The sequence below is a fragment of the Mycobacterium scrofulaceum genome (assembly GCF_002086735.1).
In the GTDB taxonomy this organism is placed as follows: Bacteria; Actinomycetota; Actinomycetes; order Mycobacteriales; family Mycobacteriaceae; genus Mycobacterium; species Mycobacterium scrofulaceum.
In genome coordinates this window covers 57,672-113,317 of the sequence record NZ_MVIJ01000013.1, presented here as the reverse complement: position 1 = coordinate 113,317, position 55,646 = coordinate 57,672, and the positions used below count along the sequence as shown (strand labels likewise).

Below are 55,646 nucleotides of genomic sequence, written 5' to 3'. Positions count from 1 at the left end.
AAAGGAGTACCGGCGAATGGATTCCGGTAAGTTTCGCGTTGCGTCCGGTGTGCTGGTGCTGGCCGCGGTCGGCCTGCCGCTCGCCGCGTGCGGCACCAAGACGACGGTCAAACCCGACGGCGCCGCGCAATCCGTCGTCGACGTCGTCTCGAGCCAAACGGGATTCCGCCCGGCCGACGTGAATTGCCCTTCCGGCGTCGAGGCGAAGGTCGGCCAGGAGTTCGACTGTCACTTCACCGGCCCGGAGGGCAAGCCCTACACCGCGCACATGCGGATAACCAAAGTCGAGGGTGAAAAGGTCGTCTTCGACGTCAGGAGCCGTCCGAGCTAGGCCCGAGCCGACCCGCGGCCCCCGCCAGGGCTTCGCGACATCCCGCCCACATCCGCTCGATGATGTCGGCGGCCGGCGGGACGTCCTGTATCCGCCCGGCCACCTGGCCGGTGTTCGCGACGCTGGCGTCCAAGTCCCCGTCGAAGTAAAGCCGCTGCACCCGTTGCAGTGCCGCGGTCCCGCCGCCGGACGACGCTGCGGCGTCCAACCTCTCGGCGGCGGCCGTCCGGATGACCCGCATCATGCGTGTGCCGTCGAGGGGGAGCAGCACGGTGGACGTCTCGTCGGCCGCGACGACCGCGCTCTTCAGATTGCCGTGCACCGGCGAATCGGCCGATGCCAGCAGCCGCGTGCCCATTTGCACGCCCTCGGCGCCGAGCACCACGGCGGCAGCCATCGAGCGCGCGTCGCAGATTCCCCCCGCGGCCACGATCGGTACGCCGACGTGGGCGGCCACCAACGGCAGCAGCACCATGGTCGACGCACCGAATCGGTTCTTGAACCCGCCACCCTCGACGCCCTCCACCACGAGACCGTCCACCCCGGCGTCGACCGCTTTGCGCGCCGCCGCAAGGGTGCCGACGACGTGGAACACCGTGATGCCGGCATCGTGGAGCCGGCCGGTGAACAGCGCCGGATCACCGGCGGAGGTGGTGACGAACCGAATGCCGTTGGCGGCCAGAAGATCCACGGTGGCCGGGTCGCGGTTCATGATCAGCGCGATGTTGGCGCCCACCGGACGGTCGGTGAGGTCACGGACCCGCCGGAGATCGGCCCGGCCCTGCTCGGAGGTGGTCTCGATGATGCCCAGCGCGCCGGCGTTGGACACCGCGGCGGCCAGCTGGGCGCCGGCGATGTAGGTCATCGGCGCCTGAATGATCGGGATGTCGATCCGCGCGAGTTCGCAGACCCGGTTGGGTGCGGCGCCCGTGATCATCACCCCCGCGGATCGATGAGGTCGCGGAAGCCCGCGGCGGGGTGGACCGCCGCGCCCAGGCCGACGACGCGGTCGGTGAGCCCCCTGTCCGACGTCACCACCCGAATGTCGTGCGGGCGTGGATCGGCCAGGATGCGACGGACGATCTCGTCGTCGCCAGAGTTCGCGGCCGCGTGGGGCGCATACGCGATCTCGATCACCGACGCGGTCATGGCGGTCGACGGCGGTCGCTCGAACACGACCGTCACGGGGTCCGGCTGCGTGGCAGCCCACTGGTCGAGGCGGTCCACCAGCATGAGCATGGCGCGGCCTCGGTCCTTCCACCAACCGTCCGGGCGGCTCCCGATCACATTCATGCCGTCCACGATCCACCGCACGCCCTTACGGTAAGGCGCCGTTTCGCCCTACCAATCACCACCCCGCACTTCGCGGGGCGCGATTTCATTCTTTTCGACGTTGAGTCGTTGGTACGGTCACCGATGTCAGTTTCCGCGGATGCCGTCGCACAGTTGGGACAGGTGAATGACGTTGACAGCCGACACCGATGACCGGATCGTCTCGCTGGCTCGCGGCATGCGCGAGCTGGTGCGCGCCGAGGCCGCCGATTCCGAGCGGGCGCGCACCCTGACGCCGGCGATCGTCGACCAGATGTGGGCGAGTGGGCTGATGTCGGCCTTCAACCCGGTCGCGGCCGGCGGTGTGGAGCCGTCGTTCACCGAGATGATCGAGACGTGGATCGAAATGGCCTGGCAGGACGGGTCTTTCGGTTGGGTCGGCATCGCCAACCTGCCGTCCTCGTTCGCCGCCGCAGCGTACCTGCCCGAAGAAGGCTTCGCCGAGGTGTTCACCGCGCACGACAACCGGGTCACGATGGGCGGCCAATTCTTCCCCAACGGACAAGGATCCGCGGTCGACGGCGGTTACCTGGTGAGCGGGTCGTGGAACTTCGGCTCGGGCACCGGTCACTCGCAGTACATCGCGGCCGGCTTCCTGCCCATGGACGACGGCGAGATGCGCTGGATCAGTGAAGGCTTCCCCGAGATGCGGGTCGCGGTCATTCCCCGTGACCAGATCAGCTTCGACGACGGCTGGTTCGTGCAGGGGCTCAAGGGAACTGGGTCGTATGACTACAGCGCCCAGGAGGTGTTCGTGCCGGCGTGCCGCACCTTCGAGCTGTTCACGCGGCAGCCGCATCGCGGCTCCTCCCCGGCCGCCCGGATGGGGTTGATGCCGGTCACCGCGGCCGGCCACGCGTCCTGGGCGCTGGGGGTGGCCAAGAGCATGCTCGATGACGTCCAGGAGCTGGCCGCGACGAAGTTCCGGATGAGCGACATGGCGTCGCTCGCCAGCCGGCCCACCTTTCAGAAGGGGCTGGCGCACCACCGTGCGGCCTGGCGCGCCGCTCGCCTGCTCGTGCTCGACGCGTTCACCACCGCCGAGGCCGCGGTCGCGTCGGGGAAGGAGCTGACACCGGCGCTGCGCGCGGACATGCGGGTGGCCGCGGTCTACGCGACCGACACGGCCCGCGCCTGCGCCGAGTGGGCGCACCTGGTCGCGGGCACCAGTTCGATCCGCGAGGGCAGCCGCCTTGAGCGCGCGTTCCGGGACATCTACACCGGCACACAACACGCCTTCATCAGCGAGAAGGTGGCCATCGACGTCGCGCAGATCTGGCTCGGGATCATCGACGACCAGCCCGGTCTGTGAGTCGCTGACGCCGCCGGTTACACCAGGCGTTGACCCGGCTGTTGGTCGGGGGAGTCATCGCGCCCGGGCTCGTCGTTCTGCCCGGTCAGCGACGAGGCAAGGCCGGGCCCGGAGGCGCCACCGGCCGAGGCGCCCTGGGCCAGCGAGCCCAACGAACTCAACGGGGCGGCGCCAGCGCCCAGCAACGTCGACGCGGCGCTGGCCGCGGCGGGCATCGCGGGGGACGGGCCCGGCATCGTCGGCGAAGTGGTCGGCACCGTCGGGGAAGTGGTCGGCACCGTCGGGGAAGTGGTCGGCACCGTCGGTGCCGGGCCGGCGACCGGCCCACCTTCGACCAGGTTGGCCAGGGGCGGCGTGCGGGGGGCCGAGCCGCCCGCCCCGGGCACCATCTCCGCCCGCAGCAGTCCACCGCCGCCCCTCGGACCGACGAAGGTCTGGCCGGCGATGCGGCCGCCGGCCGAGTCCAAAGTGCCCGCCGTCTCTCCGTCGACCTGGGCGTACATCCGGGCGATGTCGGTCAAGGCGACGCCGGTGCGGGCCACCTCCTCCTGGGCCGCGGTGTTCAACGCCAGCATCGCGGCGCCCTCCGCGGCAAAGGCCGCCACGGCCTGAATCGAGACCATGTCGGCTCCGGCCGGAGCCAGCGCGGTCACCGCCGCCGACGCGGTCGCGGCCGAAGCCAAACCGCGGGTTGCGATTTCGACCACCTGAAGCCCGATGGCGCCGGCAGCTGGATCGTGTGTCATGGGTTCCATATGCGTGCTGCTCCTGTGCGAGCGTTGAGCGCCGATACGTCGGGGGCCAGCTGCGCTGGGCGGTGCATCAAGTCTAAGGGCGCCGGCGGTGTGCTGCCCACACTTCCTTTCCTCCCGGCGCGCACCGGCGCCGTCCCGTGCGAGCACGACCCACCAAAGCTCGGCGTGCACCGGGGCAATAGTGCCTGCCCGGTGGGGACCAACGCCTCCTGCCCTGCGGCTCTGAATTGCCTAACGTCGCTCTCATCTCGCGCCGCCGAAGTCCGCGCGGCGCAGCCGGGTACCACCTCGGGAAGGGAGATTCGGATGTCACCAGAACCAACGTCGTTGGGAATCGTTGTCGGTGTCGACGGCTCATCGCCGTCGATCGCGGCGGTCGAGTGGGCCGCGCGAGAGGCCGAGATGCGCAATGTGGCACTGAAGTTGGTGTATGTCTCGCCGCCGATTCCTGCTTTCAGCGAACCCTTGCCGCCGGCCACGCTACCCGTCGAATATGCGGCTGCGCAGCAGGACTTCGAGCATCACCTTCTGGAAACGGCCTGCAAGATCGCCGCCGAAGCCGCGCCGGGTCGCGTGTCTCATGTGAGCAGCGAGGCGTTGTTCGGGCCGATAATTCCGACCCTGGTCGACCTCTCATCGCGAGCTGAGATGATCGTGGTCGGCTGCTCCGGCCAGGGTGCGGTGGCGCGCGCGGTACTCGGATCGGTGAGCTCCGACCTGATCCGCCGTGCGCAGTGCCCGGTTGCGGTCATCCACCATGACGAGGCACTTCCGATATCGCCTCAGGCGCCGGTGGTGGTGGGTATCGACGGCTCGCCGACCTCGGCGCTGGCCACCGAAATCGCGTTCGACGAGGCATCCCGGCGCGGCGTCGACCTGGTGGCGCTGCATGCCTGGGATGACATGGGGGCACTGGAGTTCGGGCGCCCCGGGCGGGCTCCGATCGAATGGGCGAACTACGAGGCTCGTGAACAAGAGGTGCTTGCAGAGCGTCTGTCGGGATGGCAGGAACGCTATCCCGACGTCGTCGTGCACAAGATCGCGGTGAGCGATCGACCCAAGCCCCGGCTACTCGAACAAGCCGGGAAGGCGCAACTTCTGGTCGTGGGCAGCCATGGCCGTGGCGGCTTCACCGGCATGCTGCTCGGGTCGGTCAGCCGGGGCGTCGTCCACGCCGCGCGGATACCGGTGATCGTCGCCAGGGCGCCTCAACACCACTAGCTTCCGCATGACCGAAGTCAACGAGACAGCCGCGATCGACGTTACCGATCGAAATTACTGGGCGCGCACCAGCTGTTTCATCTGCTTGTTGCAGCACATTTCGGAGTGCTCGTTCTCCGACGTGCACGGACACGGCTTCTCGTAAATCAACACTGCCCCGCACTCTTCGCACTCAAAGCGTTCTCCAGCGCCTCGCGACATGATGTCCTCCTTTTTGCGTTCCTCTTACACCGACAGACGAGCCAGGACAGCGGAGCCGGAGTCTTCGGCACGCTCGGGCCCAGCCACACCACGCCCGGGGGCCTGATCTGTCGAACGAACCCGTCCAGCCGTGTACGCGGCGGCTGCCGTCATGTGTCGAATGATGTCGCACGCACTGACGTGAAGGTAGGGACCATCGGCCCTAAAGGGGGAGTCGTCGCAGCACCGCTACTATCAGCCCATGCGCGGATCCAAGATCCTGATCACCGGCCCGACCGGTCAAATCGCGACTCCCATCGCACGGGCGCTCGCGGCCGACAACGAGGTGTGGGGCATCGCCCGGTTCACCGACGCGGCGGCGCGGGAGGGGCTGGAGAAGGCGGGCGTCCGCTGCCAGACGGTCAACCTGGCGGCCGGCGAGTTCGCCGACCTGCCAGACGATTTCGAGTACGTCCTCAACCTGGCGGTCGCCAAGAGCGGACATTGGGACAAGGATCTCGCGGCCAACGCCGAGTCGGTGGGCCTGCTCATGGCGCACTGCCGCGGCGCGAAGGCGTTCCTGCATTGCTCTTCCGCCGCCGTCTACGACCCGCCCGACGACGACCCGCGAGCCGAGGACGCCGCCCTGGGCGACAACCACAAGTGCCTGTTCCCCACCTACTCCATTTCCAAGATCGCCGGCGAGGTCGTGGCCCGGTCGATGGCGCGCGCCCTCGACGTGCCCACCACCGTCGCCAGGCTCAACGTTCCCTACGGCGACAACGGCGGGTGGCCGTTCTACCACATGGAGATGATGCTGGCGGGCATCCCGATCCCGGTCCCACCCGGTGAGGCCGCCCGCTACAACCCGATTCACGAGGACGACATCATCGCGACCATCCCGAAGCTGCTGGAGGTCGCATCGGTCCCGGCCACGACGGTGAACTGGTGCGGCGACCAGACGGTCAGCATTCAGGAGTGGTGTGGCTATCTGGGTTCGCTGGTGGGCAAGGAGCCGGTCTTCGACGTCAGCGGGCAAGCGCTGCGCGGCAATCCGACAACCACCGACCGGATGCACGAACTGATCGGCGGCACCACCGTCGACTGGCGTGACGGCCTGCGCCGGATGGCGGCCAAGTTCCATCCGGAGCTGTTGGGCGCCTAGGGCTTATCGGTGCGCCTCGGATCCGACGGTCAGCGGCTGCGCAACCTGGCGCTGCTCCGCCGTGTCCGCGACCGGATCGATCGCGAGTACGCGCGGCCGCTGGACGTGGAGGCGCTCGCCCGCGACGTGCACATGTCCGCGGGCCACCTGAGCCGCGAGTTCCGCCGGGCGTACGGAGAATCGCCCTACTCCTATCTGATGACGCGGCGCATCGAACGCGCGATGGCGCTCCTGCGGCGCGGCGACCTCAGCGTCACCGACGTGTGTTTCGCCGTCGGGTGCTCCTCGTTGGGCACCTTCAGCACTCGGTTCACCGAACTGGTCGGCATGCCACCGAGCGCCTACCGGCGCCGCGCGGCGGACGCGTTGGCGGGGATGCCGCCGTGCGTGGCCAAACAGGTGACCAGACCGATCAGGAATCGAGAAGCGGCGGCCGCCGGGCCGCACCTAGCCTGACCCCATGGACATCACCATTCACTCGAGCTTCCTGCCGCACGACGACCCGGACTCCTCGCTCGCCTTCTATCGCGACATCCTCGGCTTCGACGTCCGCCTGGACGTCGGCAAGGGCAAGATGCGCTGGATTACCGTCGGACCCCCGAACCAGCCCGACACGTCGATCGTGCTGAACCCGCCGGCTGCCAACCCGGGCCTCACCGACGACGAGCGGCGGACGATCGCCGAGATGATGGCCAAGGGCAGCTACGCCACGTTGCTGTTGGCGACCAAGGACCTCGACCGCACCTTCGAGCAACTGCAGGCCAACGACGTCGACATCGTCCAGGAACCGACGGAACAGCCGTACGGATTGCGCGACTGCGCCGTCCGCGATCCCGCGGGCAACCTGGTCCGGATCCAAGAGCTGCGCTGAACGCCGGCCGGGTGGTCGGCGGCCCCTAGCCGTTTCCGCGGCCACGCGCCGGGGCCTCGTCCGTGAACGCGACTCTTGACCGCGCCGCACGCCCAATGCTAAGCAAGTGCTCAGCATCAGAGCAGCATTGGCGCGGGCCGTGGCGGCCCCGCGACACGAGAGGGGCCAGATGACGCTGCAGACGGTATTGGACGACCTCCGGAGCCGGCCCGGAACGGGTGACGTCATCGCGGTGATCGATCCCGCCACCGAGGAGACGATCACCGAGTTCATCGATTGCGGGGAAGCGGCGGTCAACGATGCGGCCGCGCGCGCGAGGGCCTCGTTCGACGCGGGCGTCTGGTCCCAGCTCCCGGGCCGCGAGCGGGCCAAGGTGATGTGGCGTATCGCTGATCTGATCGACGAACACGCCGAAGATTTCGCCCAACTCGACTCGCTCAACACGGGCATGCCGTTGCTGCAGGCGCAGTTGCAGATGTCCACCTGCGCGGAGTTCTTCCGCTACTACGCGGGCTGGTGTTCCAAGCTCAACGGCGTCGCCTACGACGTGCAGACCGACGGCATCGCGACCGACGCCTTCGTCAGCATGCACGCCTACACCCTCAAGGAGCCCTTCGGCGTGGTGGGGCTGATCTTCCCGTGGAACGGGCCGATCTTCAATGCCAGCGCGAAGCTCGCGCCCGCGCTCGCGGCCGGCTGCAGCATGCTGGTCAAGCCCGCCGAGGAGACCCCGCTGTCGGCTCTGTTGCTGGACAGGCTGGTGCACCAGGCCGGCGTTCCCCAGGGTGTGGTCAACCTGCTCACCGGCTACGGTCACACCGCCGGGGCCGCCATCACCGCACATCCCGACGTCGAGAAGGTGGCCTTCACCGGGTCCACCGAGGTCGGCAAGGAGATCGTGCGCGCCTCGGCCGGCAATCTCAAGAAGGTCATGCTCGAACTCGGCGGGAAGTCGCCGGTGCTGATCTTCGACGACGCCGACCTGGACAAGGCCATCATGATGGCCTCGCTGGGCATCTTCGTGCACTCCGGTCAGGGATGCGTCTGCGGGTCAAGGGTTTTCGTGCAGCGCGGCGTCTACGAACGGGTGGTGGAAGGCATCGCGATGATGGCGAACACATTCAAGCTGGGCGCGCCCGGCGAGGAGGGCTGCGTCAGCGGCCCGTTGATCAGCCAGAAGCAGCTGAACCGCGTCATGGGCTTCATCGACGAGGGCAGGAGCGACGGCGTCGAAGTGGTCACCGGCGGGTACCGCTTGGACCGCAGGGGCTACTTCGTTCACCCGACCGTGCTCACCGACGTCGACCCCGGCATGCGGCTGTATCAGCAGGAGATTTTCGGGCCGGTGGTCAGCATCCTGCCGTTCGACGACGAAGACGAGGCCGTGGCCATGGCCAACGACACCACCTACGGCCTGGCCGCCACCGCGTGGACCGAAAACCTCGGCCGCGCCCACCGGATCGTCAAGCGGCTGCAGGCCGGCAGCGTCCAGGTCAACTGCCAGTTGGTGTTCGACCACGACGTGCCGTTCGGCGGTTACAAGCAATCCGGCTGGGGTCACGAATTCGGGCGCGAGGGCATCGAGGCCTACATGAAGACCAAGTCGGTCTGGGCGCAGCTCTAGCCGCGGTGCAGGCGCGAAAGTTCCGAACCCGCATGAGGTCCGGAACTTCGCACCGCCAGGACCGAAATCAAGATCCCTTGGCGTACCGGGTCAGGAACCCGAAAGCCGCGACCGCCGCGACCGCGCCGATCACTCCCCACAGCACCAGCTGGAACACCATCGCCCCCAGGAGCCAGCCGAATGTCATCCCGATGTAGAGGGCCCAGATCAGCCGGAAGGCGCTCCACAGCGCGACCGCGCCTGCGCTGAGTCCGATGTAGAGGCTGCGCTGACGGTCGACCCGATTGATCTGCTCTTCGATGCTGGCCGGGACGATCTTCATTTCTGACTTCCTTTCGTGTGGCGCCGCCGGACTGGCGTCGTCGTTGCGCCCAGTACAGGCCGCCGAATCGGCTACCGATCCCAACCCACCGGCGCGGCGAAAGCGTGGCGCCCCAGGGTGGGGCGTCACCTCACTTGCGGTGACGGGACACAGGTGGGTCAATTCAGGGGGCGGCCGCGCGTGCCGCTCCGCTCGCCCGGGCACCCGCCGGGGGGCCGCGGTGCCCGGCCAGTGCAGCGAAGGGGAACGATCCTGATGATGAGTCCGATCAAGCTTGCCGAGCAGGTCGCCGAAGCGGTTCTGGCCGTGGGCGGGATCCGGGTGGGCACCGAGGAGCCCAAGTACACCCTCCGCCCGCTGACCGGCAGTGTCGAGATCCGCAGCTACGGACCGCGGCTTGCCGCGGAGACGCTGGTCGACGCCGACGAGAACCGCGCGCGCGACGTCGGATTCCGACGACTGGCCCGCTACATCTTCGGCGGTAACCGGCGCGACGAATCGATTTCGATGACGGCACCCGTCGGCCAGCGGTCGAGCGGAGGCGGTGAGCAGATCGCCATGACCGCGCCGGTCGCCCAATCCGCCGACGCCGAGAACGGCTATGTGATCAGGTTTTTCATGCCGGAAAAGTGGACGATGGAGACCCTTCCGGTGCCCGACGACGATCAGGTCCGCCTGGTCACGGTGCCCCCGGTGACGGTGGCCGTGCTGCGATTCAGCGGCGATCGCAGCCCCCGGGCGGTCGCAACGCGTACCGACGAACTTTTGAAGCTGTTACAGGACAAGGGAATCCGGGCCACCGGAAAGGCCGAGGCCTGGTTCTACGATCCGCCCTGGACGCTGCCGATGCGGCGGCGCAACGAGGTCGCGGTTCCGATCGATCCCGCGTCCGCGCCGGCCTAGGGGCCCGGCATGGATCGCACTACCGGTCCGTTCGTCGTCGCCGCGGGGATATTCCTTGTGTTGCTGGGCATCCTGGCGTGGGCCGGTGGGCTGACATGGTTCGGTCGCCTGCCGGGTGACGTCCGGATCGAACACGGTAACGTGCGCATCTTCGTCCCCGTGGTCTCGATGCTGCTGGTGTCGGTCGCGGCGACGCTCGTGCTGTCGCTCGTGCGGTTCCTGTTTCGGCGCTGAGCCGCGCCGCGGGCGCGTCCGGTGCGTCGCCGGTTACGGTTTGGCGTGATGACTCATCGCGACGACGGGAAAGTGGACGCCGGGCTGTTGACCGGTGTCTCGGAGACGGCGCTGCTCACCCTCTACGGCAGGGCATACCAGGCCGGACAGCGGGAACCGATCATCGACGATCCGATGGCCGTCAGCCTGGTGCAGGCCCTCGACTTCGACTTCGAAAAGTTCGGGCGCAGAGGCCAGGAGATGGCGCTACGGTCGCTGGCCGTCGACCGGTGCGCGATCGACTACCTCGCCGCGCACCCCAGGGCGACCGTCGTCGCGCTCGCCGAAGGCCTCCAGACGTCCTTCTGGCGCCTGGACCGCGCGCTGCCCGACGCACAATTCCGTTGGCTCTCGGTGGATTTGCCGCCGGTCGTCGACCTGCGGCGGCGGCTGCTGCCGCGATCCCCGCGGATCACTGATCTCGCGCAGTCCGCCCTCGACTACAGCTGGATCGATCAGGTCGACGCGGGCGACGGCGTGTTCGTCACCGCCGAAGGGCTGCTGATGTACCTGCAACCCGACCAGGCGTTGGGGCTGATCGCCGAGTGCGCCAAGCGGTTTCCCGGGGGCCAGATGTTCTTCGACCTACCGCCGACGATCGTCAAGAAAGTCGCGCGAAGGGGGCTGCGTTCGTCCAAGCGCTACCGGGTGCCGCCGATGCCGTTCAGCCTCTCGGTGCGGCAACTGGCGAAGCTGGCCGACACCATGCCCGGGATCCGGGCGGTGCACGATGTACCGATGCCCGCGGGACGGGGCCTGTTCTTCGGAACGCTGTACCCCGCGTTCTGGCGTTTCCCACCGGTGAAGCCGTATCGCGGCGTCTTCGCCCTACTCGAATTCGGCTCAGTCAGCCGACCTTGACCACCAGCTTGCCGACATTCTTGCCGTCAAAGAGCATGTTGATCGCCGTCGGCAATTGCTCGAAGCCCTCGACGACGGTCTCGAGCGGCGTGAGCTTTCCGGCCTCGATCAGGCTCGCGATTTCGGTCATCGCTTCCGGCGCGCGCCCGAAGTGGTCGAGCACGATGAAGCCCCGCAGCGTGGCTCGCTGGATGAGCAGATTCCCGAATGCCCGCGGGCCCGGCGGGGGATCGGCCGCGTTGTAACCGGAGATCAGGCCGCACAGGGCCACGCGGGCACCGATGTTGAGGCGTGCGAAGATCGCGTCCATCAGGTCGCCACCGACGTTTTCGAAGTCGACGTCGATGCCGTTGGGCGTCGCCGCCGCCAGCTGGGCGGCCCAGTCGTCGGCGCGGTGGTCCACGGCCGCGTCGAAGCCGAGCTGGTCGGTGAGCAGCGCGCACTTCTCGGGCCCACCGGCGATCCCGACGACGCGAGCCCCGGCGGCCTTGGCGAGCTGGCCGGCGACCGAGCCGACCGCGCCCGCCGCCGCGGAGACGACGACCGTCTCACCCGGCTGCGGCTTGCCGATATCGCGGATCCCGATCCAGGCGGTGAGACCGGTCATCCCCAGCGCGCCCAGGTAGGCACTGGGCGAGATGCCTTCCGCCACGTCGACCGGGTTCACCATCGCCGTGTCCGACAGGACGGCGTACTCCTGCCAGCCGAGCAGGCCCTGCACTTTCTGGCCGACCGCAAACCTCGGAGTCTTCGACGCGACGATCTCACCGAGCCCGCCCGCGCGCATGACCTCACCGATCCCCACCGGCGGCAGGTAGGACGGGGTGTCGTTGATCCACATGCGGTTGGTGGGGTCGAGCGAGATCCAGTCGACGCGCGCGAGCGCCTCGCCGTCGTTGAGCTCGGGGATCGCCTCCTCGCTCAGTTCGAAGGTGTCCGGACCGATGCGTCCGGTGGGGCGTTGGCGAAGCAGGAAACGACGGTTTCGATCGGCCATATGCGCACCGTACCCTTCAACGAGGGGCCCGCCGAACGAAGGGTTTTGCGCGGTGAACGTGATGTCGCGAATCGTGGCTGGCCCCATCGCCGCGCTGACCCTTGCGGCCCTATCGCTGCCCGGGTCGGCCGCCGCGGACCCGCCGCCCACCCAGCAGATCACCGTCATGGCAGTCGGCCCCGATGGCCAACCGATCAACGGTTACCGAGTCGCCTCCAAACCGGGCAACGTCGGCCAGGCCAGCGACTGCAGCACGCCGTCGCCGTCGGCGGTGGCCGACAACGTGTACTCCTGCTCGCCGAGCGCGGCCGGCGCGGGCACCTGCTGGCCCTCGACGCCCGGGACGCTGCTGTGCGTGGACGATCCCTGGGACAGGAGCATGCATCGCGTGACGTATGACCGCCCGCTTCCACCCGTGACCGCGCCCGCCACCCCGGACCCGTTTGCGCTGACGCTCGACGATGGCACCCGCTGCCGGCTCCGCAATGGCGGGGCCTGGGGATGGCGCGCCGACGGCTACGAGGGCGCCTACTGGTGCGGCGACCCGCACGCAAACCTTTCGGTGCTGTGGCTGCCCAGCCAGGGCGCCGGGAGCTGTATCGACCGCTCGTCGGCGGCGTGGACCGTCAAGGTCGGTCAGCTCGGCACCGGGGAGGCCGGCCTGCCGCCGCCCCAAACGCGGGCGGTGGCGGAAGCGTGGTTCGCGGGAGGCAAGGCCGGTCAATAGGCCGGCGCTGGTCCTGCTATAACCCACGTATGTCAGCCCCCAGGCACACGATCACCCATGTCTCGGACACCGCCCGCTGGACCGCGCTGCACCGGGCGACCGAGTCCGCCCGGCCCGATGCGCTGTTCCGCGACCCGCTCGCCGAACGCCTCGCGGGCGAACACGGCCGGGCGATCGTCGAGAACGTTCGCTGGACGGATCGCAGCGGTTTCTGGCTGGTCGCCCGCACCAAGCTCATCGATGACGCCATCGCCGAAGCGCTCGCGAACGGCTGCGACCGGGTGCTGAACCTGGCCGCCGGCCTGGACACCCGGCCCTACCGCTTAGACCTCCCAGCCGATCTCACCTGGATCGAGGCCGATCTGCCCAAGCTGCTCGAGGAGAAGACGCAAGTACTCGCCGATCAGACCCCGCGCTGCCGACTCCACCGCATAGCGGTCGACCTGGCCGACCCGCAGGCCCGAGACGCGTTCTTCAACGACGCGCTCGACGGTGCGTCGAAGGCCTTCGTGCTGACCGAGGGTCTGTCGATGTATCTCGAACCCACCGCCATCGCCGGGCTTTCGGGTGCGATCAAGCGGCCCGAAGTCGCATGGTGGATGCTCGATTTCGCCTTTCCCGGGCTGAAGAAGCGAATCAACAAGAATGTCGCCGGAATCTCGGAGAACGCGCCGTTCAAATTCGCACCCGACAACGGGCTGGCCTTCTTCGAAAACCTCGGCTGGCGGACCGTCGAGGCGGAATCGGTGCTGCTGGCCGCCCACCGATTGCATCGCCTACCGATCTGGATGCGCCCGCTTGCCTGGCTGCCTCGACCGGATTTGCGCCGTCCGGGCGGCAGAAGATCCTCGAGTGCGGTCGCCCTGCTGACCCACTGACGGCGGCTTCCTACCAGACGCGGATCCAGTCGACGAGCATGTCGGCGGGGTAGGTCCCCGGGCCGGGGTCGCCGCCGCCGGAACCCGCGACCGCCAGGTTGAACACCGGGTAGACCGTGTAACCCGGTCTGTTGAACGGCCAGTCCGGCAGGGAGCTCGCCGGCACGTCGAAGTAGGGTTGCGCGCCGTCGGCGTAGTCCTTCCAGAACCGGATCCCGGCCTCGTCCCACTGGGTGCGCCAGGTGTGCCATCCGCTGTCCATCGCGATGTTGTGGGTCTTCCATTCACCGCCATTGGCTTTCGCGTGGACGGTGGTCGCCGAGGGCCAGCTGCCGTTGCCATACCACTCCATGACGTCGATCTCACCCTGGTCCTCGTTGCCCAGCCAATAGGCGGGCCAGGCGCCGGCGGTCAGGCAGTTGAGTTTGATGCGCGCTTCCCAGGTGTGGCCGACGCCGCCGCGCCAGAGGCTTTGCACCTTGCCGCTGAAGTACGTGGGGCCGTCCTTGGCGGCGCGCAGCACGAGGTTGGAGTTGCCGTCGAGGAAGACATTGCGACGATCGTCGCGGTACTGCCCGATGTGGTCGGGCTGCTCCCAGTACGTCGGGTCTTTGATCGTCTCGCGGGCCTTGGCCACCGTCCACTTCGACGAGTCGGGCGCCGAACCGGCGGCACCGTCGAATTCGTCGTGGAAAACATAAGTGCCGGTTTGGCCGCTGGGCGCGGCGGGGGCGGGCGGGCGGCCTGCTGACCGGTCGCTTCCCGTGGGGTGGGCGCGGGCCTGCGGCGCAGGCAGCGCGGCCGCGAGCACGCCGATCCCGGTCGTCAGCATCATGCGGCGGCGATCCATCTTGGGCATACGCAAGGGACCCTAGCAGCCGGGGTGCGCGGAGCCGAAACGGGAAATGTGTCGGTGTCCGCCGCTAACGTTTCGAATCGCCGCCCGGTTCAACCCGGCGGGCGGCAAGGAAGGGGCTGGAGGATTGGTCGAGAAATTCATGGCCAATTCTCAACTTCGTGGGTGGTTTGGTCTCAGGATCGGCCGGGCATTCTGAGATCACAAGCCGATAACCACAAGTCATGGCTTTTGCGGGTTGGACCGGGAGGAGTTAACGATCGTGGCTAATACAACGGGAGCGACGGTTATATTCCTTCAGTCCCATCCGATATGGACGGCGGCCCAGCGGCACGAACGTGAGCGCAACGAGGCGATGCGCCGTCATCCCGCTTTCCGCGCGCGTCAGCGTGTGGCGGCGGCCGGCGGCGAGATCATCCCGCTTATCCGCGACTTCAAGCTCTACTCGAGTACGAACACCCCCGCCTGAAATAACTCGTCCGCAAATTGCGCACGGAGCGCCCGGCTACAGCGCCTTCTCGGCGGAGCTAATCGTGTCGTGAAAACGATCAGATAACTCGGCGCCTGGCCGGGAAGCCCTCCGCGACTTGGCCGTCCGCCTCGTCTCCGACGGAAGCCATACTCCCGTCCCGATTTCGCCAAAAATGCGGCGCGCCCGCTTCCCCCGCCCGCACGACCCGAAATGGCTGTGCCGCGATGCCGCGTAATGGCCGGATCAAGTCGTGCGATATCGCGGGCCGTTCGGCCCTACTCGGCGCCGGGCGAAGGTGCCAAGGTAGACGCCGGACATCGCCACATCGGGGAGACGGGTTGACACACGCCAGCGAATTGACGGGAACTCCAACGGGTTTGACGACCGCGGAGGCGCAGCAGCGACTGCAGCGCTACGGCCCCAACGAAATAGCCGAGCGGCACCGCAACCCGGTATTGGAATTCCTGGGCTACTTCTGGGCGCCGATACCGTGGATGATCGAAGTCGCTCTGGCGCTGTCGCTGGCCGCGCGGCACTGGACGGACGCGGCGATCATCGGGGTGTTGCTCGCGATGAACGGGCTGGTGGCGTTCTTCGAGGAACACCAGGCGGCCAACGCGATCGCCGCGCTCAAGCAGCGGCTGGCGACCTCGGCGCGGGCACTGCGCGACGGCGCCTGGGTGACGGTACCGGTGCGCGAGCTGGTGCCCGGTGACGTCGTGCGGGTGCGCCTCGGGGACGTGGTTCCGGCCGATCTGCGGGTGCTCGACGACGCCACCCTCGAGGTGGATCAGTCCGCGCTGACCGGCGAGTCGCTCGCCGTCAGTCGCGGGCGGGGCCAGGACCTTTTTTCGGGGTCCGTACTGGTGCGGGGGGAGGCCGACGCCCTGGTGTGCGCCACCGGGGCCTCGTCGTACATGGGCAAGACCACGGCCCTGGTGCAAAGTGCGGGCACGGTCAGCCACTTTCAGCGCGCGGTGCTGCGGATCGCCAACTACCTGATCGTGATCGCGCTGGTGCTGGTGACGTTGACGGTTGCCGTCTCGCTGGTGCGCGGCAACCCGGTGTTGCAGACCCTGGAGTTCGCCCTCGTCGTCACGATCGCCTCGATCCCGGTCGCGCTGCCGGCGGTGCTGTCGGTGACGATGGCCATCGGCGCGCGCGAGCTCGCGCGTCACGAGGCCGTCGTCAGCCACCTGCCGGCAGTCGAGGAACTCGGCGGGATCGACCTGCTGTGTTCGGACAAGACCGGCACCCTGACGCAGAACCGTCTCGCCCTGGCCGCACGCTGGACCGCCGCCACCGTCCGCGACGACGAACTGCTCGCCGCCGCCGCGCTGGCTTCGCGCGAAGAGGACAACGACCTCATCGATCTGGCGGTGCTGGCCGCCGCGGGACCGGCACCGGCGGGGCGGGTGGACGAATTCGTCCCCTTCGATCCGGTCAGCAAGCGCACCGAGGCGCTGGTCCGCGACCCCGAGGGGCGGACGTTTCGGGTCAGCAAGGGAGCGCCGCAGGTCATCGCCGCGCTGTGCGGAGGTGACGGCGCGTCCGCCGAGGTCGACCGCGTGGTCGAACGGTTCGCCGCCCGCGGTTACCGGGCTCTGGGCGTGGCGAAGACGGACGGCGGCGGCTCGTGGCGGCTGATGGGTGTGCTGGCACTGGCCGACCCGCCCCGCGAGGATTCGGCGGCGACGATCACCGCCGCCAGGGAACTCGGCATCGACGTCAAGATGGTGACCGGTGACCAGGTCGCCATCGGCCGCGAGATCGCCCGCCAGGTGGGGCTGGGCGATCAGATCCTCGACGCCGCCATCCTCGACGGCGGCGGCGACAATCTGGGCGCCCGGGTGGAGGCGACCGACGGGTTTGCGCAGGTCTTCCCCGAGCACAAGTACCACATCGTGCGGTTGATGCAGGGCCGCGGGCACATCGTCGGCATGACGGGCGATGGCGTCAACGACGCGCCCGCCCTCAAGCAGGCCGACGCCGGCATCGCGGTATCCGGGGCCACGGACGCCGCCCGCGCGGCCGCCGACGTGGTGTTGCTCGCGCCGGGGCTGTCGGTGATCGTGGCCGCAATCGGGCTGGCCCGCGAGATCTTCGCCCGGCTGACGAGCTACGCCACCTATCGCATCGCCGAAACCATTCGGGTGCTGCTGCTGATCACCCTGGCGGTCGTGTCCATGAACTTCTTCCCGGTCACCGCCGCCATGATCGTGTTCCTCGCGCTGCTCAACGACGGCGCGATCCTGTCCATCGCGTACGACCATGTGCGCGGCTCACCCAGGCCGGTCCGGTGGGACATGCGCGCCGTGCTGACCATCGCCACCGTGCTGGGCGTGATCGGGGTCGTCGCGACCTTCACCCTGTTCTTCATCGCCGATCGCGTGTTCGGGCTCAGCCATGACTTCATCCGCACGATGATCTACCTGAAGTTGTCCGTCGCGGGGCAGCTGACCATCTTCCTCACCCGCTCCCGCGGCCCGTTCTGGTCGCGGCCCGCGCCCGCACCGCTGCTGCTCGGCGCGGTCATCACGGCGCAAAGCGCCGCCACGTTGATCTCCGTCTACGGCGTGGCCATGACACCGCTGGGGTGGCGGTGGGCCGGCCTCGTCTGGGGCTACTCGGTGCTGTGGTTCCTCTTCAACGACCGGATCAAGCTCATCGCTTACCGCTGGCTCGACCGCCATCCCCGCACTGATCGCCAAAAATTAAGCGTCTCATCCTGATTGGTCACGACGGAACGACCACCGTGCGCGCGTTTCAGGCTTCGATCGCAAGCCGCGGTCAGAGTTTGCCGGCGACGAAGTCGGCGGCCTGATTGGCCATGCCGGCGTCGATGTACGCCCCGGCGAGGTGCTGCGGCCAGTTCGCCTTCCAGGTGTTCGGGTCGGCCGGGTTACAGATGGGATCGGCGCCGTGGCACAACTCGATGGTCCGGTCGTTGTAGACAGGGCTGAAATTGGTGATCGGACCCACCCACTGGCTGCCGTTGCCGAACAGCGCCACCGCCGCGATGTGCTGATCGGCGCCGGGCGGCAAGGGGCTGTCGAAACCGAACGCACTGATGGGCGCCGCGAGCACGACGTCGGTGACGGCCGCCCCCAGCGAGTAACCGCCCAGCACCAGCCGGGTGTTGGGGCAGTTGGTGATCATGTCCTGGACGTGGCGGCTCATGTCGTTGGCGCCCTGAGCGACCTCGGTATCCGCGGGGTAGTTCACGGCATATACGCCGACGTTCTTGTTGACCTTGGATCGCAGCGAACTGATGAACGCGTTGCCCAGCGCTCCCGGTCCGGGCGCCTCCATGCGCCCGCGGGCGAACACCACCTGAACCGGTGGGCAGCCGGCCGCGACGGCACTCGGCATGCCGAACGACGGCAAAGCGGCGGGCACGACCAGCATGGCCGCGGCGAGAACCACCGCCATGCCGATGTCACCGAGTCTGCGGGCGAGCACAGCACGATGGTAAAGCGGTAGCGCCCCGGCCGCTGGGCTTAGGGGTAGGGGCCCGGCCCGGTTTGGCGGCTGACCTCGACCACCGTGCCGGCGCGGTCGACGGGAACGATAGGTTCAGCTGATGAGTCACGTCGACGCGAGTGCGCCCGAGCGCTTGTTCGCGCTGGCCGAGCAGGTACAGGGATTCCTGCCCGCCGACGAGGGCCGCGCCCTCTACGACGCCGCGCTGCGGTATCTCGACGGCGGCGTCGGGGTCGAGATCGGCACATACTGCGGCAAATCCACGTTGTTGCTCGGCTCCGCGGCCCAACAAATGGCCGGGGTGCTCTACACGATCGACCACCACCACGGCTCCGAGGAGCACCAGCCCGGCTGGGAATACCACGATGCCTCGCTGGTCGACGAAGTCACCGGCCTGTTCGACACGCTGCCTACGTTCCGCCGCACGCTCGACGCCGCGGGGCTCGACGACCACGTCGTCGCCGTCGTGGGCAAGTCGCCGGTCGTGGCCTCCGGGTGGCGGGCACCCCTGCGGTTCCTGTTCATCGACGGCGGGCACAGCGAGGCCGCCGCGAACCAGGACTTCGAGGGGTGGGCGAAATGGGTGGCCGTCGGCGGCGCGCTGGCCATCCACGACGTGTTCCCCGACCCCAAGGACGGCGGCCGGCCCCCGTACTACATCTACCGTCGCGCACTGGATTCCGGCCAATTTCAAGAGGTTTCAGCCACCGGGTCGCTCCGGGTCCTCGAACGGGTCAGCGGCCAGCCGGGCGAACCGATTCCGGGTGTACCGCCAGGCTGAGCCGGACAGCGCCGGCCGCCGGTCAACGCACGGCGATCAGTCCGATCTGACTCGGCGCCGCACCAATGCCCCGAGGTCCCATACCTCTCAGGCGCCGAGGCGGCACCGTACGTCGCTCACCAACCGGGACCGGCGGTGACGCATTCGCAGTCGAAGTCGGTCTGCAGGCCCATCGGCAGTCCGTCGCCGCGGAAAATCCCGGCCCCGGCAGTGGTGTTCGACAGCGCGTCCGCGGCGAGGATCATCGCCGCGCCCGTCCACGTGGTGCGCTCCTCGGGCCACCGTTTTCCGTCCGCGAACACCAGCCCCGTCCAGTACGAGCCGTCGGCCTCACGCAAATGCTGCATCGCGCCGAACTGTCGGTGGGCGTCCGCGCGCTCGCCGATGGCATCGAGCGCCATCACCAGTTCACATGTCTCGGCGCCCGTCACCCACGGCCGGTCGGCCACACAGCGGATGCCCAGGCCGCCGACCACGAAGTCGTCCCAGCGCCGTTTGATCCGCGCAGCCGCCTCGGGCCCGCGCAGGGCGGTGCCGAGGATGGGGTAGTACCAGTCCATCGAGTAGCGGTCTTTCTCGGTGAACGCCTCGGGATGGGCGGCGATGGCGTGCCCGAGCCGGCCCAGCGCCAGTTCCCATTCGGGCTGCTGCTCGTCGACCAGCGCGGCGAGCGCCAAGGCGCACCGAATGCTGTGGAACACGCTCGCACAGCCGGTCAGCAGCGCTTCGGGTAGGGGACCGGCTTCGCTTCGCGCCCAGCAGATCTCGCCATAGCCGACCTGCAGATCGATGACGAAGTCGATCGCCTTGTGCACCACCGGCCACATCCGTGCGGCGAAGCGCCGGTCGCCGGTGACGAGCACGTGGTGCCATACGCCGGTAGCGATGTAGGCGCAGAAGTTGCTGTCGCTGTTGGCGTCTTCGACCACCCCCGCGCGGAGCTGGATGGGCCACGAACCGTCGGGGCGTTGGGTGCGGCGGCTCCAGTCGAACGCGGCGCGCGCCGGTTCCAGCAGTCCGGCGGTGGTGAGCGCCATCGCGCACTCCACGTGATCCCACGGATCGGTGTGGCCGCCCTCAGACCACGGAATGGCTCCCGAGGGTTCCTGTGTGGCTGCGATAGATTGCGCGGTTTGACGGCATTGCTCGGGGCTAAGGACGCCCGGGACCGATGGCGGGTTAGACCGACGCAACTGAGTACCCCACGGTCGCTTGCCGTTCGACCGCCGGCTGTTTGACGAAATACATCGCCACGCTCTTGCCGACCAGCGGATTGAGCACCGATTCCGCCAGCTGCGTCACTTTCGGTCGTCGCATCAAATCCCAGACCAGCAGCTTGTGGTAGGCGGTCACCGCACGGTGATCGGTGTTCGACACGCCCACCGCGCATTTCAGCCACCAGAACGGGGAGTGCAATGCGTGAGCGTGGTGGGTATGCGTCAATTCCATCCCGCCGTCGAGGATCTTCGCGCGCAGTTCGCTGGCCCGGTAGATGCGGACGTGCCCGCCCTCGTTGCTGTGGTACTCGTCGGAGAGCAGCCAGCACACCCGCTCCGGAAGCCACCGGGGAACGCTGACCGCCAGGGTCCCGCCGACCTTGAGTACCCTGACCAGTTCGGCGATGGCCGCGTCGTCGTGCGGGATGTGCTCGAGGATCTCGGACGCGATCACGCAGTCGAACGTCTCGTCGGCATAAGGCAATTGGAGCGCGTCGCCGAGCACCACCGTCGCCGACGCCCCGGCGGGCGCCTCGCCCGTCTCGGCCATCGCCCGCAGGATGGTGTCCACCGCACGCAATTCGTCCGCATCGCGGTCGAACGCCACCACGTCGGCGCCGCGGCGATACGCTTCGAATGCGTGCCGGCCGGCGCCACACCCCACGTCGATCACCTTGGTGGCCGGCCCGACCCCGAGCCGGCCGAAATCGACCGTCAGCATTGCACTTCGCCTTCGGCGGCGGCCGAGGCGGCCTGGCGCGCGATCGCCCGCTCGTAGACGCGCACGGTTTGCGCGGCCACGGCTTCCCAGCTGAAAACGTTGACCGCGCGGATTCGTCCCGCTTTGCCCATCCTCCGTCGCTTCTCCGGGGAGTCGAGCAGGTCACCGAGGGCGCGAGTCAGCGCGTCGACGTCGGCGGGCGGTACCAGCTCGGCGCATGCGCCATCGGCACCAAGGACTTCGGGGAGCGCACCCACGCGACTCGCCACGATCGGCGTGCCGCTGGCCATGCCCTCCACCGCGGGCAGCGAAAACCCTTCGTAGAGCGACGGAATGCAGGCGACTTCGGCCGAGGCGAACAGCGCGGCCAGCTCGGCGTCGGAAAGCCCGCTGGTGATGTGCACGATGTCGGAGATGCCGAGCTCGGCGATGAGTTTATGGGTGGGGCCGTTGGGTTCCACCTTGGCGACGAGCCGCAACTCGAGATCCCTGCTCGTGCGCAGCCGGGCGACCGCCTGAAGCAGGGTGCGCACGCCCTTCAGCGGGGTGTCGGCACTCGCGATCGCGATGACCCGGCCGGGTTGGCGGGGAAGCGATCCCGGCTTGAACAGCTCGGTGTTCACGCCCAACGGCACCACGTGCAGCTGGTCGGGCGCCACGCCGAAGTCGTCGACGATGTCCGCGGCCGACGACGACGAGACCGTCAGCAGGTCGGGGATCTGGCGCGCCACCTGCTGCTGCATCGCCAGGAATCCATACCAGCGCTGCACCAACGGCTTTCGCCACCATCGCGCGGCGGCCAGATCCAGCACCCGGTCGCGGGTGATCGGATGGTGCACGGTGGCCACCACCGGCAGTCCCGCGCCGGCGATCGTGAGCAGTCCGGTGCCCAGGCTCTGGTTGTCGTGGACGACGTCGAAGTCGCCCATCCGCTCGGCCAGTAAGCGGGCGGCGCGCAGCGTGAACGTCCGCGGCTCCGGGAAGCCAGCGGTCCACGTGGTGAGCAGTTCCAAGACGTCGATCGAGTCGCGGATCTCACTGGGTCGCGGCACGCGGAACGGGTCCGGCTCGCGGTAGAGGTCGAGGCTCGGCACCTTGGTCAGCCGCACCCGCGGGTCGAGCAGGTCGGGATAGGGCTGGCCGGAGAACACCTCGACGTCATGACCGAGCTCGACCAGACCGTGGCTGAGATGGCGCACGTAGACGCCCTGTCCGCCGCAATGGGTCTTACTACGGTAGGACAGCAGGGCAATTCGCATACTCAACTCTTCTTTGCTGGTGAACGACCGCGGAATAGCGCCGAATCCATCGCGGTCAACGGGCTCCCGAACTCCGTGACAGCAAACTGGACATGTGTCCAGACTATAGTTCGATCGCCTAATCGAGCGCAACGAGCTCGAACATCACCGGTTCCCGCGTAGACGGTCTCACGGAAATCCGGCACCCAAGGATCATGCCACCCGGCCCCGAGAGGGCTTGAACCGTTCGGCTCGCCCGCGCGTGCATCCAGGTATATGCCGCTATACCCAGCCGGGAAGTGAGGAGCGCTCGTGGGTGCTGAATTGAAACCGCGCTACGACGTCATCGTGTGTGGCGCCGGGTCGTCCGGGTCGGTGATCGCCGCACGGCTGGCTGAGAACCCCGACGTGAAGGTGCTGCTGCTGGAAGCCGGCGGCTCCGACGATCTGCCCGCAGTGATGGAGGCGAGCCGATGGCCCGCCAATCTGGGAAGTGAGCGCGACTGGGGTTTCGCGGCCGAACCCGATCCGCGGCTGCACGGGCGCTCCATACCGTTCTCGATGGGCAAAGTGCTGGGCGGCGGGTCCAGCATCAATTTGATGGTCTGGTCGCGTGGACATCGCGGCGACTGGGACTACTTCGCCGCCGAGTCCGGCGAGCCGGCCTGGGCGTACGACCAGGTCTTGGAGCTGTATCGGCAACTAGAGGACTGGCAGGGCACCGGCGAGCCGGATCATCGGGGCAGGGGCGGGCCGGTGTTCGTCGCGCCGGCTTCCGACCTGCATCCGCTCGCGCCGGCGGTGCTGGGCGCGGCGCGGGCTCAGGGCATCCCCACCTACCAGAGTCCGAACGGCCGCTTGATGGAAAATGCGCGCGGCGCCGCGATCGCCGACCTGCGCCGCCGCAACGGCAGGCGCGAGTCCGTGTTCCGCACCTACGCCGGCCCGCTACTCGGTCGGCCGAACCTCACCGTGTTGCCGCACGCGCTGGTGACCCGCGTGGTCTTCCACGGCGACCGGGCAGCGGGCGTCGAAGTCGTGCACGAGGGCGCGGTTCATCAGGTGGCCGCCGAGGCGGAGGTCGTATTGTCACTCGGCGCGATACACACCCCCAAGGTCCTGATGCAGTCCGGCCTGGGCGACGAGGAGGAACTGCGGCGCGTCGGGATTGCGGTCCGCCGGCATTTGCCCGGGGTCGGCCGCAATTTTCAGGATCATTTCGGGTTCGACTGCGTGTGGGAGTTCCCGGAGACGGTGCACGTCGACACCCAGGTTGGGGCGACGATGTTCTGGGACTCGGGGGCAGCCGACGTTCAGGGCCCCGATCTCTTCGCCTGCCTGGGCCCCTTCCCGAAGGCCACCCCGGAAAACGCCGCGAGATACGGCCTGCCGGCGAACAGTTGGATCCTGTTCGGGGCCCCTACGCACCCCGCGAGCCGCGGACGCCTGCGGTTGTCGGGCGCGAACGCGGCCGATCCGATTCGCATCGAAGCGAACGCGCTGTCGAATCCCGACGACCTCAAGACCGCGATCGCCTGCGTCGAAACGCTGCGTGAAATCGGCAATTCCGCTCAATTGCGCCCCTTCGTCGCACGCGAAGTCATGCCGGGCGACCTCTCGGGCGCCGAACTCGACGATTATCTGCGCTATGCCGTCACCACCTACTGGCACGAATCGGGGACGGCGAAGATGGGCCGTGATCCCATGGCGGTGGTCGACGGACGCCTGAAGGTGTACGGCATCGAGAACCTGCGCGTCGCCGACGCATCCGTCATGCCGCGAATCACGAGCGGCAACACCATGGCGCCCTGTGTGGTGATCGGAGAGCGCGCCGCCCACTTCATCAAGGCCGAGCACCGGTTCTGAGCTCTTTGTTACCATCGCGCGGTGCGATCGGTCTCACGGCGCGACCTCCTCAAATTCGCCGCACCGGTTCTCTTGGGCCTGGGCGCGACGGCCGCGCCCGGCAACGAGGCGCGGGCCGCCGACATGCGGCTGATCGATTTCGCCGAGCGGCGCATCGCACCGGACGAGATCAAAGGGGCCGGCTACGCCGGGGTGGTCAACTACGTGTCCGAGTCGCGTCCGGGCGCGAACTTCGAGGCGAAGCCCATCACGCGCGAGTACGCGGACGCGCTGCGCGCCGCCGGTCTTCAGATCGTCAGCAACTTCCAGTACGGCAAGCCCGGCTGGCCCGATCCGTCGGACTCCACCCGCGGCTACGACGGCGGGGTCGCCGACGCCCAGACGGCGCAGCGGCTGCACTCCGCGGCAGGGGGACCGGGTTCGGCGCCGATCTTCTTCAGCATCGACGACGACATCGACCAGAACTTCTGGAATACCTCTGGCGTGCAATGGTTTCGGGGCATCAACTCGGTGCTGGGAGTGGGCCGGACCGGAATCTATGGCCACGCCCAGGCCTGCGGCTGGGCGATCCGCGACGGCGTCATCGGAAACTCGAGCAGCCCGGGCCACCGGTGGGCGTGGCAGACGAAGTCTTGGTCACACGGTGATCGCGAGCCTGCGGCGGTGCTCTATCAGGCCGTGGTCAACAGCCCGAACAACCCCAGCCCGCTGCTGGGCGGGATCAACGTCGACATCGATGACGTCCTCGCCCCCGACTACGGCCAGTGGGACTTCGCGCGCTGACCGCCCGCGTGCCCGCGCCCGCCCGGCTCACGAGACATAAACCAGTGCGACCGTTTGCGGCGTGTCGTCTACGTAGGTTATGTGTCGCGAAACGACCTGGACCCCGCGCTGCCCGGACGCCCTGACGCACGGCGCCCCGCGAGCCGAAGGCCCACGGGGCGCCGCTTGGTATCCGGCAGTTACTTGAGATCGAACCGGTCGCTGTTCATGACCTTGACCCAGGCCGCGACGAAGTCCTCCACGAACTTCCCCTGGTTGTCATCCTGGGCGTAGACCTCGGACAGCGCGCGCAGCACCGAGTTCGACCCGAAGACAAGGTCATTCGCGGTCGCGGTCCACTTGACCGCGCCCGAGGCACGGTCGACGACCTCGTAGACGTTCTCCGCCGACTCGGACGTCTTCCACGCGTTGTCCATGTCCACCAGGTTGACGAAGAAGTCGTTGGTCAACGCGCCGGGCCGGTCGGTGAACACCCCGTGCTTCGAGCCACCGTGATTGGCACCGAGGGCACGCAAGCCGCCGACGAGCACCGTCATCTCCGGGGCGGTCACGCCGAGCAGATACGCCCGCTCGATCAGCAGGTGCTCGAGTGGGGCCTTCTCGCCGGGTCGCACGTAGTTGCGGAAGCCGTCGGCCCGCGGTTCGAGCACCGCGAACGACTCCACGTCGGTGTTCTCCTGGGAAGCGTCGGTGCGCCCGGGCGCGAAGTGCACGGAGATCTCGTAGCCGGCGTCCTTCGCCGCCTTCTCGACCGCCGCGGAACCCGCCAGCACGATCAGGTCGGCCAGCGAGATCTTCTTGCCGCCCGATGCCGAGCCGTTGAAGTCCTGCTGGATCTTCTCCAGCACGGGCAACACCTTGTCGAGCTCGGAGGGCTCGTTGCACTCCCAGTTCCGTTGCGGCTCCAGCCGCAGCCGTCCGCCGTTGGCGCCACCGCGCTTGTCGGTGTTGCGGTAGCTGCTGGCCGCGGACCACGCGGTCTTGACCAGCTGGGGAACCGACAGGCCGGACCCGAGAACTTTGCTCTTCAGCGCCGCGACGTCGTTCTCGTCGACCAGCTCGTGGTCGACGTCCGGTACCGGGTCCTGCCACAGCTGCGGCTCGGGGATCCACGGCCCGAGGTAGCGGCTGATCGGCCCCATGTCGCGGTGCAGCAGCTTGTACCAGGCCTTGGCGAACGCCTCGGTCAGCTCTTCGGGGTGGTCCAGCCAACGCCGCGTGATGTCGCGGTAGATCGGGGACTCACGCATCGAGATGTCGGTGACCAGCATCGTCGGCGCGCGACCCGGGCCGCCGAACGGGTCGGGGATGGTGCCCGCTCCGGCGCCGTCCTTGGCGACGAACTGCCAGGCGTCGCCGGGGCTCTTCTGGAGCTCCCACTCGTACCCGTACAGGGTCTCCAGGAAGGTGTTGTCCCACGTGGTCGGGGTGGGCGTCCAGACCACCTCCAGCCCGCTGGTGATGGCGTCCTTGCCCACACCCGTCCCGTACGAGCTCTTCCAGCCCAGCCCCTGTTGCTCGATCGGGGCGGCCTCCGGCTCCGGGCCGACCAAGTCGCCGCTGCCGGCGCCGTGCGTCTTGCCGAAGCTGTGCCCGCCGACGATGAGCGCGGCGGTCTCCTCGTCGTTCATCGCCATGCGACCGAACGTCTCGCGGATGTCGATCGCGGCGGCGACGGGATCCGGCTTGCCCTCTGGGCCTTCCGGATTGACGTAGATGAGACCCATGGTGGTCGCGCCGTACGGCTCGGCCAGGTCGCGCTTACCGGAGTAACGCTTGTTGGTGCCCAGCCATTCGTCCTCCTCGCCCCAGAGGATCTCCTCGGGCTCCCAGACGTCTTCGCGGCCGAAGGCGAAGCCGAAGGTCTTGAACCCGAACGATTCCAGCGCGCAGTTACCGGCGAAGATGATCAGGTCCGCCCAGGAGATCTTGTTGCCGTACTTCTTCTTGACGGGCCACAGCAGCCGGCGGGCCTTGTCCAGGCTGACGTTGTCCGGCCAGCTGTTGATCGGGGCGAAGCGCTGCATGCCCTGGCCGCCGCCGCCGCGCCCGTCGTGAATGCGGTAGGTGCCGGCCGAATGCCAGCTCATCCGGATGAACAGCCCGCCGTAGGTGCCGTAGTCGGCGGGCCACCAGTCCTGGGAGTTGGTCATCACCGACATCACGTCGGCCTTGAGCGCCTCGACGTCGAGCTTGGCGAACTCGGTGGCGTAGTCGAAGTCATCGCCGAGCGGGTTGGACCGCGGGTTGTGTGGCTGCAGCATCGACGGGTCGACCTGGTCCGGCCACCAGTCCCGGTTGGTCAGGGGTGCATTGGATTTCGGCTTGGGGGAGGGGATTGCGGGATTTTCGCTCTCGCTGGTGCTGGCCGTCTTGCTGTCCTCGTGGGGCGGCCGGCTCTGGGAGATATCGCTGGACACAGCATTCCTTTCTTAGGGGTGATGGGCTGCGAGCTAGGAACCTGCGGTCGAACAGTCGGGGCACACGCCCCAATAGATGACCTCGGCCTCGTCCAGGACGAAACCGTCGAGAACTTCGTTCTCGTCAGATGGGGTGAGGCACGGCGCGGCACCGACCGCGCAGTCGATGTCGGCGATGACGCCGCAGGACCGGCACACCACGTGGTGGTGGTTGTCGCCGACCCGCGACTCGTAGCGGGCGACCGACCCGGAAGGCTGGATCCGGCGGACCAAACCCACCGTGCTCAGCGCGTTGAGGACGTCGTATACGGCCTGGCGGGACACGTCGGGCAGGCCTTCGCGGACCGCCGAAAAGATGGTCTCGGTGTCGGCGTGCGGGTGGGCGTCCACCGCCTCCAGCACCGCAATCCTGGGGCGGGTCACGCGCAGGTCGGCCATCCGCAATCGTTCCGGGTAATCGGCCGTCGACGACACCGCACCAATATGACGCACTTATCTGGAACGAGTCAAGACTTTACTGTGAAATAGCGCACAACTGTGGGTGTCGAATGAGCTGCGTCACGTGGGCTTCAGTGCGCTGCCTTTGCGCCAGTCGTCCCAACTGATCGTCCAGTCGCCGTTCTGCGCCAGCGTCAGGGGCGGACCGCCGCTGTTGCGGACCTCGACCACGTCACCGGGCACCGAGAAGTCGTAGAACCATTTCGCGTTGTCCGCGTTGAGGTTCAGGCATCCGTGCGAAGTGTCCCGGTGACCCTGGGCCCACACCGTGGCGTCGAGCTCGTGCAGGTAGATGCCGTCGGTGCTGATCCGGGTGGCGTAGTTGATCGTCTCGCGGTAGCCCAGCCGGGAGTTCTTGGGCAGCCCGAACGTCGAGGAGTCCATGACGACCGGGTTGCCCTTGTCGAGCACGGTGTAGACGCCCGACGGCGTCCACAGCGAGATGCTCTTGCCGCCGACGTTTTCGGTGCCGCCCATCCCCATCGAGGTGGGCATCGTGCGGACCAGCGCTCCGTTGTTGAAGACGCTGACTTGTTTGGTGGCGTCGTCGGCGATGGATACGTGCGCGTCACCGATTCGGAACGACACCTTGGTGTCGTCCTGTCCGAACAGCCCATCGCCCAAGGCGATCCCGTAGATCTTGGCCTCTGCGGTAACGGTCGTGCCCGGTGCGTAGTAGTGCTCCGGCCGCCAGTGGGCGGTTTGGTCGTTTACCCAGTACCAGGAACCCTGGACCCTTGGGTCGGTGGTCACCGCCAGGTGCCGCTCGGCTTCGGCCCGGTTCGCGATCTGCTCGTCGAAGTGGGCCACGACCACCGTCCCGACGCCGTACGTGCCGCCATCCTTGAGTCCGGCCTCCGACGTGGTGGTGAACGAGACCTTGGTCTGGTTCGACGGTCTGAGCGTGGAGAACGACGAAACTTGTTTCGAATCAACGCCATTGGAGCCCCGGCTAATGACCGTCAGGGTATAGGTGCGGCCGTAGCCCAGGGGGACGGTGGGCTTCCAGACGGTGTTGTCCGGCGTCATGACGCCCTGCACCGACTTGCCGGTCTCGTTGACCATCTGGACGTCGGTCAGCGTCCCGGCGTCGGCCTTGACCACCACGTGTGCGACCGGGTCGACGTCACGGGCGTCGGGGCCGGGCGTGATCGTGACTTGTGCCGGACCCGGCGCTTTCGATGAGGCGCCGTGGCGACCGCAGCCGCCGCCGAAGCAATCAAGCGATGCCGCGATCGCGACGGCGCCCACGACTGCGACGATCGCCGACACGGCCACCAGCAATCGGCGGGATTTGCGATCCCCGAGGATCCGGCGAAGCGGCCCGTCACTGGTCTTGGACATCATTGAGCTGTCGGATCCTTGCGTTGTGTTGGGGTTGGTCGAAGTCGCTGCCCAGCGCGACGATGTTGCACATCAGATGCCACGGACGTGGGGTTTCTAAACCGGCGGGCGCGGGGATGATGGCGTCATGACCGGCGACGAGCTCGACAGTCTCTACTGGGCGCCACCCAAGGATTTCACCGCGGAGCGCACCAAACTGGCCGCCGCGGCCCGGCGCCGCGGGGACGACGCCGGCGCCAAGCGGATTTCCGCGGCGAACAAGCCGACCACGGCGGCGTGGATCGTGAACCGGCTCGCACTGCGCGACACCGACACCAAACACCGCCTGGCGGAACTGGGGGACCGGTTGCGCGCCGCACATGCCGAGATGGACGGCGCCCTCATCCGGGACCTGTCGGCCGAGCAGCATCGGCTGATCGTCGAATCCACGCGGGCGGCGCTGGAAGCGGCCGGAGTCGACAACCCGTCCTCCGCGGTGCGCGACGACATCACCAGCACGCTGCAGGCGGCCGTCGCCGACCCGGAGGTCAGGGAGCGGCTCGGCCGGCTGGCCCGTCCCGAGCAGTGGTCGGGGTTCGGCGACGTCGGCGCCACCGCACCGGTGACCACCGCCGGGACCGTAAAGGCGACCGGAAAGCTGAAAGGGCGGTCGACGCCGACGCGGGCGCAGCCTCGGAAGGAGACCGCACGGGACGCCGCGGCGCAGCGACGGCGCGAGAAGCTGACCGCGACATTGACGGCCGCCGAACGCCACAAGGCCGACGCTGACGCCGCTCTCTCGGAGCGCCGAGCGCAGCGCACCGCGGCACGGCTGAGGCGCGACGAGGCGCTCGCGGCGCTGCGCACCGCCGAGGGCGAACTCGAACGCGCCGAAGCCGATTACGACCGGGCCAAGCAAGCCGCCCGCGCCGCCGGGGAATCGGTCAAGGAGGCGAAAGCGCAGCTGAGGCGCGCGTGACGCCGGCCGGCGGGCCGCGGCGGGGTTTCCCCGGGGCAAACCCGGGTATCAGCCCACGCGTGACGTCTTTATGGTTGGCCGAGCGGGCCGAACAACCTTGGGCCGCAAGCAAGCTTGACGACGGCCCCCGATCCGCGGATGTCATCGTGGTGGGCGCCGGCATCACCGGGCTGATGACCGCGGTGCTGCTGGCTCGCGCCGGCAAGAGTGTGCTGGTGCTCGAGGCGCGCACCGCCGGGGCGTGCGCCACCGGGAACACCACCGCCAAGATCAGTCTGCTGCAGGGCACCCACCTCTCGAAGATCCTGCCCCGGCACGGCAGGGAACTTGCCCGCGCCTACCTGGACGGCAACCGGGAGGGCCAGGACTGGGTGATCGATTACTGCCGGTCCCATGACATCTCGGTCCAGCGCGAGGACGCCTACACCTACGCCCAATCCGCCAAGGGCGTGCCGTCCGCCCGCCTGGAGTTGAAGGCGTGCCAGGCGGTCGGGTTGCCCGCAGTCTGGGACGACGACGCCGACGTGCCGTTCCCGTACCACGGCGGGGTGCGGCTGCCCGATCAGGCGCAGTTCGATCCCATGCCGTTCCTGGACGCGCTGGCCAAGGAGCTGATCGGCCGCGGCGGCCGGCTCGTCGAGCACACCCGGGTCCGGCGGGTGTCCACCCGCGGCGACCGAGTGCGGGTGCACGTCAACGACGCCGACCAGCGCGACGTCGAGCTCGAAGCCGCGCAGCTGGTTCTCGCGACCGGCATCCCCATCCTGGACCGCGGCGGCTATTTCGCCCGCGTGAAGCCGAGCCGGTCCTACTGCCTGGCGTTCAAGGTCCCCGGCGACATCACCCGGCCGATGATGATCTCCACCGACTCGCCCACCCGTTCAGTGCGCTATGCGCCCGTCGCGGACGGCGAGCGGCTGATCGTCGGCGGGGCGGGCCACACCGTGGGCCGCAAGAAGAGCCCGTCGAAGGCCCTCGAGGAACTCGCGTCGTGGGCCCGCGAGCACTATCCGGGTGCCGAGCAGACCCACTTCTGGTCGGCGCAGGATTACACGCCCATCGACCAGCTGCCCTACGTCGGACCCATTCTGCCGGGCACCGAAACCATCTTTGTGGCAACGGGATTCAACAAGTGGGGGATGACGAACGGCGCCGCCGCGGCGTTGGCCTTGTCGAGCCGCATCCTTGGTGGGCGAATGGACTGGGCCAGGGCGTTCGCCAGCTGGAGCCCGCACGAGCTGTCGGGCCTGCCGACGGCTCTGCAGGCCAACCTCGAGGTGGGCTTCGATCTGGCGAAGGGCTGGCTCACCCCACTGCTGCGCACCGGTCGCCGCAGCCCCGGCGCGGACGAGGGCGGCGTGGTGAGCGGCCCGCCGTGGCATCTCGAGGCCCGCTGCCGCGTCGGTGGCCCCGATGGCACCGAATATCGGGTGTCGCCGGTGTGCCCGCACCTCGGAGGGATCGTGAACTGGAACGACGCCGACGAGGCGTGGGAATGCCCGCTGCACGGGTCGCGGTTCGCCCCGGACGGCACACTCCTCGAGGGGCCGGCTACCCGCGATTTGACGGCCTGAGGCCGGGGCGGAGCGCTCAGTCCGCCTTGCGGTAGACGAGCCAGCGCAACTCGATCGGCGAATCCCCGGGCTCGACGTCGAACACATCCAGACCGTTGGCCCATCCCTCGAACCAGCCCGTGGGCGGCCAGCTGCCGTCGGGCAGGTGGGCCTTCTCGTACTCGCAGGCGGAATCGTCCGCGGCCAGTTCGAGGGGAAGCCCGGCCGTCGCGCCGGCCATCTCGTCGCGGGTGAAGATCATGGTGTTGCACTGCTGACCGATTTCCAGCGCCGCGGCATCCGGAACGTAGCCCTCGCGGGGCAGGAAGGTGTTGAACACCAAACGCCCGCCCGGAGCCAGGCAGTCGGCGGCGAGTTCGAACAGGCCGCGCAACTCGTGGGTCGTCCGGAAGTCGGGCACCACCTCGGCGAGCACCATCAGCTGGTATTCCCCATGGACGCCTTCCATCGCGGTGAAGACATCGCTCTGGATCACTTGCACGCCAAGGGATTCACTCTGCGCCTCCGAGCGCATGACGTCAGCGAGCTTCGCCGCCATTTCGACCGCGTCCACCGGGTGGCCCCGGCGGGCCAGCGCGAGGGCGTTGCGCCCGGTTCCCGCTCCGACATCCAGCACGCGGTAGGTCGCCGGATCGGCGGCCTCGGCGGCCAGCGCCAACACCCGCGCGTCGGGCTCGGTGCCGAACAACGGCGGTGGACGCACCGCCACCCATTCGTCGTAATCGGCCTCGAGCGTCCGCCATTCGGCTTGCACGCGAAAGTTCACTCCGGTCCCGAAGGGTGCGTGGAACGAGATGACGATGTCCGAACGGGGGGAGGCCTTGAACCCCTTGGCCAGCTCGGCCTCCAAAACGGTCCTGAGCTGAGAAGACTGTTCGGGCGTGTGCCAGACGCCCAGGGTTGCGCAGATGTTGCCGCAGATCTGGACGTATTCGTCGATCAAACCGGGTACCGCCGGCACCCTGATCTGGCCCTCGGCCACCGACCGGCGATACAACCGCCTGATCATCGCTTCGTGCAGCATCGACGGGTCGAACGAGCTTGGCGGCGGATCTTGCACCAGAACCTTCTACACGACCCGGCCGGTTTGCACCACTGAACGGCGAGGGGATCAGCCCGCGCGCGCCGCGCCTTCCAAGAGGTCGGCGGCCAGGGTGACGCTTTCGGCCGGCTTGGTCATCTGTGCGGCCACCTCGCGGGCGCGCGCGACGTGATCCACGGCGAGTAGGGAACGCAGGTCGGCGACCAATGAATCGTAGGTCGATTCCGCGAAGGGCCTGGCGATCCCCACCTCCAACCGGCTGACTGCGGACGCCCACATCGGCTGGTCGAGCCAGAGCCAGAGCACCAACATGGGTACGCCGGCGCGCATGCCCGCGGCCGTGGTGCCGGCGCCCCCGTGGTGCACGATCGCGCGGCATGCCGGAAAGACGGCCGCGTGGTTGACCGCGTCCACGATTTTGGTGTGGGCCGCCGGCTCGAGGTGGGTGAAATCATTTGGCCCGCTGCAGATCAACGCCCGTTCGCCCACCTGCTCGCACGCCGCGGTGATCACCGCGACCGTCTCGGGCGGCGAGCTGACCGGCGTGCTGCCGAAGCCGAAGTAGATCGGCGGCGGTCCGTCGGCGATCCACGACAGCACCTCGTCATCGGAGTCGGTCGCCATTTCCAGCGTCAGCGACCCGACGAACGGCCGCCGATGCGCCGATTCGCCCCACTCGGCCCTCAGGTCGGGCAGGCAGAACTCCTCGTAGGCCTGGATCTCCAGCGCCTGTCGGGCCGGCGATCGGGCGGCTTCGGGTAAGCCGAGCGCTTCGCGTTGCGCGCCCTCGGCCACCGTCGTGACGGGCTCCTGGAACCCGCCGAGCTCGAGCGCCCGCGCGGGGAAGAAGTGCAGCGCCGCGAACGGCATGGTGTGGAGCTCGGCGACATTGGCGGCGAGCCGCTGCTCGTTCATCCCGGCGACCAGCAGGTCGGCCCCCTCGGCCAACGACGCCAGTGCCGTACCCTTCTCCGCCCATACCTTCGTGACACGCTCCATGACTTTCGGCAGCGCGCTGATCGGATCCTGGACGCGCTGAACGAAGTCCGTGGCCGCGGTGATCTGCTCTCGGGTGTCCGGTCCATAAGCAACGGCGGTCAGCCCGGCCGATTCGACGAAGCCGATCCTGTCGGGCGGGACCGCCATGAGCACGTCGTGTCCCCGGCGGAGCAGCTCGCGACCGACGGCGGCGCACGGCTCGACGTCGCCCCGGCTCCCGTAGCTTGCCAGCACAATTCTCATCGGTGAGACCTCACAGTCATCAGTCGCGGTCATGCTACAGACCCCTGGCGACTGCTGGCCTGCCCGAGGGTGAATAGCTTCAACGCCCGAGTAGCTCGTTCTTCAGCTTCTGGTATTCCTCGGTGTTCAAGTGTCCCTCGTCGCGGAGTTTGGTGATCTCGCGGATCCTGGCGGCGACTCCGGTCACCACCACCCGGGGCTTGACGGGCGGTGCCTGGCCATCGCTGCCGGGCACCGCGCCGCCGAAGCGAGCAACCATGCGCTGGCCGGTCACCTTGCCGCCATCGTCGCCGCCGCTTGGGGCCCCGGCCATAGCGCGCCCGGCCATGCCCGCCACTCCCATGTCACCAAGCATGTCGCTCGAGCCGACTTCCAGGGGCGCCGCCACGGCGCTGTCGATGCTGGTGAGCGGCGACACCAACGCGGCAGGCCGCAGCTCCGACGCGGCGACGGCCCAAGCCTGCGGCACGGACAATCCCCCGACTGCCTTGGCCCCGGCCAGACCCGCCGACATCGTTGGCACCGCACCCGGGCTCAGGTTCGTCAGGGTCGCCGGAAAATTCCAGACGGGCGCGGGCCCGTACCCCGGCCAAACCTCTTCGCCGTTCCACCCGCTGACGATGTCGTCGGTGTGGAAACCGATGAGTGTGCCGAGGGCGGCGATGGGAAGATCGACCGGGCCGGCGATGACCACGAGCGGGAGGATTACCCCGAAAGTGAGCACGCTGGACGGCGCGCTGACGAAGATCGTGACCAGGTCGGCCAACGTCGAAAGTGGGTCCGACGCGGCTGCCGGCGCCGCGGTCGCCAGGCTTTGGAGCGCGGCGGGCACCGCGGAGAATGTGTGGCCGACGTCGGACACGACGCCTAGTGCATCGCCGGCCGGTGCGCTGACCGCCTGGCTGACCGCAGCTGCCTGGCGGGCCGGGCCGGCCGGATCGGTGTTCTGCCCTGGCGAAGTCAACGGCGTCAACGCGGTCGCGGCCGCCGAGGAACCGGCGTAGGTGTACATCGCCGCGGCGTCCTGGGCCCACATTTCGGCGTACTCCGCCTCGGTGGCGGCGATCGCCGCAGTGTTCTGTCCGAAGAAGTTGGTCGCCACCAACGCCGCCAGCAGGCTGCGGTTGGCCGCGATGATCGGTGGCGGGACCGTGGCCGCGAACGCCGCGTCGTAGGCGGCGACCGCGGATGTCGCGCTGGCGGCGGTCTCCGCCGCCAGCGCAGCAGTGCCGCTGAGCCATTCCATATAGGGCGCCGCCGCAGCCGCCATCGACGCCGACGTGGGGCCCGACCACGGTCCGGCGGTCAACTCCGCCACCACCGATCCAAACCTGCCGGCCGCTGTGTAGAGTTCGTCGGCCAATTGCGCCCACGCCTGTGCCGCCGCCGACAACGGCGCCGCACCCGGACCGGCATACATCCGACCGGAGTTGAACTCCGGCGGAAACATCCCAAAATCCATTGCGGCGCATCCCTTTTCGGATAATCGCGATGTAGGCGAACGGCGGCTCAGCGACCGAGCAGTCGGTTCTTCTGCTCGGTGTACTCTTCCTCGGTCAGAATTCCCTCGTCGCGCAGCTTTGCGAATTCGCGCAGCTCGGCTGCCACTCCCGTCACCACCGCCCGAGGCGGGGTTTCCGGCGCTGCGGCTTCACCGTCCTCCGCCGCGCCCGGCGCGGTGTTGGCCTCACCCGCGGGGGCCGGCACGCGTTCGGCTCCGGCCCCTTTACCGCCACCTTTACCGCCACCACCGGCGCCCATGGTCCCTGCGATGGCTCGCCCGGCCAGGCCCGCCAATGCCATCTGGCCGAAGGTGCTCGAGCCCGGTGCGGCCCCTTCCTCGACCACACCGGCGGGTGAGGCGGGCAACGCGGGCAAAGTGTAGGAGACGGGACGTACCAACGGCGTGGCGATGGTCCACGTCGCCGGCACCGACAAGGTCCCGACCGTGTTGGCCTCGCCGACACCGGCGGAAACCGTCGACGGCGGGATCGCGCCGGGGCGCAGATTCAACAGCGGCGCGGGGAAGGGTTTGACGGGCGCCGGCCCGCTGCCGGGCCAACTCTCTTCTCCGTTCCAGCCACTGACGATGTCATCGGTGTGAACACCGGTGTAGTAGCCGCCGATGTCGAAGGGAAGAGCCACCAGGCCAAGGGTGCTCAGCGGGACGTCGACGAAAATGCTCGCAAGCCCGGCCGGCAGGTCGACGAAGATGGAGACCAGGTCGGCCAATGTATTCAGCTGGCTCGTGGCGGTAGGGGCTGCGACCGCGAGACCCTGCAACGCGTTGGGCACCGCGGAGAAGCTCTGCTGGAGCGACGAAACGGCGTTTTGCGCCTCGCCGACCGAGGTGCCGGCGGCCTGGGTGACGGCGGCCGTTTGGCCCGCAGGCCCGCTCGGGTCGGTGTTCTGTTGCGCGGCGACGAACGGTGTCAATGTCGTCGCGGCTGCCGACGCACCCGCGTATCCGTACATCGCTGCGGCGTCTTGGGCCCACATCTCGACGTACTGCGTCTCGGTGGTCGCGATCGCGGAGGTGTTCTGTCCGAACAGGTTGTTCGCCACCAACCTTGCGAACAGAGCGCGGTTCGCGGCGACCAATTGCGGCGGAACAGTATTTGCGAACGCTTCGTCGTAGGCCGCCACCGCGGCCCTGGCCCGCATAGCGGTTTCCTCTGCCTGCGTAGCGGCGCCGCTGAGCCAACTGACGAAGGACGCGGCCGCAGCCGCCATCGACGCGGACGACGGACCCAGCCACGGGCCGGCAGTGAGACCTGATATCACCGACTGATACGCATTGGCGGCAGTATGCAGCTCAGCCGCCAACCCCTCCCAGGCCTCTGCCGCGGCCACCATCGGTTCCGATCCGGCGCCGACATACATCCGGCCGGAGTTGACCTCCGGGGGGAAGATCGCGAAATCCATGTCGGTCCCTTAACTGAGGTTGAGCCGAAAAACCATGGCGGTGGACGCGTCCCGGCGGACGCATGTGAACACGGCACATCGGATCTCACAGCCGGCGCCGCCGAGCACTCGAAATGGGCTTAACGCATTTGCTGCACGCACCGGATGATCACATCCCTTCCCGTTGCTGACTCGACCCGGTTTGCCGCCGGGGAATCGCGCCGAAAACGCTGCGGCGCTTCTTACGTGATACACGGGATGCCCCGACCGGTTCTGGAAAGATCGGCGCAAATACGCTGCCCACCAGCGCAAAGCCCTTACCCCCTCCCTTAGGCCATTATGCAGCCCTGGGCAGCGTCTGGCGATCCGGAGTCGATTCCCAAGGGTCGCAATGCTAAACCAAGGGACCACAGCGAGGAAGTTGTGGCACCAGGCACCTGTTTCCCACGTCCGGGGACTCGCGGCCGGCGCCAGATTGCTGCCGCACGAGCGGGCTAGCGGCACTGACACCAGCAGTGCGATGGCGGTGGCCGGTGCCACCGACCCCATGGGCGCCAAAGATGTCCAAGATCGACCAATGTCAGAGGCAATTGTTGCGCACGAATTTTGTGTGATGATGCGTCATTTCTGCGAAAACGGGCGAATCGTTGAATTGGCGGGCGGGTCGCTTCTTCATCGCCATTGGCTAGTGATCGTCGATATCCCGAAAGCCGAGAACCTGGTATTTGCGCGCCCGCGCGCGTTACGGTCAGCTTCGCCGGCACGCTGAACAGCGTGCGGCCGCTTCAGCACCGACTTCGTCCGCATCGGCGCCGCCGGCGAGGAGCCAATCTGAACCCCCGGCAGCGACCGATCACTTTGCTCCCGGGCTGGAGTGGCAATTTTCCTACATTTAATAATTGCGGCAGCTTCCCACTCATATACTGACCGCACCTAGACACCGACAACAAAAGAAGGGCACGAAATTCTTCCACCGCGCTGGCTGGCCAGACTGACAATTCCCGTCATGGTTGGCGCTGCCCTTACCGCAAGCGCCGCGGTCGCATCGGCCGACAGCACGGACGACGCATACATCGCGAAACTGCACAACCTCGGATTCACGTGGCCTTCGTCGAGCGATTCCGACATGATCGCGATGGGGCACGCGGTCTGCGCCGACCGAATGGCCGGCAAGACGCCCGACGCGATCGCCACGGACCTGCACTCCAACATGAGCGCGAAGGGCTTCACCTTTGCGGACATGACCGGCTGGGTGAGTGCGGCCGAATCGACCTACTGCCCGGGCTGATCGCCCCTCCCGCATACCCTGAGCGGGACAGTTTGTGCGGTCTCGCCGGGTAGGGATTGGCAATGCAGGATTCGACGGCCTCGTCAGGCCTGGTCGCGGGGGGCATGTGGGTGCACAGCCTGCTGCGCTACCCGGTGAAGTCGATGCTCGGCGAAGCGGTCGCGGCCATCTTCGTCGACGAGCACGGCGCCGAAGGGGACCGCCGGCTGGCGCTGCTCGACGCGGACACCGGGCACGTGGCCAGCGCCAAGAACGCCCGATTGTGGCGGGGCCTGCTGAAGTGCACCGCCACCGCGGACGCCGGCCGGGTGAGCATCGGCCTGCCCGACGGAACCATAGTGGCGGCCGACGACCCTGGCATCGACGCCGAGCTGTCACGGCTGTTGGGGCGGCCGGTCCGCTTGATCGCCCAGCGCCCCGAGGGCGCCACGTTGGTACGCCCGGACCCGGAGAAGTTGCTCGAGCTGGGCCTGGACGCCGAGGTCGGCGGGCGCATTCTGCAGATCGCCCAGACGACCCCGGGCGACGCGTTCACCGACGAAGCCCCGCTGCACGCGATCACCACCGCCACGTTGGAGCACATCGGCGTCGAGGCGTTGCGATACCGGCCCAACGTGGTGATCGCCACGCCAGCGGACTTCCCGCCGTACGCCGAAAACGACTGGGTCGGTCGGGATTTCGCTATCGGTACTGCGCGGCTGCGCGTGCTGACGGCCACCTCACGGTGCGTCGTGCCGACACTCGAGCACGGCAAGCTGCCGCGCGCTCCACAGGCGTTGCGTACACCCGCGACCGAGAACCGTTGGGACACAGGAGGCCACGGCGCCCAGCCGTGCGCGGGAGCTTACCTCGCAGTGGTGGCGGCGGGGGTGATCCGCATCGGTGACCGCGTCACCATCGGATGATCAGCCCTGCCTGCGCGCAGGTCAGGCACCCAGGTTGCGAAGCGCCGTGTCGAGTTCCTCGGCCTGCTCCGCCAGCTCGCGTTCGGAGAGCTGCGCGCCTCCGGCCCGCGCCAGCACCTCCCCGCGGGTCGCGAGCTGCAGGGCGCCACGGTAAGCCGCTGTATCCAACTCCGCCGGCGAGGCGACGTCGATGCGGCCCTCGATCGCGACCAGGACGGACTGTTCGTCTTGCGAGTCCAGCAGGCGCCGGACGTCGTCAGCGCTTACGGTCATGGCCGCCCCCACGCGCCGGCGCGCATCGCACGAAACATTTCACGTTAAGCCCCAACCATTTTCATCACGAGCAGCACCGCGACCGCGAGGAACACCACGGCGAAGATGCAGACGCCGATCACGGTGAGCACCGAGCTCGGGGTGAACCGCCGGGTCGCAGGCGGTTGATGCTCGGCCACGCCCGAGGTTTGCGGCGCGGCAGGAGGCGTGGCCCCCGGCGACACGCCGCCACCCGGCTCCAGCCCGGGCGTCAGAACCGGATCGGGGTTTGGCGGACGGTCGGTCATCGTTGGTCCTCTCCAGGGCGCCCGGCGTGCGAGGCGCCGGCTTTCGCGCCGGGCCGTATCGCCACCCGGACGCAATCGTCTTTCTTGTTCTTGAACAGGTCGTAAGCGAGCACGCCTTCCTCGAGCGACAGGTCGTGGGTGATGAGCTTGGCGGGGTTCAGATCCCCCTGCTCGACGTAGTCGAACAACCGCGACATGTACCGCTGACCGTGCTGCTGAGCGGTCTTCAGGGTCAGCCCTTTGTTCGTCAGCACCCCGGTCGGGAACTTGTCGGTCAGCCCGTATACGCCGAGCACCGACACCACCCCGCCCTTGCGGCACGCCAGGATTGCCTGACGCAGCGCGGTGGCGCGGTCGGTTTCCATTCGCAGGAACTGCTTGGCGCGGTCGTAGAGCTGCTGTAGGCCGGTGCCGTGGCCCTCCATTCCGACGGCGTCGATGCAGGCGTCCGGCCCGCGGCCGCCGGTCATCTCGCGCAGCGTCTCGTGGACGCTGTCGACCGCGGCGTAGTCGATCGTCTCCAGCCCGAATTCGCCGTGCGCCAGGGCCAGACGCTCCGGAATACGGTCGATGACAATCGCGCGTTCGGCGCCGAGCAGCAAGGCGCTGCGGGCGGCCATCAGACCCACGCCGCCGGCACCCCAGACTGCCACCGTGTCCCCGCCGGCGATATCGCAGAAATCGGCGCCCATGAAACCGGTGGGCACCGCGTCCGACAGGAAGAGCGCCTGCTCGTCGCTGATGTCACCCGGAATGGCAAAACAATTCGCGTCGGCGAACGGCACCCGGACGTATTGGGCGTGCGAGCCCGCGTAGCCGCCGAACGGGTGGGTGTAGCCGTAGATTCCCCCCGAGGGGTAGCCGAGCAGGGGCTGCTGCAGTTCGGCGTTGGGATTGGTGGTGTCACAGCAGGAATACATTTCGTGCTCGCAATACCAGCACTGGTTGCAGGCGATGAATGACGGCACCACCACCCGGTCGCGCACCTGGGTTTCCCGCACCTCGGAACCCGTCTCCACGACGACGCCCATGAATTCGTGGCCGAAGACGTCACCTTCGCGCATCCCCGGCAGGTAGCCGTCGATGAAATGCAGATCCGACCCGCAGGTGGTGGTGAGTCGGACTTCGACGATCGCGTCGTGGGGATTCAGTATTTTCGGGTCGTCGACGGTCTCCACCGACAGGTCGTTGACCCCGTTCCAGCACAGCGCGCGCATGCCTCGCCGCCTTTCGCTTACCGCGCGGAGCTTCGCGCGCTCGGGTTTGTTCGGATGGTCGGGACCTCGCCGGTTTGCATCAGCGCGCGCAGCCGGTAGAGGACCTTGAACGCCGCGGCGCCGGCCAACAGGCCCGGTGCCGGCGTAGTGGCCCGCAGCGTCACCTCGGTGCCCAACTTCCCCGGGGCGGGGCGATAGGTCACCGTGATCTGCTTCGTGTCGCCCGTACCGACGAATCGAAGCCCCTCTGGTTCCGGGATCAGCTCCGAATCCCACACCGTCTTCGGCCCCGCGAGCAACCGCCAGCGATAACGGTCCTGGCCCCGAAGCTCGACCTCGGCGATGTCGCCGAGCACCACCGACATCTGCACCGGATCGCGCCAGAACTGCTCGATCCGCTCAACGGGGCACGCGATCGTGACCGTCTGGCCCGCCGAGGGGCGGGGCTGCACGGTAGTGACCTTCTTCACCGCCCCCAGCACCTGGTCTTTGGCGAAATTCACATAGCTCACGCCACTCCCTCCGTCGCGGGCTCCATCGCGGCGTTGCATTCCCGCCCAGAACGCGCCCAAACGGGGGACGGAATCACTGTTCGACGGGCGCGACCGCCCGCCGGGAGGGCGTCGGCTATCGCGTTGCAGATGAACGCTATTCGGGCGGCGTGGCGGCCGGTGGCTACGCTTCCGCGTGCGGAGTGGGGCTTTGCGCGGACTCCCACTTCGATTCGAGGGACCTCGTCACCGTGGTACCCGCGCGCATCTCGAGCTGGAAGGTCTCCCCGTCGTCGTCCTCGAAGGTGACGACGTAGCCGTCCCCGGTGGAGTCTTTGAACACCACCTTGTAGGGCCGTTCACCAGGGCCGCGGTCGACGGCGATGATGTCGCCAGGGGAGACGTCGTCGATGAGGTCGTTACCGGAGACTTCGGACATACAGTCGACGGTAGCGGATCGAGGATCGGGACTCGTTCCGGCCGCACATCAGCGCACGAATACTATTGCGGCCCAATATATTTCGTTCTCCTGCGACCCCCTGCCGCGAGTCCGGACGGGTGGGTGACGCAGGTCACACGCGGGTTTGATCGGCGGCATCGGTGGAATGCCTGACTGTGACACGAACGAATGAACTCAGTTCTGGCTAACGCCGCAAGGAGACTGTCGAATGAGCGAACAGAACAAAGCCGACGAAGCGCGTCGGGGCCTGATCGATTCGGTCAAGGGCAAAGCCAAAGAGGTCTTCGGGGCTGTTACCGGCAACGAATCGCTGACCGCCGAGGGGCAACTCGAGCAGACCCAGGCCCACGAGCGCAAGGAGGCGAACGCGACGGAGGCCGTCGCGGAGGCCCAGGCAAAGCAGGCGCAAGACCGGGCCGCCGAAGCCAGGGTGGAAGGCGCCCAACAGCGGGTGGCCGCCAATGCGCAGGCCGTCGCCACCGAGGAATCGATCGAGGCCCGCGAGGCGGCCGAGAAGCGGGCCGCCGATCAGGCCGCACTGCAGCGGGCGACCGCCGAGAAGTCCCGGGCCGAACTGGACGCGCAGCAGGAAGTGCAGCGCGCAAAAGCGGAAGAGCGCGCCGAGATCCGGGAAGCGTCGGAGGACGTCGTCGACGCCGTCGCCGAGCACCAGACGTCGGTGCAGGTGGCCCGCCACGAGGAGTCCGAGGCCGACCGTCTGCGGCGCCAGGCCCAGAACGCGACCAACGAAGCCGACCTGCCCTGACGGCGGTCCACAGACAGGAGAAGAAGTTGATGAAGATATCCGAAGTCCCGTTCGCCGTTCTGCGGTTCCATTACCAACTGGCCCGCTTCCCGCTGCAGTTGATCGAGGATCGGGTCGTCACACGGATCCCGACCGAGGCTCCCGCGCGGCTGCTCTTCGAGCGTTCGCTCGGAATGCTCGACACCACGATCGGCAACGTGCTCGATGACCCGACGCTGGTCGAACGCGGGACGGCGCTGGTGGAACGCAGCGACGCGCTGGGCCGCGCGGCCGAGCTGGACGCGAAGGCCGCGGCCCGCAAGGAACAGGCCGACGCGAAGCTGAAGGGCGCCCGGGACGAGGCGATCGAGGGCCGGCGAGAAGCCCAGGCGGCAACGCAGCAGGAGATCCAGGACGCCCGCAAGACCGCCGAGCAACGCAAACGCGAGGCGGCGCAGTCCGCCCAGCAGCAGAGCGCCGCGGCCAAACGCCGCGCCGACGAAGCGGCGGACCGGCAGAAGCGGACGGTCGAATCGGCAAAACGGCAGGTCGAGAGCAGGACTCAAGCCGCCGAGAAGGCCGCGTCCAAGGCCGCGGCAGCGAAGATCGACGAGGCCGAGGACAAGCTGGGCGACGCCGCCGAGAAGCGCTCAGAGGCGGACCGGGTCGCGCAGCTGGCGGCCGCCGAGCGGCGGCAGCGGCAAGAGGAGCGCGCCAACGACTGATGGGTCAGACGCGCGGCGCCGGCCCCTGGTTGACCTTGTTGGCCGCGAACGTCGCGGCCTGGGCGGTCATCCCGGCGTCGATGTAGGACACGTGGGCCATGATGTTGCCGCCGGCTGAGCAGATCGGATCGTCGGGGGCGCACAGGCTGATGGTCTTGGACCCGTACGCCGGGTTGATCCTCGGCAGCGGTTGCCCGCCCCACAGCATGGTCGAGAAGCCGCTGGTGGGTTCGCCGAACAGGGCGACGGCGGCGACGTGGTCGGCGACCGAGGCCGGCATCGCGTTGGTGGCCAGGTCGATCACCGTCGAGCCCTGGGAGTAGCCGCCGAGCACGATCTTGGAGTTCGGGCAGCTGGCGACGGTGTCCTGGATGTGCGTGCTGGCGTCGGCGGAGCCGGCGTTCGCGCTGTTGTGGTAGTCGTCGTTGGCCGGGTAATTGACGGCATAGACGTCGACGGACTTCCCGCCCAGCTGGGAGGTGAGGGAGTCCACGAAGGCCTGGCCGATGTTGCCGAGACCGGGCTCCTGGTGAGTGCCGCGAGCGAAGACGACGGAGACGTCGGAGCAGGCGTCGGCGGAGGCGGCGGGCAGGGCCGACGGTTGCCCGGCCGGGATGGTCAGCGCCGCCCACGTCGTGACGACCGGGACACCGACGATGCGAGCAAATCTGCGTGCACTCATGCCGAAATCCTGTCACATCACCGGCCGCCGCTACGCCGGCGGTTGGCGCGGGGCGGGGACGCTGGTGCACTTCGGGCGAGTCGCCTTGCGGCGCAGCCGATGTGGTCAACCGGCGGTCGCCCGGATGCGGATGGGGCCGGCCCACTCACCATCGGGATCGACGACGCCGCCGCGCTGCGTGATCTGCACGGCGCCCGATCTGGCCAGCTGCCGGGCGACCTCCCGGGCGTCGGCCATCAATGCGCGCCAATTCTCGCCGCCCACGGCCCGGGCGGCGTCCGACGGGCAGATGCTGCTTCGCCGCCCGCGATGCCCGGTCAGCGCGCGGATCGACGATTCCAGCCGCTGCCGGATCGGCCCGCTTCCCAGCGCGATCTCGGCGTCGCGGGCGCCGGGGCCGCCGCGGTCGCGGACCCGGGTCAGCTCCGCGCGCAATCGCTCATCCACTCGAGCAGTCAGCGGCCACGCCATTCGGGCTTGCGCTTCTCGGCCCATGCCCGGAGCCCCTCGGCGACGTCCTCGGTCGCGCCGGCCACCTTGCGCATGGTTTCGCCGAAACGGACCGACTCGATCCAGCCCATGTCCGCCGTCCGCCACGCCACCTCTTTGGTCGCGCGCTGGGCCAGGGGAGCGGCGCGGGTGAGGGTCCGGGCCCACGCTTTGGCCTCTTCCTGCAGGTCCTCCGGCTCCACCAGCTTCCACACCAGGCCGATCTCCTTGGCCCGAGCGGCGCTGATCGGCTTGCCGGTCAACAGCAACTCCATGGCGTTGGCCCAGCCGACCCGCTGGGGCAGGCGGATGGCCCCGACGATGGTCGGCACACCGATCGCCACCTCGGGATAGCAGAAGGAGGCCTCGGTGCTGGCGATGACGAAATCGCAGAACAGCACCCCCGTGAGCCCGTAGCCGATGCACGGCCCGTGCACGGCGGCGATGGTCGGCTTGAACAACTCCATCCCGCTTTCGAAGGAATTGATCGTGGGCTTCTCCCAGAAGGTGCCACCGAAGGTGCCGACCGAGCCCTCGCCGTCTTTGAGGTCCCCTCCCGCGCAGTAGACGGTGCCGTTGGCGGTCAGGATGGCGACCCACGCGTCCAAGTCGTCACGGAACCGTTCCCAGGCGGCGTTCAAGTCCTGCCGGAGAGCGCCGTTGATGGCGTTGCGGGCCTCCGGGCGGTCGAGGGTGATGGTGGCGACGTGACCGTCCAGCTCATACGTGACGAGGCTCATGGGTTTCACCCTAGGGCGGCGAGGGTGGGCCTTCGTCCGGGAACGGGCGCTCGAATCGTCCGCGGGCCGGCACGCTCGGCGGCGAACGGCGCCGACCGCGCGCCTATCCTGGCCCGAGTGGCCGAACTGTCTCCCGCGGAACTGCGCACCCGCCTTGACGGTCTGACCACCCGCGACGCCGAGCGCCTCGGACGTCGCCTGAAAAATCTGCGCGGCGCCAAACCCGACAAGCTGCGGCAGCTCGCCGAGCAGCTCGCGCGGGCCGAAGCGCTGGTGGCCGCGCGGCTGGCCGCGGTACCCACCATCACCTATCCCGACCTGCCGGTCAGCGAGCGGCGCCGGGAGATCGCGGATGCCGTGCGGGCCAACCAGGTCGTCGTCGTCGCCGGCGAAACCGGCTCGGGCAAGACCACCCAACTGCCCAAGATCTGCCTCGAGGCCGGGCTGGGAGTCCGCGGAACCATCGGACACACCCAGCCACGGCGGCTGGCCGCCCGCACGGTCGCGCAGCGCATCGCCGACGAACTGGGCAGCCCCCTGGGCGAGACGGTCGGCTACAGCGTCCGTTTCACCGATCAGGTCAGCGACCGCACGCTGATCAAGCTGATGACGGACGGCATCCTGCTTGCCGAGATCCAGCGCGACCGCCGCCTGCTGCGCTACGACACGCTGATCCTCGACGAGGCCCACGAGCGCAGCCTGAACATCGACTTCCTGCTGGGGTACCTGCGCGAGCTGTTGCCGCGCCGTCCCGACCTGAAGCTGATCGTCACCTCGGCGACCATCGAACCGCAGCGGTTCGCCGACCACTTCGGCGGCGCGCCGATCGTCGAGGTGTCGGGGCGGACGTACCCGGTGGAGATCCGGTACCGGCCCCTGGAAATGCCGATCGCCTCTGAGCCCCAAGATGATCCCGACGATCCCGACCACGAGATCGTCCGCACCGAGACCCGCGACGAGATCGAGGCGATCGTCGACGCGATCGGCGAACTCGAGGCCGAACCGCCCGGTGACGTCCTGGTGTTCCTGTCGGGCGAACGCGAAATCCGGGATACCGCAGAGGCTTTGGGTGGACTGAAGAACACGGAAGTGCTGCCGCTGTACGCCCGGCTGCCGACCGCGGAGCAGCAGAAGGTGTTCGCGCCCCACACCGGGCGCCGGGTCGTGCTGGCGACCAACGTCGCCGAGACCTCGCTGACCGTGCCCGGCATTCGCTACGTCGTCGATCCGGGCAACGCCCGCATCTCGCGTTACAGCCGCCGCCTGAAGGTGCAGCGGTTGCCGATCGAGCCCATTTCTCAGGCGTCCGCCGCGCAACGGGCCGGCCGCTGCGGCCGGGTCGCGGCCGGCGTGTGCATCCGCCTGTACTCCGAGGCGGACTTCGCCGCCCGCCCGCGCTACACCGAGCCCGAGATCCTGCGGACCAACCTCGCCGCCGTGCTGTTGCAGATGGCGGCGCTGCGACTCGGCCCCCCACCCGGGTATGTGGAGGACTTCCCGTTTCTGGACCCACCGGACCCGCGCAGTGTCCGCGACGGCGTGCAACTGCTACAGGAGCTGGGAGCGTTCGACACCCACGGCGCCATCACCGAGCTCGGCGGTCGCCTGGCGCGGCTGCCGGTCGACCCCCGGCTGGGCCGGATGATCCTGCAGGCCGAGACCGAGGGCTGCGTCGGGGAGGTGCTGGTGCTTGCCGCGGCGCTGACCATTCACGACCCGCGGGAGCGGCCCACCGACCGCGAGGAGGCCGCCCGCCAGAAGCATGCCCGCTTCGCCGACGAGAACTCCGACTTCCTGTCCTACCTCAACCTGTGGCGCTACCTCCGCGAGCGACGCAAAAACCTGTCCGGCAACGGCTTTCGACGCATGTGCCGAGACGAGTTCCTGCACTATCTGCGCATTCGAGAGTGGCAGGACCTGGTCGGGCAGCAGCGCGGCATCGCCCGCGACCTGGGCATCGTGGAAGCCGATGAGCCGGCCGACCCCGCGCAGGTGCACGCGGCGCTGTTGGCCGGGATGCTCTCGCACGTCGGGTTGCGCCGGGAGGACGGGCGCGAGTACCTGGGCGCGCGCAACTCGCGCTTCGTCCTCGCGCCGGGCTCGGTGCTCACCAAACGACCGCCCCGCTGGGTGGTGGTCGCGGAGCTGGTCGAAACGAGCCGCCTGTACGGGCGCACCGCCGCGCGAATCCAGCCGGAGGTGGTCGAGCGGGTCGCCGGCGACCTGGTGCAGCGCACTCACAGCGAACCGCACTGGGACGCCCAGCGCGGTGAGGTGATGGCCTACGAGCGGGTGACGCTCTACGGCCTGCCGCTGGTTGCGCGCCGCCGCGTCGGATACGCCCGGGTCGAGCCGGCGGAGGCTCGCGAGTTGTTCATCCGGCACGCACTGGTGGAGGGCGACTGGAACACTCGTCACCGCTTCTTCCGCGACAACGCGCGCCTGCGCGGCGAGCTCGAGGAGTTGGAGGAGCGGGCGCGCCGCCGCGATCTGGTCGTCGGCGACGACGAGGTCTACGCGCTCTACGACGCGCGCATCCCGCCAGACGTCGTCTCGGCACGTCACTTCGACGCGTGGTGGAAAAAGCAGCGTCACAAGACACCCGGGCTGCTGACTTTCACGCGGGAGGACCTGCTGCGCACCGGCGACACCGCCGGCGCCGACCGGCCGACCGCCTGGCATTCCGGCGATGTCACGCTGCCCCTGACCTACCGGTTCGATCCGGGGGCGGTGGACGACGGCGTCACGGTGCACGTGCCGATCGACGTGCTCGCGCGGTTGGGCGGCGACGAGTTCGCCTGGCAGGTGCCGGCGCTGCGCGAGGAGCTGGTGACCGCGCTCATCCGCTCCCTGCCGAAAGACTTGCGCCGCAACTTCGTTCCCGCCCCCGACACCGCCCGGGCCGTGCTGGCCGGGATCGACCCGGAGAACGAGCCGCTGCTGGCGGCGCTGCAGCGCGAACTCCGGCGCCGCACCGGCATTTTGGTGCCCGTCGACGCGTTCGACGTGGACAAGCTGCCCGCGCATCTGCGGGTGACCTTCGCCGTCGAATCCGCCGACGGTAGCGAACTCGCCCGCGGTAAGGACCTCGAGGCGCTGCAGCACCGGCTGGCCGGCCCCGCGCGCCGGGCCGTGGCCCAGGTGGTCGCGGGCGAGCTGGAACGGACGGGCCTGCGCGGCTGGCCCGACGACCTCGACGCGCTGCCACGGGTCGTCGAGCGAACGATCGACGGGCGTGCGGTGCGAGGCTTTCCCGGTTTCCTCGACGCCGGCGCGGCGGTCGATCTGCGGGTCTTCGCGACGTCGGCGGAGCGGGACAGCGCGCTGCCGGCGGGCTTGCGCCGGTTGGTGCGCCTGAGTGTGGCGTCGCCCGTCAAAGCGGTTGAGCGGCAATTGAGCCCACGTGAACGCCTCGTGCTGGGTGCGAATCCGGACGGGTCACTGACCGCGTTGCTCGAAGACTGCGCCGACGCCGCGGTGGACGCTTCGATACCCGGGCCGGTGTGGACCCGCGACGAGTTCGCCGCGTTGCGCGATCGCGTGGGCGGGGCGCTGGTATCGGCGACCGCCGACGTGGTGGCCCGCGTCGAGCAGGTCTTGGCCGCCGCGCAGGAGGTGCAACTGCTGCTCCCCGGGAGGCCACCACCCCCGCAGGTGGACGCGATCGCCGACGTGCACGCCCAGCTGGATCGGCTGCTGCCACCCGGATTCGTCACCGTCGCCGGGCGCGCCCACCTGGCCGACCTCACCCGCTACCTGGCCGCGATCCGCCGGCGCCTCGACCGGCTGCCGCACGGCCTCGACTCCGACCGGCAGCGGATGCAGCGCGTGCACGCCGTACAGCGCGCCTACGACGAATTGGCGCACTCGCTGCCAACCGCCCGGCGCGCGGCGGCGGACGTCCGCGACGTTGCCCGGCAGATCGAGGAATTGCGGGTGAGTCTGTGGGCCCAACAGCTGGGAACACCGCGGCCGGTGAGCGAGCAACGGATCTACCGTGCCATCGACGCGCTGCGTGACGGATCGTGAATCAACGCCCTCCCACTCTCAACCTATAGCGCACCGGGGGGCTTGCGGCAAGGCCGGGGTGATGCCGCACAATCGCTGGCCGAAAACAATTTTCGCTGCTAAGGGGGCTGGGGAATGTCGCCGGACGAGTGCGTGGATCATGCGGTACTGATTGCCGGGGGAGGCCCGACGGGACTGATGCTGGCCGGTGAATTGGCGCTGGCCGGGGTCGATGTGGCGATCGTCGAACGGCGCACCAGTCAGGACCTGATCGGTGCGCGGGCCGGCGGCCTGCATGCGCGCACCATCGAGGTCCTCGATCAGCGGGGAATCGCCGACCGGTTCCTCGCCCGGGGCGAGATCGCCCAGGTCGCCGGGTTCTCGCAGATCCGCCTCGACATCAGCGACTTTCCCACCCGGCATCCGTACGGTCTTGCGTTGTGGCAGAACGAGATCGAACGCATACTCGCCGGCTGGGTGGACGAACTGGGGGCGCGGTTTTATCGCGGACACGAGGTCGCGGGCGTCGCGCAAGACGGGACCGGCGTGGACGTCGCCTTATCCGATGGCCGATCGCTGCGCGGGGGATACCTTGTCGGCTGCGACGGCGGACGAAGCGTGGTTCGTAAAGCCGTCGGCATCGACTTCCCGGGATGGGAGCCGACCACCAGCTACCTGCTCGCCGAGGCCGAAATCGATCCCCGCACGGGCGATGCGCCGCAGTGGGGCATCCGGCACGACGCACTCGGCGTCCATTCCCTCGCCGCCTCGGCACACGGCGCCCTGGTGCGTGTCATGGTCACCGAGCGGCTACTTGGATCCGGCGGCGAACCGACGCTGGCCGACCTGAGGGAAGCGCTCATCGCCGTCTACGGAACGGACTACGGGATCCATAGTCCCGCTTGGCTTTCCAGATTCACCGACATGGCGCGACAAGCGGCCGCCTACCGCAACGGGCGGGTGCTGCTGGCCGGCGACGCCGCGCACGTCCATCACCCGGTGGGCGGACAGGGCCTGAACACCGGTGTGCAGGACGCCGTCAACCTGGGCTGGAAGTTGGGGCAGGTGATCAACGGGGCGTCGCCCGACAGCCTGCTCGACACCTACCACGCCGAACGGCATCCCGTGGCGGCGCGGGTGCTGCGTAACGCGATCGCGCAGATGGCGCTTCTTCGCCCGGACGACCGCACCAAGGCCCTGCGCGAAACCGTGGCCGACCTCCTGGGCATGGAGGAACCCCGCAGGCGGTTCGCCGCCATGATGTCCGGCCTGGACATCCGCTACGACCTTGGCAGCGGACACCAGCTGCTCGGACGCCGCATGCCCGATCTCGACCTGGTCACCGCGAACGGCCCGCGGCGCGTGTCCACGCTGCTACACCCGGCCCGGCCGGTACTGCTCAACCTCGGCGAGGCCGGCCGATTCGACGAGCTGTCCCGGCCCGAGCGGGTCCGGATCGTCGACGCGGAACACGCCGGCGGTTGGGAGCTCCCCGCGGTCGGCGACGTGCCGGCCCCCGACGCGGTCTTGATCCGGCCGGACGGACACGTCGCCTGGGTGGGGGACCGAGGCGATGCCCGGCTTCAGGAAGCGCTCACAGCCTGGTTCGGCACCCCAGCGGGGACTGCGCCTTAATCCGGCGGCTCGTTCTCCGAGCCGAGGGTGGGGGCGCTTTCGCGGTCGCTGGGCTTGCCGGCGACACCTTCGGCCTCCCGGTCGTCGGCGACCTTCTCCTCGAGCTGGTCGACGATGTCTTCGAGCTCCTGAGAGTGACCGCGCAAGTCTTTGTCGGGTTTCGTCATATCGCTTTCCGTCGACTGTGGCCGGCTACCGACCCGTCGCTATTCAATACCCCGTCGGCCCGGCGGTAACCGGGTGGGGGCTGTGATCCGCGTTTTCGCGGTCGCAGCGGCCGTTTGCGGAGCTAGGGGTGACGGACGCGACATCCGGCCGCGGCGGTGGAAGTATCGCAAGAGTGGCCGACAAGAAACCGCAGACCATCTCGTACCCGGCGGCCGGCGGGCGTCCGCGCCGTCACGAAACCGAACCGCTCGACCCCCACGTCATCGTCCTGTTCGGCGCGACCGGGGATCTGGCGAAACGCAAGCTGATCCCGGGGCTGGCCTACCTTGACCAGTCCGAGCTTGCACCCGACATCCAAATCGTCGCGACGTCTTTGGAAGACCTCAGTGACGACGAGTTCCGGGAGCTCGCCAAGGAGGCAATCGATTCGTTCGGCACCCACAAGCTCTCGGACGAACAGTGGGCCAACTTCGCAAAGATCGTCACGTACGTTCCGCAGGGACGCGGGCCGAAAGCGCTGGCCGAGGCCGTCACCGAAGCCGAAGCCAACCTGGGTCCGAACGTCAGGCGGCTGCACTATCTGTCCGTTCCGCCGAAAGCCGCGCGGGAAGTCATCTCCATGTTGCGTGAGGCGAAGCTCGTCGACCGCTCGCGGGTGGTGATGGAAAAGCCGTTCGGGACCGATTTGGCCAGCGCGGTCGCGCTCAACGACTTCGTGCACGAAACGTTCGAGGAATCCCAGATCTTTCGGATCGACCACTTCCTCGGCAAGGAGGCGGCCCAGAACATCCTGGCGTTCCGCTTCGCCAACGGCCTGTTCGAGCCGATCTGGAACCGCAACTTCATCGACCATATTCAGATCGACATCCCCGAAGCCCTCGGCCTGGATCAGCGGGCGAGCTTCTACGAGGAGACCGGCGCGTACAAGGACATGGTGGTGACGCACCTGTTTCAGGTAATGGCGTTCGTGGTCATGGAGCCGCCGACGGCGCTCGAACCCTTTGCCATCAGCGAAGAAAAGAACAAGGTGTTCCGGTCCATGCTGCCGGTCAAGCCTTCCAACGTGGTACGCGGCCAGTACAACGGATACCGCGACGAGAAAGGCGTGGCCAAGGATTCCGACACCGAGACGTTCATCGCGCTCAAGGTCGGCATCGACAATTGGCGCTGGGCCGGTGTGCCCATCTATCTGCGCACCGGCAAGAAGATGGCCGAGGGCATCCGCATCATCTCGATCGCGTTCAGAGAGGCGCCGCGGACGATGTTTCCGCCCGGCTCGGGCGTCGGGACCCAGGGCCCCGACCACCTCACGTTCGACCTCGCCGACAACTCGAAGGTGTCGCTGTCCTTCTACGGCAAGCGGCCGGGCCCGGGCATGAAGCTGGACAAGCTTTCCATGCAGTTCTCCTCGCAGGAGATCGACACCGTCGTGGATGTGCTCGAGGCCTACGAACGGCTCATCCTCGACGCGATGCGGGGCGATCACACCCTGTTCAACACCGCCGAGGGCATCGAATCATTGTGGGAGCGTTCACAGGAGCTGCTCGACGATCCACCGCCGGCGAAAATGTACCAGCCGGGCACCTGGGGCCCCAACGCCATTCACCAATTGATCGCGCCCAACGCATGGCGGTTGCCGTTCGAGCGAGAGTGGCGCGACGCCAGGCCGGAGTGCTGAGCGGCGGGGTCAGCTCCGTTCGGCGCTGATGTAGGTGATGGCGTGCCGGAACTTCCTGAGCAGCTCGTTGTCGGGAAGGGTGAAGCCGTAGTCGGCGTATACCTGCTCGGTGGGGTGGGGAGTGACGGCCCACCCGGCGGCGGCCAGGTGCTGGCCGGCGGGCTGGCGTTCCCCTTGCCAGACCAGTTCGGCGACATCGATATCGAGTCCGTGTTTACGCCAGGTACTGCGCATAGCGCGGGCGCGCTCGTCGGTGAACACACCCATGTCGGTGATGTTCTCGGTGGCCAGCCCGCTGCCCGGTGCGCTCAGCGCCGTGATGTTGTCCAGGAGTCCATCCTGGGCCTGCGGCGGCAGGTAGGGGAGCAGGCCTTCGGCGATCCACGCGGTGGGCACCGAAGTATCAAAGCCCTTGTCGCGCAGCGCGGTTGGCCAATCGTCGCGCAGGTCGATACCCACGGTCCGGCGTTCGGCAGTCGGTTCGGCGCCGATGCGGGCCAGTGTGTCGCTCTTGAAGGTGATGACCTCGGGTTGGTCCACCTCGTAAACCACCGTGCCCGCCGACCACGGCAACCGGTAGGCCCGGGCGTCAAGCCCGGCGGCCAGGATGACGGCCTGCCGTATCCCGGCACTCGTCGCCGTGGTCAGGAAGTCGTCGAAAAACCTGGTGCGCGCGGCGATCTGCTCGCGACGCTGCTGCAGGGTGAAGGGCATATCGTCGCTGTCGAGCGGGATTTCGCCGTCGAGCATCCTGACGAAGAACGGGTGCCCGACCGCGCGCACCAATGGCTCGGCGAACCGGTCGTCGAGCAGGGGATCCGGCTCGCGCGAGGCTAACGCCCGGGACGCGGCGACCATCGTGGCGGTCGCCCCGACGCTGGAAGCCAAATTCCAGCTGTCACCGTCCGTGCGCGCCGAACCAAGTGATGACACTGGTCGCTCCCTCCTGAACCATTGGCCGCCGCCGGGCTGCGCGACGAACCTCCTGTGAGCGAAGGGTACTTTCTGCCTATGCCGCGCTCACCACGCACCCGCTGAGCTCGTCGACAGGAAGCGAATCATTCGATGACACCGACCCTGCGGCCGCGCCGCTCAGCCCTGTACCTGCCGGGCAACAAGCCCCGCGCCCTGGAAAAGGGCAAATCGCTGCCCGCCGACGTCGTCATCTTCGACCTCGAGGATGCCGTGGGCCCCGACGCCAAAGCCGATTCGAGGGCGACGGTGTGCGAAGCGATATCGTCGGGCGGCTACGCGCCCCGCGAGGTCGTTGTACGCGTGAACGGCTTGGACACCGAGTGGCACGACGAGGACCTGGCCGCCGTCGCCGGTTCGAGCGCAAACGGTGTGCTGGTACCCAAAGTCGAGTCGGGCGAGCAGGTCCGGGCGCTGGCCGGCGCGCTGGGCAAGCTTGGTGCGCCGGAGTCGTTGGGGCTCTGGGTGATGATGGAGACGCCGCGTTCGTTCCTGCGCGCCGAGGAGATCGCCTCGGCCAGCGAACGATTGGCCGCGCTGGTGATCGGCACCAACGACCTGGTGAACGATCTGCACGGCGTGCACGTGCCCGGACGCGCGCCGGTCCTGCCCGCGTTGGGATTGGCGGTGCTGGGAGCCCGAGCAGCGGGGAAGGTGGTCTTGGACGGCGTCTTCAACGACATCACCGACGAAGACGGGTTTCGAGCCGAGGCCCGGCAGGGCCGCGAAATGGGTTTCGACGGCAAGACTTTGATCCATCCCTCCCAGATCGGCCCCGCCAACGACGTGTTCGGGCCGTCGCAGCGCGAACTCGCCGACGCCCGCAGGGTGGTCGCGGCCTACGCAGAGGCGCGGGCAACGGGAGCCAGTGTCATCACCGTGGATGGCCGGATGATCGAGAGCCTGCACGTCCGCGATGCCGAGCGGACGCTCGCCCTCGCGGACCTCATCGCGGAATTGGCGTCCGCCTCGTAGACGTCCGGGCTCATCGCTTGTCGACGTTGCCGGCGATCTGACCGGCGAGCTTGACGGCCAAGTCCGCCGGGTCTTTGCGGACCGCGCTGACATCGATCGCGACGTTGTTGCGGACCGTCAGCGCCCGCTGGCAGGTCATGGTCAGCAGGACGTTGCCGTTGTCGAGAATTGTCATCGTCAAGGTCGTGCTCAACGTTCCGTCGGCGTTGGAGACCGGTCCCACCTGCCAGCCCGTCTCGGGGGTGTCCTGCCCGGCCGGAGTGGTGAATTGGCGGTTGGCGCAGGCCGGCCAGCGCTGCGCCGAGGTGGTGTAGAAGGCGTTGGCCTCCTTCGCGGTCGGGAACAACACCAGCACCTGTTCCACCTCGGGGTCGGGTTCGTTGGAATTCGGCGGGAGGGAAGCGACTTCGTCGTCGCCGCTCACCGCGGTGTAGCCGCTGCCGGCATAAACGGGGGCTTGCCCGGGGCCGATCGCGTAGACGCAGTCGTCGGGGAATTTCCAGCCTGCCGGCCACGGCTGCTTCGCGGCGTCGTCCTTCAGCTTGTCGTTCTTCTCCTTGCTCTTCGATCCGGTGGCGCCCAGGGCGCTGTCGAGCTCCGCGGACGTAAGCAGCAAGCCCGGCAGCGCGGCCTGCGCGACCGGGGGCCTGGTGCTGGTCGTGGTCGACGGGCCGGAAGCGCCGCCGTTGCTGCCGCCGCAGGCGGCAACCAGGATTCCGATGGCGGCGGTGGACATCGCGGTCGCTAGTTGGCGCAT

55 protein-coding genes are annotated in these 55,646 nt (G+C 68.3%); 27 read left to right on the top strand and 28 right to left on the bottom strand.

Translation table 11 applies throughout. The features are described from left to right. Window positions 1-16: 16 nt before the first annotated feature. Window positions 17-331 (top strand): DUF4333 domain-containing protein, encoded by a 315-nt coding sequence (locus BST44_RS11260; protein WP_083177193.1) that lies wholly within the window; start codon window positions 17-19, stop codon window positions 329-331. Here BST44_RS11260 and BST44_RS11255 read toward each other — a convergent pair. Together BST44_RS11255 and BST44_RS11250 are read right to left on the bottom strand one after the other, a co-directional pair. Further along, the gene (locus BST44_RS11255; RefSeq protein WP_083177192.1) at window positions 312-1,268 is read right to left on the bottom strand and encodes an NAD(P)H-dependent flavin oxidoreductase; all 957 of its coding nucleotides are present in this window, start codon (window positions 1,266-1,268) and stop codon (window positions 312-314) included. The two genes, BST44_RS11260 and BST44_RS11255, sit on opposite strands and share 20 nt — an antisense overlap. Then, a complete protein-coding gene (locus BST44_RS11250) occupies window positions 1,268-1,645 on the bottom strand; it encodes an NYN domain-containing protein (RefSeq protein WP_083177191.1) in 378 nt (125 codons plus the stop codon). Before BST44_RS11250 ends, BST44_RS11255 begins: the two co-directional genes overlap by 1 nt. Before the next feature lie 145 nt (window positions 1,646-1,790). On the opposite strand from BST44_RS11250, the gene BST44_RS11245 reads away from it, so the two are divergent. After that, the gene (locus BST44_RS11245) at window positions 1,791-2,975 is read left to right on the top strand and encodes an acyl-CoA dehydrogenase family protein (RefSeq protein ID WP_083177190.1); all 1,185 of its coding nucleotides are present in this window, start codon (window positions 1,791-1,793) and stop codon (window positions 2,973-2,975) included. A gap of 17 nt (window positions 2,976-2,992) precedes the next feature. On the opposite strand, the gene BST44_RS11240 is transcribed toward BST44_RS11245, so the two are convergent. Continuing rightward, window positions 2,993-3,721 (bottom strand): PE domain-containing protein, encoded by a 729-nt coding sequence (locus BST44_RS11240; protein WP_244184786.1) that lies wholly within the window; start codon window positions 3,719-3,721, stop codon window positions 2,993-2,995. A gap of 315 nt (window positions 3,722-4,036) precedes the next feature. On the opposite strand from BST44_RS11240, the gene BST44_RS11235 reads away from it, so the two are divergent. From BST44_RS11235 to BST44_RS11215, 5 genes are all read left to right on the top strand, one after another. Beyond that, entirely contained in the window at window positions 4,037-4,951 is a 915-nt protein-coding gene (locus BST44_RS11235; protein ID WP_083177188.1) for a universal stress protein, read from the top strand. 442 nt (window positions 4,952-5,393) lie between these two features. Then, window positions 5,394-6,296: an NAD-dependent epimerase/dehydratase family protein gene (locus BST44_RS11230; protein WP_083177187.1), complete on the top strand. Its 903-nt coding sequence runs from the start codon at window positions 5,394-5,396 to the stop codon at window positions 6,294-6,296. Between the two features lie 9 nt (window positions 6,297-6,305). After that, the gene (locus BST44_RS11225; protein WP_083177186.1) at window positions 6,306-6,752 is read left to right on the top strand and encodes a helix-turn-helix transcriptional regulator; all 447 of its coding nucleotides are present in this window, start codon (window positions 6,306-6,308) and stop codon (window positions 6,750-6,752) included. A gap of 4 nt (window positions 6,753-6,756) precedes the next feature. After that, window positions 6,757-7,167, top strand: a complete 411-nt coding sequence (locus BST44_RS11220) for a VOC family protein (protein WP_083177185.1) — start codon at window positions 6,757-6,759, stop codon at window positions 7,165-7,167. A gap of 169 nt (window positions 7,168-7,336) precedes the next feature. Continuing rightward, window positions 7,337-8,791, top strand: a complete 1,455-nt coding sequence (locus BST44_RS11215; RefSeq protein ID WP_083177222.1) for an aldehyde dehydrogenase family protein — start codon at window positions 7,337-7,339, stop codon at window positions 8,789-8,791. 67 nt (window positions 8,792-8,858) lie between these two features. On the opposite strand, the gene BST44_RS11210 is transcribed toward BST44_RS11215, so the two are convergent. Continuing rightward, complete coding sequence (locus BST44_RS11210; protein WP_083177184.1) at window positions 8,859-9,113, bottom strand: hypothetical protein; 255 nt, start codon at window positions 9,111-9,113, stop codon at window positions 8,859-8,861. A gap of 258 nt (window positions 9,114-9,371) precedes the next feature. Here BST44_RS11210 and BST44_RS11205 point away from each other — a divergent pair, with 258 nt between their 5' ends. Genes BST44_RS11205 through BST44_RS11195 form a run of 3 tightly spaced genes read left to right on the top strand, consistent with a single transcriptional unit; the run spans window position 9,372 to window position 11,150 of the window. Continuing rightward, window positions 9,372-10,016 carry an SOUL family heme-binding protein gene (locus tag BST44_RS11205; protein WP_439330710.1) on the top strand — a complete coding sequence of 215 codons (645 nt, stop codon included), beginning with the start codon at window positions 9,372-9,374 and terminating at the stop codon, window positions 10,014-10,016. Window positions 10,017-10,025: 9 nt separating this feature from the next. After that, window positions 10,026-10,250 (top strand): DUF2905 domain-containing protein, encoded by a 225-nt coding sequence (locus BST44_RS11200; RefSeq protein ID WP_083177183.1) that lies wholly within the window; start codon window positions 10,026-10,028, stop codon window positions 10,248-10,250. A gap of 48 nt (window positions 10,251-10,298) precedes the next feature. Next, window positions 10,299-11,150, top strand: a complete 852-nt coding sequence (locus BST44_RS11195; RefSeq protein ID WP_083177182.1) for a class I SAM-dependent methyltransferase — start codon at window positions 10,299-10,301, stop codon at window positions 11,148-11,150. Here BST44_RS11195 and BST44_RS11190 read toward each other — a convergent pair. Continuing rightward, on the bottom strand, window positions 11,137-12,147 hold the full coding sequence (locus BST44_RS11190; RefSeq protein ID WP_083177181.1) for an NADP-dependent oxidoreductase: 1,011 nt from the start codon (window positions 12,145-12,147) through the stop codon (window positions 11,137-11,139). The two genes, BST44_RS11195 and BST44_RS11190, sit on opposite strands and share 14 nt — an antisense overlap. 52 nt (window positions 12,148-12,199) lie before the next feature. Between BST44_RS11190 and BST44_RS11185 the strand changes: the two genes are divergently transcribed. Then, window positions 12,200-12,874: a hypothetical protein gene (locus tag BST44_RS11185; protein WP_083177180.1), complete on the top strand. Its 675-nt coding sequence runs from the start codon at window positions 12,200-12,202 to the stop codon at window positions 12,872-12,874. A 29-nt stretch (window positions 12,875-12,903) separates the two neighbouring features. Next, window positions 12,904-13,752: a class I SAM-dependent methyltransferase gene (locus BST44_RS11180; protein ID WP_083177179.1), complete on the top strand. Its 849-nt coding sequence runs from the start codon at window positions 12,904-12,906 to the stop codon at window positions 13,750-13,752. A gap of 10 nt (window positions 13,753-13,762) precedes the next feature. On the opposite strand, the gene BST44_RS11175 is transcribed toward BST44_RS11180, so the two are convergent. Beyond that, window positions 13,763-14,611 carry a glycoside hydrolase family 16 protein gene (locus BST44_RS11175; RefSeq protein WP_083177178.1) on the bottom strand — a complete coding sequence of 283 codons (849 nt, stop codon included), beginning with the start codon at window positions 14,609-14,611 and terminating at the stop codon, window positions 13,763-13,765. Window positions 14,612-15,418: 807 nt separating this feature from the next. Between BST44_RS11175 and BST44_RS11165 the strand changes: the two genes are divergently transcribed. Then, window positions 15,419-17,812: a plasma-membrane proton-efflux P-type ATPase gene (locus BST44_RS11165; RefSeq protein WP_244184784.1), complete on the top strand. Its 2,394-nt coding sequence runs from the start codon at window positions 15,419-15,421 to the stop codon at window positions 17,810-17,812. 58 nt (window positions 17,813-17,870) lie between these two features. Here the strand turns inward: BST44_RS11165 and BST44_RS11160 are convergent, their stop codons facing one another. Continuing rightward, window positions 17,871-18,512, bottom strand: a complete 642-nt coding sequence (locus tag BST44_RS11160) for a cutinase family protein (protein ID WP_083177175.1) — start codon at window positions 18,510-18,512, stop codon at window positions 17,871-17,873. Window positions 18,513-18,663: 151 nt separating this feature from the next. Between BST44_RS11160 and BST44_RS11155 the strand changes: the two genes are divergently transcribed. Beyond that, a complete protein-coding gene (locus BST44_RS11155) occupies window positions 18,664-19,344 on the top strand; it encodes a class I SAM-dependent methyltransferase (RefSeq protein WP_083177174.1) in 681 nt (226 codons plus the stop codon). A 116-nt stretch (window positions 19,345-19,460) separates the two neighbouring features. Here the strand turns inward: BST44_RS11155 and mmpH are convergent, their stop codons facing one another. Genes mmpH through manT form a run of 3 tightly spaced genes read right to left on the bottom strand, consistent with a single transcriptional unit; the run spans window position 19,461 to window position 22,541 of the window. Beyond that, entirely contained in the window at window positions 19,461-20,537 is a 1,077-nt protein-coding gene (gene mmpH, locus BST44_RS11150; protein WP_083177173.1) for an MMP endo-(1,4)-3-O-methyl-alpha-D-mannosidase, read from the bottom strand. Next, entirely contained in the window at window positions 20,524-21,282 is a 759-nt protein-coding gene (locus BST44_RS11145; RefSeq protein WP_083177172.1) for a class I SAM-dependent methyltransferase, read from the bottom strand. Before BST44_RS11145 ends, mmpH begins: the two co-directional genes overlap by 14 nt. Further along, on the bottom strand, window positions 21,276-22,541 hold the full coding sequence (manT, locus tag BST44_RS11140; RefSeq protein WP_083177171.1) for an MMP alpha-(1->4)-mannosyltransferase: 1,266 nt from the start codon (window positions 22,539-22,541) through the stop codon (window positions 21,276-21,278). Before manT ends, BST44_RS11145 begins: the two co-directional genes overlap by 7 nt. 291 nt (window positions 22,542-22,832) lie before the next feature. On the opposite strand from manT, the gene BST44_RS11135 reads away from it, so the two are divergent. Further along, on the top strand, window positions 22,833-24,386 hold the full coding sequence (locus tag BST44_RS11135) for a GMC family oxidoreductase (RefSeq protein ID WP_083177170.1): 1,554 nt from the start codon (window positions 22,833-22,835) through the stop codon (window positions 24,384-24,386). A 123-nt stretch (window positions 24,387-24,509) separates the two neighbouring features. Continuing rightward, window positions 24,510-25,169, top strand: a complete 660-nt coding sequence (locus BST44_RS11130; RefSeq protein ID WP_439330711.1) for a DUF1906 domain-containing protein — start codon at window positions 24,510-24,512, stop codon at window positions 25,167-25,169. 179 nt (window positions 25,170-25,348) lie between these two features. Here BST44_RS11130 and katG read toward each other — a convergent pair whose 3' ends face one another. From katG to BST44_RS11115, 3 genes are all read right to left on the bottom strand, one after another. Further along, window positions 25,349-27,589: a catalase/peroxidase HPI gene (gene katG, locus BST44_RS11125; RefSeq protein WP_083177168.1), complete on the bottom strand. Its 2,241-nt coding sequence runs from the start codon at window positions 27,587-27,589 to the stop codon at window positions 25,349-25,351. A 33-nt stretch (window positions 27,590-27,622) separates the two neighbouring features. Beyond that, a complete protein-coding gene (locus tag BST44_RS11120) occupies window positions 27,623-28,063 on the bottom strand; it encodes a Fur family transcriptional regulator (protein ID WP_167380190.1) in 441 nt (146 codons plus the stop codon). An 84-nt stretch (window positions 28,064-28,147) separates the two neighbouring features. Then, window positions 28,148-29,434 carry a L,D-transpeptidase gene (locus BST44_RS11115; RefSeq protein WP_083177167.1) on the bottom strand — a complete coding sequence of 429 codons (1,287 nt, stop codon included), beginning with the start codon at window positions 29,432-29,434 and terminating at the stop codon, window positions 28,148-28,150. A 124-nt stretch (window positions 29,435-29,558) separates the two neighbouring features. Between BST44_RS11115 and BST44_RS11110 the strand changes: the two genes are divergently transcribed. Then, window positions 29,559-30,389 (top strand): hypothetical protein, encoded by an 831-nt coding sequence (locus BST44_RS11110; RefSeq protein WP_083177166.1) that lies wholly within the window; start codon window positions 29,559-29,561, stop codon window positions 30,387-30,389. A 59-nt stretch (window positions 30,390-30,448) separates the two neighbouring features. Next, window positions 30,449-31,963 (top strand): FAD-dependent oxidoreductase, encoded by a 1,515-nt coding sequence (locus tag BST44_RS11105; protein WP_167380189.1) that lies wholly within the window; start codon window positions 30,449-30,451, stop codon window positions 31,961-31,963. Between the two features lie 16 nt (window positions 31,964-31,979). Here BST44_RS11105 and BST44_RS11100 read toward each other — a convergent pair whose 3' ends face one another. The 4 genes from BST44_RS11100 to BST44_RS11085 all read right to left on the bottom strand — a co-directional run bounded on the left by BST44_RS11100 (window position 31,980) and on the right by BST44_RS11085 (window position 37,172). Next, complete coding sequence (locus BST44_RS11100) at window positions 31,980-33,023, bottom strand: class I SAM-dependent methyltransferase (protein WP_083177164.1); 1,044 nt, start codon at window positions 33,021-33,023, stop codon at window positions 31,980-31,982. Between the two features lie 51 nt (window positions 33,024-33,074). Beyond that, window positions 33,075-34,247: a glycosyltransferase gene (locus BST44_RS11095; protein WP_083177163.1), complete on the bottom strand. Its 1,173-nt coding sequence runs from the start codon at window positions 34,245-34,247 to the stop codon at window positions 33,075-33,077. Between the two features lie 79 nt (window positions 34,248-34,326). Continuing rightward, a complete protein-coding gene (locus tag BST44_RS11090) occupies window positions 34,327-35,709 on the bottom strand; it encodes a PPE family protein (protein ID WP_083177162.1) in 1,383 nt (460 codons plus the stop codon). 47 nt (window positions 35,710-35,756) lie between these two features. After that, a complete protein-coding gene (locus tag BST44_RS11085; protein WP_083177161.1) occupies window positions 35,757-37,172 on the bottom strand; it encodes a PPE family protein, SVP subgroup in 1,416 nt (471 codons plus the stop codon). A gap of 499 nt (window positions 37,173-37,671) precedes the next feature. Here BST44_RS11085 and BST44_RS29520 point away from each other — a divergent pair, with 499 nt between their 5' ends. The 3 genes from BST44_RS29520 (at window position 37,672) to BST44_RS11075 (ending at window position 39,344) form a co-directional block, all read left to right on the top strand. Then, a complete protein-coding gene (locus tag BST44_RS29520; protein ID WP_142274453.1) occupies window positions 37,672-37,920 on the top strand; it encodes a hypothetical protein in 249 nt (82 codons plus the stop codon). A 237-nt stretch (window positions 37,921-38,157) separates the two neighbouring features. After that, window positions 38,158-38,439, top strand: a complete 282-nt coding sequence (locus BST44_RS11080) for a DUF732 domain-containing protein (protein WP_083177160.1) — start codon at window positions 38,158-38,160, stop codon at window positions 38,437-38,439. A gap of 62 nt (window positions 38,440-38,501) precedes the next feature. Next, window positions 38,502-39,344, top strand: a complete 843-nt coding sequence (locus BST44_RS11075; RefSeq protein ID WP_083177159.1) for an MOSC domain-containing protein — start codon at window positions 38,502-38,504, stop codon at window positions 39,342-39,344. A 21-nt stretch (window positions 39,345-39,365) separates the two neighbouring features. Here the strand turns inward: BST44_RS11075 and BST44_RS11070 are convergent, their stop codons facing one another. The 5 genes from BST44_RS11070 to BST44_RS11050 form a co-directional block, all read right to left on the bottom strand. After that, complete coding sequence (locus BST44_RS11070) at window positions 39,366-39,617, bottom strand: hypothetical protein (protein ID WP_083177158.1); 252 nt, start codon at window positions 39,615-39,617, stop codon at window positions 39,366-39,368. 44 nt (window positions 39,618-39,661) lie between these two features. Continuing rightward, a complete protein-coding gene (locus tag BST44_RS11065; protein ID WP_083177157.1) occupies window positions 39,662-39,904 on the bottom strand; it encodes a DUF6480 family protein in 243 nt (80 codons plus the stop codon). Continuing rightward, window positions 39,901-41,121 carry a zinc-dependent alcohol dehydrogenase gene (locus BST44_RS11060; RefSeq protein ID WP_083177156.1) on the bottom strand — a complete coding sequence of 407 codons (1,221 nt, stop codon included), beginning with the start codon at window positions 41,119-41,121 and terminating at the stop codon, window positions 39,901-39,903. The genes BST44_RS11065 and BST44_RS11060 overlap by 4 nt, the downstream gene beginning before the upstream one ends. A gap of 17 nt (window positions 41,122-41,138) precedes the next feature. Further along, window positions 41,139-41,633, bottom strand: coding sequence for an SRPBCC family protein (locus BST44_RS11055; protein ID WP_083177155.1), 495 nt, complete (start codon window positions 41,631-41,633; stop codon window positions 41,139-41,141). 163 nt (window positions 41,634-41,796) lie between these two features. After that, the gene (locus BST44_RS11050) at window positions 41,797-42,051 is read right to left on the bottom strand and encodes a hypothetical protein (protein ID WP_083177154.1); all 255 of its coding nucleotides are present in this window, start codon (window positions 42,049-42,051) and stop codon (window positions 41,797-41,799) included. Between the two features lie 229 nt (window positions 42,052-42,280). Here BST44_RS11050 and BST44_RS11045 point away from each other — a divergent pair, with 229 nt between their 5' ends. Further along, entirely contained in the window at window positions 42,281-42,838 is a 558-nt protein-coding gene (locus tag BST44_RS11045; RefSeq protein WP_083177153.1) for a CsbD family protein, read from the top strand. A gap of 29 nt (window positions 42,839-42,867) precedes the next feature. Beyond that, a complete protein-coding gene (locus BST44_RS11040; RefSeq protein ID WP_083177152.1) occupies window positions 42,868-43,542 on the top strand; it encodes an IF2 family translation initiation factor in 675 nt (224 codons plus the stop codon). Between the two features lie 4 nt (window positions 43,543-43,546). On the opposite strand, the gene BST44_RS11035 is transcribed toward BST44_RS11040, so the two are convergent. The 3 genes from BST44_RS11035 to BST44_RS11025 all read right to left on the bottom strand — a co-directional run bounded on the left by BST44_RS11035 (window position 43,547) and on the right by BST44_RS11025 (window position 45,453). Beyond that, entirely contained in the window at window positions 43,547-44,224 is a 678-nt protein-coding gene (locus tag BST44_RS11035; RefSeq protein ID WP_083177151.1) for a cutinase family protein, read from the bottom strand. Between the two features lie 105 nt (window positions 44,225-44,329). After that, window positions 44,330-44,671 carry a DUF3253 domain-containing protein gene (locus BST44_RS11030; RefSeq protein ID WP_244184783.1) on the bottom strand — a complete coding sequence of 114 codons (342 nt, stop codon included), beginning with the start codon at window positions 44,669-44,671 and terminating at the stop codon, window positions 44,330-44,332. 8 nt (window positions 44,672-44,679) lie between these two features. Next, window positions 44,680-45,453 (bottom strand): enoyl-CoA hydratase/isomerase family protein, encoded by a 774-nt coding sequence (locus BST44_RS11025; RefSeq protein WP_083177149.1) that lies wholly within the window; start codon window positions 45,451-45,453, stop codon window positions 44,680-44,682. Between the two features lie 117 nt (window positions 45,454-45,570). Here BST44_RS11025 and hrpA point away from each other — a divergent pair, with 117 nt between their 5' ends. Further along, a complete protein-coding gene (hrpA, locus tag BST44_RS11020) occupies window positions 45,571-49,482 on the top strand; it encodes an ATP-dependent RNA helicase HrpA (protein WP_083177148.1) in 3,912 nt (1,303 codons plus the stop codon). A gap of 114 nt (window positions 49,483-49,596) precedes the next feature. Further along, complete coding sequence (locus BST44_RS11015) at window positions 49,597-51,096, top strand: FAD-dependent monooxygenase (RefSeq protein WP_083177147.1); 1,500 nt, start codon at window positions 49,597-49,599, stop codon at window positions 51,094-51,096. Here BST44_RS11015 and BST44_RS30395 read toward each other — a convergent pair. Continuing rightward, complete coding sequence (locus BST44_RS30395; RefSeq protein ID WP_167380188.1) at window positions 51,093-51,263, bottom strand: hypothetical protein; 171 nt, start codon at window positions 51,261-51,263, stop codon at window positions 51,093-51,095. The two genes, BST44_RS11015 and BST44_RS30395, sit on opposite strands and share 4 nt — an antisense overlap. Before the next feature lie 173 nt (window positions 51,264-51,436). Here BST44_RS30395 and zwf point away from each other — a divergent pair, with 173 nt between their 5' ends. Beyond that, window positions 51,437-52,942: a glucose-6-phosphate dehydrogenase gene (gene zwf / locus BST44_RS11010; protein WP_083177146.1), complete on the top strand. Its 1,506-nt coding sequence runs from the start codon at window positions 51,437-51,439 to the stop codon at window positions 52,940-52,942. 9 nt (window positions 52,943-52,951) lie between these two features. On the opposite strand, the gene BST44_RS11005 is transcribed toward zwf, so the two are convergent. After that, window positions 52,952-53,875: a class I SAM-dependent methyltransferase gene (locus BST44_RS11005; protein WP_083177145.1), complete on the bottom strand. Its 924-nt coding sequence runs from the start codon at window positions 53,873-53,875 to the stop codon at window positions 52,952-52,954. Between the two features lie 132 nt (window positions 53,876-54,007). Between BST44_RS11005 and BST44_RS11000 the strand changes: the two genes are divergently transcribed. Next, the gene (locus BST44_RS11000; protein ID WP_083177144.1) at window positions 54,008-54,889 is read left to right on the top strand and encodes an HpcH/HpaI aldolase/citrate lyase family protein; all 882 of its coding nucleotides are present in this window, start codon (window positions 54,008-54,010) and stop codon (window positions 54,887-54,889) included. Between the two features lie 10 nt (window positions 54,890-54,899). Here the strand turns inward: BST44_RS11000 and BST44_RS10995 are convergent, their stop codons facing one another. Further along, the gene (locus BST44_RS10995; RefSeq protein WP_083177143.1) at window positions 54,900-55,646 is read right to left on the bottom strand and encodes a sensor domain-containing protein; all 747 of its coding nucleotides are present in this window, start codon (window positions 55,644-55,646) and stop codon (window positions 54,900-54,902) included.

What these genes read in the sequence shown, in the direction of transcription:
- BST44_RS11215 (WP_083177222.1), top strand. Translation starts at nt 7,337, where the DNA reads ATGACGCTGCAGACGGTATTGGACGACCTCCGGAGCCGGCCCGGAACG.
- BST44_RS11175 (WP_083177178.1), bottom strand. Translation starts at nt 14,611, where the DNA reads ATGCCCAAGATGGATCGCCGCCGCATGATGCTGACGACCGGGATCGGC.
- BST44_RS11260 (WP_083177193.1), top strand. Translation starts at nt 17, where the DNA reads ATGGATTCCGGTAAGTTTCGCGTTGCGTCCGGTGTGCTGGTGCTGGCC.
- BST44_RS11015 (WP_083177147.1), top strand. Translation starts at nt 49,597, where the DNA reads ATGTCGCCGGACGAGTGCGTGGATCATGCGGTACTGATTGCCGGGGGA.
- BST44_RS30395 (WP_167380188.1), bottom strand. Translation starts at nt 51,263, where the DNA reads ATGACGAAACCCGACAAAGACTTGCGCGGTCACTCTCAGGAGCTCGAA.
- BST44_RS11220 (WP_083177185.1), top strand. Translation starts at nt 6,757, where the DNA reads ATGGACATCACCATTCACTCGAGCTTCCTGCCGCACGACGACCCGGAC.
- BST44_RS11000 (WP_083177144.1), top strand. Translation starts at nt 54,008, where the DNA reads ATGACACCGACCCTGCGGCCGCGCCGCTCAGCCCTGTACCTGCCGGGC.
- BST44_RS11095 (WP_083177163.1), bottom strand. Translation starts at nt 34,247, where the DNA reads ATGAGAATTGTGCTGGCAAGCTACGGGAGCCGGGGCGACGTCGAGCCG.
- BST44_RS11065 (WP_083177157.1), bottom strand. Translation starts at nt 39,904, where the DNA reads ATGACCGACCGTCCGCCAAACCCCGATCCGGTTCTGACGCCCGGGCTG.
- BST44_RS11025 (WP_083177149.1), bottom strand. Translation starts at nt 45,453, where the DNA reads ATGAGCCTCGTCACGTATGAGCTGGACGGTCACGTCGCCACCATCACC.
- BST44_RS11110 (WP_083177166.1), top strand. Translation starts at nt 29,559, where the DNA reads ATGACCGGCGACGAGCTCGACAGTCTCTACTGGGCGCCACCCAAGGAT.
- BST44_RS11040 (WP_083177152.1), top strand. Translation starts at nt 42,868, where the DNA reads ATGAAGATATCCGAAGTCCCGTTCGCCGTTCTGCGGTTCCATTACCAA.
- BST44_RS11085 (WP_083177161.1), bottom strand. Translation starts at nt 37,172, where the DNA reads ATGGATTTCGCGATCTTCCCCCCGGAGGTCAACTCCGGCCGGATGTAT.
- BST44_RS11080 (WP_083177160.1), top strand. Translation starts at nt 38,158, where the DNA reads ATGGTTGGCGCTGCCCTTACCGCAAGCGCCGCGGTCGCATCGGCCGAC.
- BST44_RS11195 (WP_083177182.1), top strand. Translation starts at nt 10,299, where the DNA reads ATGACTCATCGCGACGACGGGAAAGTGGACGCCGGGCTGTTGACCGGT.
- BST44_RS11115 (WP_083177167.1), bottom strand. Translation starts at nt 29,434, where the DNA reads ATGATGTCCAAGACCAGTGACGGGCCGCTTCGCCGGATCCTCGGGGAT.
- BST44_RS11070 (WP_083177158.1), bottom strand. Translation starts at nt 39,617, where the DNA reads ATGACCGTAAGCGCTGACGACGTCCGGCGCCTGCTGGACTCGCAAGAC.
- BST44_RS11210 (WP_083177184.1), bottom strand. Translation starts at nt 9,113, where the DNA reads ATGAAGATCGTCCCGGCCAGCATCGAAGAGCAGATCAATCGGGTCGAC.
- BST44_RS11130 (WP_439330711.1), top strand. Translation starts at nt 24,510, where the DNA reads ATGCGGCTGATCGATTTCGCCGAGCGGCGCATCGCACCGGACGAGATC.
- BST44_RS11075 (WP_083177159.1), top strand. Translation starts at nt 38,502, where the DNA reads ATGCAGGATTCGACGGCCTCGTCAGGCCTGGTCGCGGGGGGCATGTGG.
- BST44_RS11245 (WP_083177190.1), top strand. Translation starts at nt 1,791, where the DNA reads ATGACGTTGACAGCCGACACCGATGACCGGATCGTCTCGCTGGCTCGC.
- manT (WP_083177171.1), bottom strand. Translation starts at nt 22,541, where the DNA reads ATGCGAATTGCCCTGCTGTCCTACCGTAGTAAGACCCATTGCGGCGGA.
- BST44_RS29520 (WP_142274453.1), top strand. Translation starts at nt 37,672, where the DNA reads ATGGCGGTGGCCGGTGCCACCGACCCCATGGGCGCCAAAGATGTCCAA.
- BST44_RS11205 (WP_439330710.1), top strand. Translation starts at nt 9,372, where the DNA reads ATGAGTCCGATCAAGCTTGCCGAGCAGGTCGCCGAAGCGGTTCTGGCC.
- BST44_RS11190 (WP_083177181.1), bottom strand. Translation starts at nt 12,147, where the DNA reads ATGGCCGATCGAAACCGTCGTTTCCTGCTTCGCCAACGCCCCACCGGA.
- BST44_RS11240 (WP_244184786.1), bottom strand. Translation starts at nt 3,721, where the DNA reads ATGACACACGATCCAGCTGCCGGCGCCATCGGGCTTCAGGTGGTCGAA.
- BST44_RS11255 (WP_083177192.1), bottom strand. Translation starts at nt 1,268, where the DNA reads ATGATCACGGGCGCCGCACCCAACCGGGTCTGCGAACTCGCGCGGATC.
- BST44_RS11145 (WP_083177172.1), bottom strand. Translation starts at nt 21,282, where the DNA reads ATGCTGACGGTCGATTTCGGCCGGCTCGGGGTCGGGCCGGCCACCAAG.
- BST44_RS11060 (WP_083177156.1), bottom strand. Translation starts at nt 41,121, where the DNA reads ATGCGCGCGCTGTGCTGGAACGGGGTCAACGACCTGTCGGTGGAGACC.
- BST44_RS11035 (WP_083177151.1), bottom strand. Translation starts at nt 44,224, where the DNA reads ATGAGTGCACGCAGATTTGCTCGCATCGTCGGTGTCCCGGTCGTCACG.
- BST44_RS11090 (WP_083177162.1), bottom strand. Translation starts at nt 35,709, where the DNA reads ATGGATTTTGGGATGTTTCCGCCGGAGTTCAACTCCGGTCGGATGTAT.
- BST44_RS11235 (WP_083177188.1), top strand. Translation starts at nt 4,037, where the DNA reads ATGTCACCAGAACCAACGTCGTTGGGAATCGTTGTCGGTGTCGACGGC.
- BST44_RS11200 (WP_083177183.1), top strand. Translation starts at nt 10,026, where the DNA reads ATGGATCGCACTACCGGTCCGTTCGTCGTCGCCGCGGGGATATTCCTT.
- BST44_RS11180 (WP_083177179.1), top strand. Translation starts at nt 12,904, where the DNA reads ATGTCAGCCCCCAGGCACACGATCACCCATGTCTCGGACACCGCCCGC.
- BST44_RS10995 (WP_083177143.1), bottom strand. Translation starts at nt 55,646, where the DNA reads ATGCGCCAACTAGCGACCGCGATGTCCACCGCCGCCATCGGAATCCTG.
- BST44_RS11230 (WP_083177187.1), top strand. Translation starts at nt 5,394, where the DNA reads ATGCGCGGATCCAAGATCCTGATCACCGGCCCGACCGGTCAAATCGCG.
- BST44_RS11160 (WP_083177175.1), bottom strand. Translation starts at nt 18,512, where the DNA reads ATGGCGGTGGTTCTCGCCGCGGCCATGCTGGTCGTGCCCGCCGCTTTG.
- BST44_RS11050 (WP_083177154.1), bottom strand. Translation starts at nt 42,051, where the DNA reads ATGTCCGAAGTCTCCGGTAACGACCTCATCGACGACGTCTCCCCTGGC.
- BST44_RS11045 (WP_083177153.1), top strand. Translation starts at nt 42,281, where the DNA reads ATGAGCGAACAGAACAAAGCCGACGAAGCGCGTCGGGGCCTGATCGAT.
- BST44_RS11155 (WP_083177174.1), top strand. Translation starts at nt 18,664, where the DNA reads ATGAGTCACGTCGACGCGAGTGCGCCCGAGCGCTTGTTCGCGCTGGCC.